General features: G+C 64.1%; 53 protein-coding genes and 1 pseudogene (1 of these 54 cut by a window edge). 22 read left to right on the top strand and 32 right to left on the bottom strand.

Translation table 11 applies throughout. The features are described from left to right. On the bottom strand, positions 1-330 hold the 5' portion of the coding sequence (locus HUN39_RS13530; protein ID WP_175095023.1) for a hypothetical protein. It extends 267 nt beyond the left edge of the window; only the first 330 of its 597 coding nucleotides appear in the window; it begins with the start codon at positions 328-330; its stop codon lies off the left edge, out of view. A gap of 313 nt (positions 331-643) precedes the next feature. On the opposite strand from HUN39_RS13530, the gene HUN39_RS13525 reads away from it, so the two are divergent. From HUN39_RS13525 to HUN39_RS13500, 6 genes are all read left to right on the top strand, one after another. Next, a complete protein-coding gene (locus HUN39_RS13525) occupies positions 644-1,702 on the top strand; it encodes an FAD-dependent oxidoreductase (RefSeq protein WP_175095022.1) in 1,059 nt (352 codons plus the stop codon). Further along, entirely contained in the window at positions 1,677-1,820 is a 144-nt protein-coding gene (thiS, locus tag HUN39_RS13520) for a sulfur carrier protein ThiS (RefSeq protein ID WP_332310760.1), read from the top strand. Before HUN39_RS13525 ends, thiS begins: the two co-directional genes overlap by 26 nt. A gap of 13 nt (positions 1,821-1,833) precedes the next feature. Continuing rightward, positions 1,834-2,622, top strand: coding sequence for a thiazole synthase (locus tag HUN39_RS13515; RefSeq protein ID WP_175095021.1), 789 nt, complete (start codon positions 1,834-1,836; stop codon positions 2,620-2,622). A gap of 3 nt (positions 2,623-2,625) precedes the next feature. Continuing rightward, positions 2,626-3,996, top strand: coding sequence for a thiamine phosphate synthase (locus HUN39_RS13510; protein ID WP_175095020.1), 1,371 nt, complete (start codon positions 2,626-2,628; stop codon positions 3,994-3,996). Further along, positions 3,993-4,844: an SDR family oxidoreductase gene (locus HUN39_RS13505; protein WP_175095019.1), complete on the top strand. Its 852-nt coding sequence runs from the start codon at positions 3,993-3,995 to the stop codon at positions 4,842-4,844. Before HUN39_RS13510 ends, HUN39_RS13505 begins: the two co-directional genes overlap by 4 nt. A gap of 63 nt (positions 4,845-4,907) precedes the next feature. Beyond that, positions 4,908-5,318, top strand: a complete 411-nt coding sequence (locus tag HUN39_RS13500) for a VOC family protein (protein ID WP_175095018.1) — start codon at positions 4,908-4,910, stop codon at positions 5,316-5,318. 25 nt (positions 5,319-5,343) lie between these two features. On the opposite strand, the gene HUN39_RS13495 is transcribed toward HUN39_RS13500, so the two are convergent. Continuing rightward, positions 5,344-5,841 (bottom strand): GNAT family N-acetyltransferase, encoded by a 498-nt coding sequence (locus HUN39_RS13495; protein WP_175095017.1) that lies wholly within the window; start codon positions 5,839-5,841, stop codon positions 5,344-5,346. Beyond that, positions 5,838-6,119 (bottom strand): type II toxin-antitoxin system TacA family antitoxin, encoded by a 282-nt coding sequence (locus HUN39_RS13490; RefSeq protein ID WP_175095016.1) that lies wholly within the window; start codon positions 6,117-6,119, stop codon positions 5,838-5,840. Before HUN39_RS13490 ends, HUN39_RS13495 begins: the two co-directional genes overlap by 4 nt. Before the next feature lie 331 nt (positions 6,120-6,450). Here HUN39_RS13490 and ispG point away from each other — a divergent pair, with 331 nt between their 5' ends. Beyond that, the gene (gene ispG / locus HUN39_RS13485) at positions 6,451-7,749 is read left to right on the top strand and encodes a flavodoxin-dependent (E)-4-hydroxy-3-methylbut-2-enyl-diphosphate synthase (RefSeq protein ID WP_175095015.1); all 1,299 of its coding nucleotides are present in this window, start codon (positions 6,451-6,453) and stop codon (positions 7,747-7,749) included. A 115-nt stretch (positions 7,750-7,864) separates the two neighbouring features. Here ispG and HUN39_RS13480 read toward each other — a convergent pair whose 3' ends face one another. Continuing rightward, positions 7,865-8,818 carry a uracil-DNA glycosylase gene (locus HUN39_RS13480; RefSeq protein WP_232366087.1) on the bottom strand — a complete coding sequence of 318 codons (954 nt, stop codon included), beginning with the start codon at positions 8,816-8,818 and terminating at the stop codon, positions 7,865-7,867. 34 nt (positions 8,819-8,852) lie between these two features. On the opposite strand from HUN39_RS13480, the gene HUN39_RS13475 reads away from it, so the two are divergent. Together HUN39_RS13475 and HUN39_RS13470 are read left to right on the top strand one after the other, a co-directional pair. After that, positions 8,853-9,776, top strand: a complete 924-nt coding sequence (locus HUN39_RS13475; RefSeq protein ID WP_175095014.1) for a response regulator — start codon at positions 8,853-8,855, stop codon at positions 9,774-9,776. Between the two features lie 13 nt (positions 9,777-9,789). Further along, positions 9,790-11,769 (top strand): hybrid sensor histidine kinase/response regulator, encoded by a 1,980-nt coding sequence (locus HUN39_RS13470; RefSeq protein ID WP_175095013.1) that lies wholly within the window; start codon positions 9,790-9,792, stop codon positions 11,767-11,769. Between the two features lie 16 nt (positions 11,770-11,785). Here the strand turns inward: HUN39_RS13470 and HUN39_RS13465 are convergent, their stop codons facing one another. The 10 genes and pseudogenes from HUN39_RS13465 to HUN39_RS13420 all read right to left on the bottom strand — a co-directional run bounded on the left by HUN39_RS13465 (position 11,786) and on the right by HUN39_RS13420 (position 24,588). After that, positions 11,786-12,013: a YbdD/YjiX family protein gene (locus tag HUN39_RS13465; RefSeq protein ID WP_175095012.1), complete on the bottom strand. Its 228-nt coding sequence runs from the start codon at positions 12,011-12,013 to the stop codon at positions 11,786-11,788. Beyond that, positions 11,979-14,072: pseudogene (locus HUN39_RS13460) on the bottom strand (carbon starvation CstA family protein). Before HUN39_RS13460 ends, HUN39_RS13465 begins: the two are co-directional and overlap by 35 nt. 48 nt (positions 14,073-14,120) lie before the next feature. Continuing rightward, entirely contained in the window at positions 14,121-14,552 is a 432-nt protein-coding gene (locus HUN39_RS13455; protein WP_175095011.1) for a DUF1810 domain-containing protein, read from the bottom strand. 150 nt (positions 14,553-14,702) lie between these two features. After that, on the bottom strand, positions 14,703-18,425 hold the full coding sequence (gene metH / locus HUN39_RS13450) for a methionine synthase (protein WP_175095010.1): 3,723 nt from the start codon (positions 18,423-18,425) through the stop codon (positions 14,703-14,705). Then, the gene (metF, locus tag HUN39_RS13445; protein WP_175095009.1) at positions 18,422-19,321 is read right to left on the bottom strand and encodes a methylenetetrahydrofolate reductase [NAD(P)H]; all 900 of its coding nucleotides are present in this window, start codon (positions 19,319-19,321) and stop codon (positions 18,422-18,424) included. Before metF ends, metH begins: the two co-directional genes overlap by 4 nt. Continuing rightward, complete coding sequence (locus HUN39_RS13440) at positions 19,321-20,331, bottom strand: ArsR/SmtB family transcription factor (RefSeq protein ID WP_175095069.1); 1,011 nt, start codon at positions 20,329-20,331, stop codon at positions 19,321-19,323. Before HUN39_RS13440 ends, metF begins: the two co-directional genes overlap by 1 nt. A 570-nt stretch (positions 20,332-20,901) precedes the next feature. Further along, positions 20,902-22,863 carry an acyl CoA:acetate/3-ketoacid CoA transferase gene (locus HUN39_RS13435; protein ID WP_175095008.1) on the bottom strand — a complete coding sequence of 654 codons (1,962 nt, stop codon included), beginning with the start codon at positions 22,861-22,863 and terminating at the stop codon, positions 20,902-20,904. 175 nt (positions 22,864-23,038) lie between these two features. Further along, a complete protein-coding gene (locus HUN39_RS13430; RefSeq protein ID WP_175095007.1) occupies positions 23,039-23,413 on the bottom strand; it encodes a 6-pyruvoyl trahydropterin synthase family protein in 375 nt (124 codons plus the stop codon). A 2-nt stretch (positions 23,414-23,415) separates the two neighbouring features. Then, on the bottom strand, positions 23,416-24,048 hold the full coding sequence (queE, locus tag HUN39_RS13425; RefSeq protein ID WP_175095006.1) for a 7-carboxy-7-deazaguanine synthase: 633 nt from the start codon (positions 24,046-24,048) through the stop codon (positions 23,416-23,418). Between the two features lie 162 nt (positions 24,049-24,210). Further along, on the bottom strand, positions 24,211-24,588 hold the full coding sequence (locus HUN39_RS13420) for a c-type cytochrome (RefSeq protein ID WP_175095005.1): 378 nt from the start codon (positions 24,586-24,588) through the stop codon (positions 24,211-24,213). 392 nt (positions 24,589-24,980) lie between these two features. Here HUN39_RS13420 and HUN39_RS13415 point away from each other — a divergent pair, with 392 nt between their 5' ends. After that, entirely contained in the window at positions 24,981-25,868 is an 888-nt protein-coding gene (locus tag HUN39_RS13415) for a tetratricopeptide repeat protein (protein WP_175095068.1), read from the top strand. 9 nt (positions 25,869-25,877) lie between these two features. On the opposite strand, the gene HUN39_RS13410 is transcribed toward HUN39_RS13415, so the two are convergent. After that, on the bottom strand, positions 25,878-26,765 hold the full coding sequence (locus HUN39_RS13410) for an MBL fold metallo-hydrolase (protein WP_175095004.1): 888 nt from the start codon (positions 26,763-26,765) through the stop codon (positions 25,878-25,880). Positions 26,766-26,895: 130 nt separating this feature from the next. Between HUN39_RS13410 and HUN39_RS13405 the strand changes: the two genes are divergently transcribed. After that, complete coding sequence (locus HUN39_RS13405) at positions 26,896-27,711, top strand: sulfite exporter TauE/SafE family protein (protein ID WP_175095003.1); 816 nt, start codon at positions 26,896-26,898, stop codon at positions 27,709-27,711. Here HUN39_RS13405 and xth read toward each other — a convergent pair. From xth to HUN39_RS13345, 12 genes are all read right to left on the bottom strand, one after another. Next, on the bottom strand, positions 27,690-28,475 hold the full coding sequence (gene xth / locus HUN39_RS13400; RefSeq protein WP_175095067.1) for an exodeoxyribonuclease III: 786 nt from the start codon (positions 28,473-28,475) through the stop codon (positions 27,690-27,692). The genes HUN39_RS13405 and xth overlap by 22 nt on opposite strands. Positions 28,476-28,615: 140 nt before the next feature. Then, positions 28,616-29,167 carry a cytochrome c gene (locus HUN39_RS13395; RefSeq protein WP_210266967.1) on the bottom strand — a complete coding sequence of 184 codons (552 nt, stop codon included), beginning with the start codon at positions 29,165-29,167 and terminating at the stop codon, positions 28,616-28,618. A gap of 69 nt (positions 29,168-29,236) precedes the next feature. Further along, positions 29,237-30,853 (bottom strand): urease accessory protein UreH domain-containing protein, encoded by a 1,617-nt coding sequence (locus HUN39_RS13390; protein ID WP_175095002.1) that lies wholly within the window; start codon positions 30,851-30,853, stop codon positions 29,237-29,239. Between the two features lie 126 nt (positions 30,854-30,979). Continuing rightward, positions 30,980-31,165 carry a YgaP family membrane protein gene (locus tag HUN39_RS13385; RefSeq protein ID WP_018406346.1) on the bottom strand — a complete coding sequence of 62 codons (186 nt, stop codon included), beginning with the start codon at positions 31,163-31,165 and terminating at the stop codon, positions 30,980-30,982. Between the two features lie 91 nt (positions 31,166-31,256). Continuing rightward, positions 31,257-31,358, bottom strand: a complete 102-nt coding sequence (gene cydX, locus HUN39_RS13380) for a cytochrome bd-I oxidase subunit CydX (RefSeq protein ID WP_018406347.1) — start codon at positions 31,356-31,358, stop codon at positions 31,257-31,259. A 17-nt stretch (positions 31,359-31,375) separates the two neighbouring features. Beyond that, positions 31,376-32,515 carry a cytochrome d ubiquinol oxidase subunit II gene (gene cydB, locus HUN39_RS13375; RefSeq protein WP_175095001.1) on the bottom strand — a complete coding sequence of 380 codons (1,140 nt, stop codon included), beginning with the start codon at positions 32,513-32,515 and terminating at the stop codon, positions 31,376-31,378. A gap of 14 nt (positions 32,516-32,529) precedes the next feature. Continuing rightward, positions 32,530-34,104: a cytochrome ubiquinol oxidase subunit I gene (locus HUN39_RS13370; RefSeq protein ID WP_175095000.1), complete on the bottom strand. Its 1,575-nt coding sequence runs from the start codon at positions 34,102-34,104 to the stop codon at positions 32,530-32,532. A 19-nt stretch (positions 34,105-34,123) separates the two neighbouring features. Further along, a complete protein-coding gene (gene cydP, locus HUN39_RS13365) occupies positions 34,124-34,282 on the bottom strand; it encodes a cytochrome oxidase putative small subunit CydP (RefSeq protein WP_175094999.1) in 159 nt (52 codons plus the stop codon). A 53-nt stretch (positions 34,283-34,335) separates the two neighbouring features. Beyond that, complete coding sequence (locus HUN39_RS13360) at positions 34,336-35,619, bottom strand: NAD(P)/FAD-dependent oxidoreductase (RefSeq protein WP_175094998.1); 1,284 nt, start codon at positions 35,617-35,619, stop codon at positions 34,336-34,338. 97 nt (positions 35,620-35,716) lie between these two features. Continuing rightward, positions 35,717-36,406, bottom strand: a complete 690-nt coding sequence (locus tag HUN39_RS13355) for a Crp/Fnr family transcriptional regulator (protein ID WP_175094997.1) — start codon at positions 36,404-36,406, stop codon at positions 35,717-35,719. 66 nt (positions 36,407-36,472) lie between these two features. Next, a complete protein-coding gene (locus HUN39_RS13350) occupies positions 36,473-36,673 on the bottom strand; it encodes a YgaP family membrane protein (protein ID WP_018406353.1) in 201 nt (66 codons plus the stop codon). Then, positions 36,670-37,029 carry an ArsR/SmtB family transcription factor gene (locus HUN39_RS13345; RefSeq protein WP_175094996.1) on the bottom strand — a complete coding sequence of 120 codons (360 nt, stop codon included), beginning with the start codon at positions 37,027-37,029 and terminating at the stop codon, positions 36,670-36,672. The genes HUN39_RS13350 and HUN39_RS13345 overlap by 4 nt, the downstream gene beginning before the upstream one ends. 540 nt (positions 37,030-37,569) lie before the next feature. Here HUN39_RS13345 and HUN39_RS13340 point away from each other — a divergent pair. From HUN39_RS13340 to HUN39_RS13325, 4 genes are read left to right on the top strand one after another with little or no spacing between them, the layout of a single operon-like run. Beyond that, entirely contained in the window at positions 37,570-38,568 is a 999-nt protein-coding gene (locus HUN39_RS13340; protein ID WP_175094995.1) for an efflux RND transporter periplasmic adaptor subunit, read from the top strand. Continuing rightward, complete coding sequence (locus HUN39_RS13335; protein ID WP_175094994.1) at positions 38,565-41,801, top strand: efflux RND transporter permease subunit; 3,237 nt, start codon at positions 38,565-38,567, stop codon at positions 41,799-41,801. Before HUN39_RS13340 ends, HUN39_RS13335 begins: the two co-directional genes overlap by 4 nt. Continuing rightward, positions 41,798-42,151, top strand: a complete 354-nt coding sequence (locus tag HUN39_RS13330; protein ID WP_175094993.1) for a carboxymuconolactone decarboxylase family protein — start codon at positions 41,798-41,800, stop codon at positions 42,149-42,151. Before HUN39_RS13335 ends, HUN39_RS13330 begins: the two co-directional genes overlap by 4 nt. Positions 42,152-42,168: 17 nt before the next feature. After that, positions 42,169-42,510 carry a rhodanese-like domain-containing protein gene (locus tag HUN39_RS13325; protein ID WP_175094992.1) on the top strand — a complete coding sequence of 114 codons (342 nt, stop codon included), beginning with the start codon at positions 42,169-42,171 and terminating at the stop codon, positions 42,508-42,510. Positions 42,511-42,636: 126 nt separating this feature from the next. Here HUN39_RS13325 and HUN39_RS13320 read toward each other — a convergent pair whose 3' ends face one another. Next, the gene (locus HUN39_RS13320; protein WP_175094991.1) at positions 42,637-43,221 is read right to left on the bottom strand and encodes a carbonic anhydrase; all 585 of its coding nucleotides are present in this window, start codon (positions 43,219-43,221) and stop codon (positions 42,637-42,639) included. A 207-nt stretch (positions 43,222-43,428) separates the two neighbouring features. Between HUN39_RS13320 and HUN39_RS13315 the strand changes: the two genes are divergently transcribed. Beyond that, on the top strand, positions 43,429-44,313 hold the full coding sequence (locus HUN39_RS13315; RefSeq protein ID WP_175094990.1) for an alpha/beta fold hydrolase: 885 nt from the start codon (positions 43,429-43,431) through the stop codon (positions 44,311-44,313). After that, positions 44,310-45,173, top strand: coding sequence for a patatin-like phospholipase family protein (locus HUN39_RS13310; protein ID WP_175094989.1), 864 nt, complete (start codon positions 44,310-44,312; stop codon positions 45,171-45,173). Before HUN39_RS13315 ends, HUN39_RS13310 begins: the two co-directional genes overlap by 4 nt. Positions 45,174-45,277: 104 nt before the next feature. Here the strand turns inward: HUN39_RS13310 and HUN39_RS13305 are convergent, their stop codons facing one another. Then, positions 45,278-45,724, bottom strand: a complete 447-nt coding sequence (locus HUN39_RS13305; RefSeq protein ID WP_175094988.1) for a nucleoside deaminase — start codon at positions 45,722-45,724, stop codon at positions 45,278-45,280. Between the two features lie 57 nt (positions 45,725-45,781). On the opposite strand from HUN39_RS13305, the gene HUN39_RS13300 reads away from it, so the two are divergent. Continuing rightward, positions 45,782-47,797 carry a pseudouridine synthase gene (locus HUN39_RS13300; RefSeq protein WP_175094987.1) on the top strand — a complete coding sequence of 672 codons (2,016 nt, stop codon included), beginning with the start codon at positions 45,782-45,784 and terminating at the stop codon, positions 47,795-47,797. 2 nt (positions 47,798-47,799) lie between these two features. Beyond that, positions 47,800-48,357 carry a 16S rRNA (guanine(966)-N(2))-methyltransferase RsmD gene (rsmD, locus tag HUN39_RS13295; protein WP_175094986.1) on the top strand — a complete coding sequence of 186 codons (558 nt, stop codon included), beginning with the start codon at positions 47,800-47,802 and terminating at the stop codon, positions 48,355-48,357. 194 nt (positions 48,358-48,551) lie between these two features. Here the strand turns inward: rsmD and HUN39_RS13290 are convergent, their stop codons facing one another. Beyond that, positions 48,552-48,974, bottom strand: coding sequence for a hypothetical protein (locus tag HUN39_RS13290; RefSeq protein WP_175094985.1), 423 nt, complete (start codon positions 48,972-48,974; stop codon positions 48,552-48,554). A 242-nt stretch (positions 48,975-49,216) separates the two neighbouring features. Continuing rightward, positions 49,217-51,898, bottom strand: a complete 2,682-nt coding sequence (gene mutS, locus HUN39_RS13285) for a DNA mismatch repair protein MutS (protein WP_175095065.1) — start codon at positions 51,896-51,898, stop codon at positions 49,217-49,219. Between the two features lie 121 nt (positions 51,899-52,019). Between mutS and HUN39_RS13280 the strand changes: the two genes are divergently transcribed. Next, entirely contained in the window at positions 52,020-53,036 is a 1,017-nt protein-coding gene (locus HUN39_RS13280) for a DUF3616 domain-containing protein (protein WP_175094984.1), read from the top strand. A 136-nt stretch (positions 53,037-53,172) separates the two neighbouring features. On the opposite strand, the gene HUN39_RS13275 is transcribed toward HUN39_RS13280, so the two are convergent. Further along, on the bottom strand, positions 53,173-54,099 hold the full coding sequence (locus tag HUN39_RS13275) for a hypothetical protein (RefSeq protein WP_175094983.1): 927 nt from the start codon (positions 54,097-54,099) through the stop codon (positions 53,173-53,175). Positions 54,100-54,387: 288 nt separating this feature from the next. Between HUN39_RS13275 and HUN39_RS13270 the strand changes: the two genes are divergently transcribed. Together HUN39_RS13270 and HUN39_RS19670 are read left to right on the top strand one after the other, a co-directional pair. Then, entirely contained in the window at positions 54,388-56,682 is a 2,295-nt protein-coding gene (locus tag HUN39_RS13270) for an NADP-dependent malic enzyme (RefSeq protein WP_175094982.1), read from the top strand. A gap of 151 nt (positions 56,683-56,833) precedes the next feature. After that, positions 56,834-56,908 (top strand): hypothetical protein (locus tag HUN39_RS19670; protein WP_175095064.1); only part of this gene is annotated, 75 nt, incomplete at its 3' end.

Below are 56,908 nucleotides of genomic sequence, written 5' to 3'. Positions count from 1 at the left end.
TTCAGCGATCATCGCATCGAGCTTCTTGACCTTCTCCTCCGCCGCCGCGACCTGGTCCGAAGCGCCGGACTTGGCCTTTTCGAGCGCCGCTTCGGCTTCAGCGCGCGCCTTCTTGAGTTTGTCGAGGCCGTTCTGCAGCCATTTCGACTGGATCTTCAGGAGCGAGTCGCGCGGAACCCCGCTGAGGCTCAGCGAATTCGGAATGGGAAAATATTCGCCGAGCTGCGCGGCGCCAGCCGGCCCCGCAGAAATCGCGCAGGCGAGCAGGCCACAGAGAACGGCGCCGGCCAACGTCCTGCGGACGCTAGCCATTTTGCTGATGAAGCTCATGATTTTCTCCCGGTATGCTGCGCTTTTTTCGCGCGCTTTTCTTTGCGCAAACTGAGCCATCATATGACGTCTGGCAAGCCCCGGCGCGGCGCGGCGACCTAAAGGAGTCGAGCGCAGCGCTTGACTGCCCCGGTGCTTCGCGCCAGCCTACGTCCGCCGGGGGAGCCCGCCCGGCGGCGCGCCAACGACGCCGCCACGGGGCTGAGAGGCCGCAAGACGCGCGAAAACGCGGGGGGCGGCGACCCTTCGAACCTGATCCAGTTGAGACTGGCGGAGGGATGGTGTCAGCGAAATTTCCCGAAAGGCGGCGCTCATGCTCGCGCGCGTGATTGGCGCCGGCGTCGCCGGACTCTGCGCCGCCTATGCGCTCGCGCGGAAGGGCGTGGAGGTGGAGATCGTCGAGCGCGAGTCCGCGCCGGGCCTTGGCTGCTCGCGCTTCGCCGGCGGCATGATCGCGCCCTGGTGCGAACTGGAAAGCGCCGAACCCCTGGTCGCGACGCTCGGCGAAGAAGCGCTCGACTTCTGGTCGCGCGAACTCGGCGTCGCGACGGTCGCCGGCAGTCTTGTCGTGACGCCGGCTCGGGAGCGCGCCGAACTCGCCGACTTCGCCCGGCGCACGCGCAATTTCGACTCGCTGGACGCAAAGGATATCGCGGCGCTTGAGCCAGATCTCGCCGGGCGCTTCGACGCCGCGTTGTTTTTTCGGCAAGAAGCGCATCTCGATCCCCGCGCGGCGCTCATCGCGCTGACCGAGCGCCTCGCGCAAATGCCGAATGTGACGCTGCATGTTCAACAGGACGCCGCCGGACTGGAGACGATCCCGGATTGGATAATCGACTGCCGCGGCTTCGCGGCGCGCGACGCGCTTCCCGGCCTGCGCGGCGTGAAGGGCGAAATGCTGATCCTGCGCAGCGAGGAGATTTCCCTGGCGCGTCCGGTGCGCATGCTGCATCCGCGCCGGCCGGTTTACGTCGTGCCGCGCGGCGAGGAACTGTTCATGGTCGGCGCGACGATGATCGAGAATGAGGAGCGCGCGCGGGTCACCGCGCGGTCGGTCGTCGAACTCGTCAACTCCGCCTTTGCGGTCCACCCGGCCTTCGCCGAGGCGGAAATTGTCGAGACCGGCTCGGACCTCCGACCCGCCTTCGCCGACAATCTGCCACGTCTTTTGAAGCGGGGTCGCACTCTCTATATCAATGGGCTCTACCGCCACGGATTCCTGCTTGCGCCGGCGCTGGCGCGCCGCGCGGCCGAGGTCATTGTAAACGACGGACATTTCCCAGAGGTGATGGATGCTGATTCAGATCAACGGGCGGCCGCAGGATGTGAGCGCGACCACGTTGCAAATGCTGCTGGACGAACTGGGGTATGATGAAAAGACCGTCGGCACCGCTCTGAATCAGGAGTTCGTGCGCGCCAGGGACCGCGCCGAGACGCGGCTTCGCGAAGGCGACGCCGTCGAGATCGTGACGCCGAGACAGGGCGGGTGAGCGAGTTTGATGCATGAATGACCCGGTGACGCTTTACGACCGCGCGCTGGCCTCGCGGCTGCTGCTCGGCACCGCGCGCTATTCGTCGCCAGCAATCCTCGCCGAGGCCATTCGCGCATCGGGATGCGAGATCGTCACCGTCTCGCTCCGGCGCGAGGCCGGCGGGGCGCGCGCGGGCGAGACTTTCTGGAGCCTCATCCGCGATGTCGGCGTGCGCGTGCTCCCCAACACCGCCGGATGCCGCACCGCCAAGGAGGCGATCGCGACCGCGCAAATGGCGCGGGAAGTCTTCGCAACCGACTGGATCAAGCTGGAAGTTATCGGCGAGGAAGACACGCTACAGCCTGACGTCTTCGGCCTCGTCGAGGCGGCGCGCGCGCTCGCGGATGACGGCTTCAAGGTCTTTCCCTACACGACCGACGATCTGGTGGTGGCGGAAAAGCTGCTCGACGCCGGCTGCCGCGTGCTGATGCCCTGGGCGGCGCCGATCGGCTCCGGGCGCGGGGTCAACAACGCTTTCGCCTTGCGGGCGCTGCGCGCGCATTTTCCCGACACGCCCCTCATTGTCGACGCGGGGCTTGGCGCGCCGTCTCACGCCGCGCTCGTTATGGAGATGGGCTATGACGCGGTGCTGCTCAACACCGCCGTTTCGCGCGCCGGCGACCCCGTCTTGATGGCGCGCGCCTTCGCCCTCGCGATCGAAGCCGGCCGAGCGGGCTTTCGCGCGCAGCCGATGACGCCGCGCGACATGGCGGAGCCTTCGACGCCGATCATCGGCCGACCCTTCGACAGACTGGCGTAACGGGTGGCGGCGCTGAGGCTCGACCCGTTCTATCTGATCGTCGACGACGCCGACTGGCTTTCCCGCCTGCTGCCGCAGGGCGTTAAGCTCGTGCAGCTGCGGGTGAAGGATCGCGCCGAGCCTGACGTGCGCGCGCAGATCGCAACGGCGCGGGAGATGTGCGCGCGACATGGCGCGCAGCTCGTCGTCAACGACTACTGGCGGCTCGCGATGGAGGAAGGCTGCGACTTCGTCCACCTCGGCCAGGGCGATCTCGACGCGGCGGACATCCCGGCGTTGCGCCGCGCCGGGGTCAGGATCGGCGTTTCGACGCATGACGAAGCCGAACTTGGCCGGGCGCTGTCGCTCGGCGCGGACTATGTCGCGCTTGGGCCGATCTATCCCACGCTTCTGAAACAAATGGCTTTTGCGCCGCAGGGCCTCGCCCGGATCGGGGCCTGGAAGGCGCAGATCGGCGAGACGCCTCTTGTCGCCATCGGCGGACTGACCCCCGAACGCGCCATCGCCGCGCTTGCCGCGGGCGCCGACAGCGCCTGCGTCGTCACCGACATTTTGCGCAACGCCGAACCAGAGGCGCGCGCGCGGGAATGGCTCTCCGCGACGCAACCCTGGCGTGAGCGCGAGGGCTTTTTCGCGCCCGACTACGACGGCGCGCGCGTGTGTCCATCGCCCAATCATGGCGCGCGGCTGCGCCCCATCTCGTCGCTGGTGCTTCACTATACGGGGATGCCGACGGCGGAATCGGCTCTCGCCCTGCTTTGCAATCCGCGCTCGGAGGTTTCGGCGCATTATGTCGTCGAGGAGGACGGCGGCGTGCTGCAGCTCGTGCCGGAGTCGCGGCGCGCCTGGCATGCCGGGATAAGCTACTGGGCCGGCGAAACCGACATGAACTCCGCCTCGATCGGGATCGAAGTCGTTCATCCGGGCCACGACGACCCGAGACCCTATCCGGCGGCGCAAATCGAGGCGACGGCGGCGCTCGCCAAGGACATTTGCCGGCGCCACGCGATACCGCCCGAGCGCGTGCTGGCGCATTCCGACATCGCGCCTGGGCGCAAGCGGGACCCCGGCGAGTTCTTTCCCTGGGAGGAGCTCGCCCGCCATGGCGTCGGGCGGGTCGCCGATGAGAGTCTCGGCGCTGGCGCGACGACGATCTCGCTTGTCGACGCGGGCGCCAAGGTCGCCTCGCTCCAGCGCGACCTCGCGGCTTATGGCTATGGCGTCGAGCCGACCGGCGTCTATGACGTCCAGACCGTCCAGGCGGTGGAGGCGTTTCAGCGCCACTTCCGCCGCGCGAAGGTCGACGGCCGCGCCGACGGCGACACGCGCGTGGCGCTCGCCAGTCTCCTCGCGACATTGGGAGAACGCGTATGAAGGCCGTGGTCGTGACCGGCGCCTCGACCGGGATCGGCGCGGCCTGTGTCGATTTATTGGTTGAGAACGGGTTTCTGGTTTTCGCCTCGGTCCGTAAGGACTCCGACGCCGCCGCGCTCACGGCTCGACACGGCGCGTCCGTCATTCCGCTGTTCTTCGACGTGACCGACGCCGAATCGATCGCCTTGGCCGCGCGCGACGTCGAGGCCCGCCTCGAAGGCGAAACGCTCGCGGGCCTCGTCAACAATGCCGGCGTCGCCGTCCCCGGCCCGCTGCTGCATCTGCCGATCGACGACTTTCGCCGCCAGATCGAGATCAATCTGATTGGCCAGCTTCGGATCATCCAAGCCTTCGCGCCCCTGCTCGGCGCTGGGGCGCCGCGACGCGGCGCGCCCGGCCGCATCGTCAATATGAGTTCGGTCGCCGGTCGCTCCGCCGCGCCGTTTCTCGGCGCCTACGCCGCCTCGAAATTCGGGCTAGAGGGCATGTCGGACGCGCTGCGGCGCGAGCTGATCGTCTATGGCGTCGACGTCGTCCTGATCGAGCCAGGGATGATCGCGACGCCGATCTGGGACAAGGCCGAAGAGACCGATCTCGCGATGTTCGAGGGCACGGCCTATGCCGCGCCAGGTCGGAGGATGCTGGAGTGGCTTGTAGAGGCCGGCCGCCGCGCGCCCGGTCCCGAGGTCGTCGCGCGCGCCGTGTTGCGGGCGCTGACGGCCACGCGCCCGCCCGCCCGGATCCCGGTCGTAAGGAATCGCTTTACCGACTACACGCTACGCAGCCTATTGCCGGCGCGACTCGTCGACTGGCTGACGGCGCGCCGGCTCGGCCTGCTGCCGAAATAGGCGACCGCCCTGGGACGATCCTTCCGATCGTCCGCAACGATGTTGAGCTGAAAAGGAGAGGCTATGTCCAACGCCAATGACTGTGGCGCGCCGCAAAAACATGGCGCGGTCTGCTGGAACGAACTCAATGTCCACGATGTCGAGCGGGCGAAGAAGTTTTACAGCCAAACTCTTGGCTGGAGCTTCGTGGGAATGCCCATGGACGGCGCCACATACTGGATCATCAGTTCGCGGGGCGCGCAGGTCGGCGGCATGTTCGAGATGAAAGCCCCGGAACTGGCGAGCGTTCCAGAACACTGGCTGACCTATATCGGCGTCGATGACGTCGACGCCCGCCTGGAGAAGGCCAAGGCCGCCGGCGCCACGATCTGCAAGGACGCCTTCGAGATCCCCGGCGTCGGCCGCATGGCCGTGCTGCAGCAGCCGGGCGGCGCCTTCGTCGCCTGGATGACGCCCAAACCGCCAAGCGCCTAGGCGGCAGGTCTGACCTCATCGCCGTCTAGGGCATGCTCGCCGCGCAAAGATCAGAAAGCGTCGCCATGAGCGTTGAGGGTTCGAACGGCGAAGGCTCGAAGCCCACCGCCAGATAGAAGGCGGCAGCCTCAGCGGATATGGCGTGGACCAAGACGCCTCTGATTCCGATCGTCTCGGCGGCGTGGATAACGCGCTGGGCAGCGTCGCGGACGAGCGCGCGACCAAGACCCTGGTTCTGGCGTGCGCGATCGATCGCCAACCGGCCAAGCACCGCCACCGGAACAGGATCGGGCATATTGCGCCGAAGCCTTGGCGACGCCGCGAGAACTGCGACCGCTCCGGAGGCGAGCGCGTAATAGGCGACACCGCGAGACCCCTCGCAGACGACGTAAGTTCGGGACGCGCCGCTCGCCTGATTGACGCGGGCGCGGCGTTTGAGCCAGTCGTCGAGAGCGGAAACGCCGCAGTCGAAAGCGGAGAGTTCGTCGGCGTCGGATATCGGGCGGGGTGGACTGGGCTTCACTCCCACGGCGCTTTGGTCGTCATCATGCGCCGCAATTTCTCGTTCGGCGCGGGCGCCGCATCGAGGCGTTCGACGAAGCGCGCATAGTCTTCCGAGCTGACATTGAACAGCGTGCGATCCAGCAACGCATCCTGGGCGGCGCGGCGGCCGGCGTCGAGCAGAAAATCCGTGCGCGTCTTGCCGAGAAGCGTCGCTGCGCGCGCGATGAGTTCGCGGTCCTCAGGCTTCACCCGGAGGTTGAGCGTCTCACGCTTTGCATCAGACCGGTTGGCCGCCATGACGGTTTTCTCCAGCACTCGCTTTAGCATAGTGTAACGCTAATGTCATTACCTAGTATAAGCGGCACAAGCCGGGGACGCGCGCTCGCGTAGACTTGCCACGTTGGCGAATCGGAGCTGTGGAAGATGCTACACTTTAAAGGCAGAGCCTCCTCGAAGTTGGGATTTGCACCGACTCAGATAAGTCTCGAAGTTCATGCTTGGCTGAACTTTCGATTAAGCGCTCGTGTCGCCCGCATCGCTGCGATGGCCCTATTGCTTTTGGGCGCTTGACCTCGAACGCCTTACGGGCGACCTATCGGCGTCCGCAACGACCGCCGAAACGACCCCCATGAACGAAGCCGCATCAGAGACCCGTCTGCCCGACCCGGTCGTCGCCGAACCGGCGCCCCGCCACCGCACGTGCGCGGTGGCTGTTGGCGCGGGCCCCGCGGCGGTGATCGTCGGCGGCGGCGCGCCCGTCGTCGTCCAGTCCATGACCAACACCGACACGGCGGATGTCGAGTCGACCGTGACGCAGGTTCTGGCGCTGGCGCAGCAGGGCTCCGAGCTGGTGCGCATCACCGTCGATCGCGACGAGGCGGCGGCCGCCGTGCCGCATATTTTCGAGAAGCTCGCGCAGAAGGGATGCCACGTCCCGCTGGTCGGCGATTTCCATTACATCGGCCACAAGCTGCTCGCCGATCATCCCGCCTGCGGCGAGGCGCTCGCCAAATACCGGATCAATCCGGGCAATGTCGGCTTCAAGGAAAAGAAGGACAAGCAGTTCGCCTCGATCGTCGAACTTGCCGCCAAGCACGGCAAGGCGGTGCGGATCGGCGCCAATTGGGGCTCGCTCGATCAGGAGCTGCTCACCTATCTGATGGACGTCAACGCCGCTTCCGACAGGCCGCTCGACGCGCGCGCCGTGATGCGCGAGGCGCTGACCCGTTCGGCGCTGATGTCGGCGAAGCGCGCCGAGGAGATCGGCCTTGCGAAGGACCGCATCGTCATTTCGGCGAAGGTCTCGGCGGTGCAGGATCTCATCGCCTGTTACCGGATGCTCGCGCAGCGCAGCGACTATGCGCTGCATCTTGGCCTCACCGAGGCCGGCATGGGATCGAAGGGCGTCGTCGCGTCCTCGGCCGCGCTGGGCGTGCTGCTGCAGGACGGCATCGGCGATACGATCCGCGTGTCGCTGACGCCCGAACCTGGCGGCGACCGCGCGCTCGAAGTGCGCGTCGCCCAGGAAATTCTGCAGACCATGGGCTTTCGCACCTTCGTGCCGCTCGTTGCGGCCTGCCCGGGGTGCGGGCGCACCACTTCGACCGTGTTTCAGGAACTCGCCCGCGACATCCAGGCGCATATCCGCGAGCGGATGGCGGCCTGGCGCGCGCAATATCCAGGCGTCGAGACGCTCAATGTGGCGGTGATGGGTTGTATCGTGAACGGTCCCGGCGAGTCGAAACACGCCGACATCGGCATTTCGCTGCCCGGCACCGGGGAGACTCCGGCCGCGCCGGTGTTCATCGACGGCAAAAAGGCGATGACATTGCGGGGCGAGGGCATCGCCGAGGAATTCACCCGCATCGTCGACGATTACATCGTGCGCCGCTTCGGCGGCGGCGCGAAGGGCGAAGCGGCGGAGTAAACTACGCCGTCGTCTCTCGCGCGCGTCATGGCCGGGCTTGTCCCGGCCATCCACGCAAAGAAGCGCGATGACGACGTGGATGCCCGCGACAAGCGCGGGCATGACGCGCGAAATGTCAAAGCTGCGCGCCGTTTGACGCCGATTCCAGCGCCTCCGCGGCCCGTCGCAGATCGCGCCAGGCGGCGGGCTTTAAGGCCGCGCTTTTCAGCATCGCCTCGAGACTCGAAAAGACGAAGGCGCGCGCGACATGCGCGCCGCAGCGCGCTTCAAACGCCTTGCCGCGCAGCTTTCCCACCGGCTCGTTGGTCGTCAGCATAATCCGCGCCGGCGCTTCGCCAAAAATCAGCAGAACGTCCGGCCGCGCCAATTCGACCCTGCGTCGCGCGAATGGCGCGAATATCGCCGCTTCATGCGGGCTCAGCGCGCGGTCGCCAGGCGGGCGCCAAGGCGAGACATAGGCGAGAGTGACGCTGGAGCGATCAAAACCGATCGCCGCCAGCATATTGTCGAGGAGTTTCGCCGAAAGCCCGCTGAACGCCTCGCCGCTTGTTTCTTCCGTCACGCCCGGCGCGGCGTCGAAGGCGATGAGACGCGCTGCAGGCGCGCCGGCGCCGAATAGAAAATGCTGCGCCATGTCGCGAAACGGCGCGTGCGGAAAATCGGCGAGACGCGCGGCGAGCTCGTCAAGATCGCGCGCGCTGGAGGCCTCCTGCTCCGCGGCGCGAATGGCTTCATCCGGCGCGGCGATCGGCGCCGCGGCGCGGCGCGGGCGTTCGGCGGCCGTCGGCTGCGGCAAGGTTTGAAGCATCGCCATCGATTCGGCTGGCTCGGTCAGCGACGCCGCGACCGCGCGCGCGCTGTCCGCGTAGCGGTCGTGCGGCGCCTCGTCGAGCGCGAGATCGACGCCGCTTTGAACGTACCAGTCGAGCAAGGCCCTGAGGGCGTTAGTATTTTCCGGAAGGTCGGCGCGCATGACATTGAGACTAAACGAAGCTGGCGCGAGATCAACCGAAGCGGTGTGGAGCCGCACATTTTGCGGCGGCGATTTGCGCAATCTATATTGCGCCAAATCAAAGCTCTTTCTCAATGAGACAGATCGGCCGATGCTCGAGACCGTCGCGATTGCCGAAGACGAACAGGACCTGCGTGAACTGCTCGCCGAGTTTCTATCGACGAACGGCTATCGCGTTCTCGCGGCGTCGAGCGCCGCGGAATTCCGCTCCATGGTGGAATTCGAGGCGATCGATCTCGCCATTCTTGACATCAATATGCCGGGCGAAGACGGGCTGTCGCTTGCGAGATGGCTGAATGCGCGCGGCTCCACGGGCATCATCTTCGCAACAGCGGTCAATTCGGCGATCGACCGCATCGTTGGGCTCGAATCGGGCGCCGACGACTATGTCACCAAGCCGTATCACATGCGCGAAATGCTGGCGCGTATCCGCGGCCTGCTGCGGCGCAGAAAGATGGTGCGCGCGGCCCTCGCCGGCAAAAGGCTGGCGGCAATCACGTCGATCGACGTCGTCGGCTACACGCGCTTGATTCAATACGACGAGCATAACGGATTGGCGCTCATCGACCGGTTCTTTCGCGACGTCGTCACGCAATCGCTTCCTCGCCGCTCCGGAAGTTTATTCAAGATGCTCGGCGACGGCGCGCTGATCGATTTCGCCAGCGTGCACAACGCGATCGAATGGGCCGTAGAATGCCAGACGGAAACGCGCGCTTATGCGACGGCGCATGGGCACGCGCAGACGCTGCAGTTGCGCATCGGCGTGGCGGTTGGCGACGTGGTCGTTCGGAACGGAGACCGCTTCGGCGAAGTCGTGGCGCTCGCCGCGCGCATACAGGAAGCCGCGCCGGCCGGTTCGGTGATGATCTCGGATGTGGCGCACGCTATGACGCGCGGGAATATACGCAAGGACTTCGTGGCGCGACGGCACGCGCTCAAAAACATCGCCGAGCCGATGCAGTTGTGGCTGCACGAGACCTCCAGCGCGGCGCTCAATGAGCGCGCATCAAATTGAGAGAGCGCCTCAAATGAATATCCAGCAAGGGGCGACGCAAGCGCCGGTGACCGGCGGCGCGCTGCTGCAGGCATTGTTCGACGCTATGCCAGGCCGCGCCGCCTTTCTCGACGTGGAGCTACGCTATCGCTACGTCAATCGCGAGTTTCTCTTGGCGCTCGGAGCGACAGAGGATTGCGTCATCGGGAAATTCGTCGAGGACGTTTTGGGCGCCCAGGCGGCCAGTCTTTACAAAGCAGCGATGCAAAATCTTTCGGCGAACGCGCCGCAACGCCTGCGCCGTTTCGTTGACGACGCAGACGGCGCCCCTCGTTGGATCGAAGAGGAGTTCAGGCCGTTCACGCCGGGCGGGGTCATGCAGGGTGTCGTCTGCGTCGCGCGCCTGCTGGCCGACGCCGAGCAGTGCGAAAGCGATCGGCTGAAATTGCTGGAATCGCATAAGACGCGGGAGGCGATTCATGCGGCGGTGGTCGACTCCGCTCTCGATTGTATCGTCGTCATCGACGCACAGGGCCGTGTCGTCGAGTTCAACCCTGCGGCTTCGGCGACGTTCGGCTATTCGCGCGAGCACGCGATCGGCAGGACCGTCGCCGAACTGATCGTCCCGGTGGAAATGCGCGATCATCACAACAGCGGGCTTGAGCGCTTCCGAGCGGGCGGGCCGGCCTCCGTTATCGGGCGGCGCGTCGAATTGGAGGCGATGCGCGCCGACGGTTCGCGCATTCCCGTCGAACTGGCGATCACGGCGGTTGGTTCGGGCCCAAGCGCTCTCTTCACTGCGCATCTTCGCGACCTACGTCCGGCGCGAGAAGCGCAGGCGCAAATCGAAGGTCAAAGAGAAGCGCTCTACCAAAACGAAAAGCTCGCAGCCCTTGGGTCGCTCCTCGCCGGTGTGGCGCATGAACTCAACAATCCGCTCTCCATCGTCATCGGACAGGCGCTCATGCTGCGCGAGGCGGCTCAGTCGCATGCGAGTTTCGACACGCATTTTGAGGAATTTGCGGAACGCGGCGCGAAAATCGAGACAGCCGCCAACCGCTGCGCGCGAATCGTCAAGGTTTTCCTGGCCATGGCCCGTCAGCGCGAGGCGGAACGCGGAAGAGTGGAGATTCCCGACCTCGTCGAGCGCGTGCTCGAACTGCTTTCGTATGGATTGCGGACGGCCGGCATCGAGGTGACCAAGGACGTCCCAGCGGACCTGCCGCCGCTCTTGGCCGACAGCGACCAGTTGCATCAGGTGCTGCTCAATCTGGTGGTGAACGCCAAGCAGGCGCTGGAAGCGCAGCCGGCGCCACGGCGGATTTCGATCGTCGCGCGCGCCGATCAAGCGGCCCAGAAGCTCGATGTCCACATTTCCGACAATGGGCCGGGCGTTCCAGACGCTATCCGCAACCGCATTTTCGATCCTTTCTTCACGACGAAGCCGCAGGGGGTGGGAACAGGAATCGGACTTGCCGTTTCGCGCGGTCTCATCGAGTCGCACGGAGGTTCGCTCACTCTGGAGCCGCCACAGCCGGGCGCGGGCGCTGTTTTCGCGATCAGGCTGCCGATCGACGCAGTGAGCATCGAAAGCGTCGCCGTCGCCGAGAATACAGCGACGGCAGCGCAGCGGATCAAGCAGAGGCGTGCGCTGATCGTGGACGATGAAGTCGAAATCGCAGGCTTGCTCGGCGAAATTTTGCGACGGCTAGGCTTCGACTGCGAAATCGCGACGAGCGGCGACCACGCGAAACAAGCGATCGCCGCGCGGCCGGCGGACCTCATTCTCTGCGATATCCGTATGCCCAACGGCGACGGCCCGGCTTTCTACGACTGGCTCAGCGTCGAACATCCGCAGATGACCAACCGCATCGCCTTTGTCACCGGCGACGTCTTGGGTCCCGGCGCAGATCGCTTCATCGCGCGTTCGGGCTGTCCAATCATAGAGAAACCCTTTACGCCGGAGGACATCCGCCTCGTCACTGATTTATTGTGCGACGACGCGGCGGCGTGAAGCGGCTCGACGAGATTCAACAGCAGCGAAACGCGCGCGCGCCGCCCGCGCCGAAACGCGCGTTCTCGCGCGCGCGGAAAAATTCGTCACGCGTCATGATCGCCTCGCCATCGTGGAGCGCGCGGACATGCGCGACATAGGCGTCGTAATCGCCTTGCCCGACCATCAGCTTCGCGCCGTCGCGCAGCTTGCGCGCGAGACGATTGAGATCAAGCCCCGGCAGGCTGCAGATCGTGCAATTCATCCTCGGTCTCCCGCGTGGTGACATGCTCAGCGGCGCGCGCGGCGCGAATGGCTCTGATCGCGAAGCCGAGCATCGCCAGAACCAGCGTGACATAGATCGCGCAAAGCGTAGCGTCGACATAGTCGTTGAAGATGACGCGCTGCATCTCGGCGAGAGTCTTCGCCGGCGCCAGCAGCTGATCCTTATCGGCGGCCGCCGCGAATTTTCTGGCGTGCGCCAGAAAGCCGATACGCGGATCGTCATGGAAGATTTTCTCGAAGGCCGCCGTCAGCGTGCAGATATAGAGCCACGCCGTCGGCGCGATGGCGACAAAGGCGTAACGCTCGCGCTTCATCCGATAGAGCACGACGACGCATAGCGTCAGCGCGATCGCCGCAAGCATCTGGTTGGCGATGCCGAACAGCGGCCACAGCGTGTTGATGCCGCCGAGCGGATCGATCACGCCCTGATAGAGGAAATAGCCCCAGCCGCTCACGGCGATGGCGGTCGCGGCGAGGTTCGGCGCCCAGGCCCTTGTGTTGCCGAAGGCCGGAAAGAAGGCGCCGAAGAGATCCTGGATCATGAAGCGCGCGACGCGCGTTCCGGCGTCGATCGTGGTCAGGATGAACAGCGCTTCGAAAAGAATGGCGAAATGATACCAGAAGGCTTTCGCAGCCGAGCCGCCGACGGCGGAAGAGAGAATATGCGCCATGCCGACGGCGAGCGTCGGCGCGCCGCCGGTGCGCGACAGAATCGTCTTCTCGCCGACCTCGGCGGCGACGCCCGAAAGCGTCTCCGGCGTGACCGCGAAGCCCCATGAGGAGATCGCCGCCGCGGCGGAATCGGGCGTCGCGCCGATCAGCGCCGGCGCGCTGTTCATCGCGAAATAGACGCCGGGCTCCAGCACGCTCGCGGCGATGAGCGCCATGACGGCGACGAAGGATTACATCAGCATCGCGCCGTAGCCGATGAAGCGCGTTTGCGTTTCGTCGGCAATCATCTTCGGCGTCGTGCCGGAGGACACAAGCGCATGAAAGCCCGACACCGCGCCGCAGGCGATGGTGATGAACAGGAACGGGAAGACGCTGCCGGCGAAGACCGGGCCCGTGCCGTCGATGAACCGGCTGATCGCCGGCATCTGAAGGTCGGGCCAGACGATGAAAATGCCGATCGCGAGCGACATGATCGTGCCGACCTTCAGAAAGGTCGACAGATAGTCGCGCGGCGCGAGCAACAGCCACACCGGCAAAACCGACGCGACGAAGCCATAGCCGATGAGCATGAAGGCGAGGGTCTCGGCCTTGAAGGAGAAGAGCGGCGCGAGCAACGCGCTCTCCGACACGGTGCGGCCGAAGGCGATGCTCAAGAGCAGCAGAACGAAGCCAATCGCCGACATTTCGCCGATCCGTCCCGGCCGCAGATAGCGGCCGTAGACGCCCATGAAGACGGCGATCGGCAGCGTCGCGAAAACGGTGAACGCGCCCCAGGGACTGTCCGCGAGCGCCTTAACGACGACGAGCGCCAGCACCGCCAGCAGGATGATCATGATCGTGAGAATGCCGATCATGGCGATGACGCCGGGCACGCGCCCCATCTCGGTCTTGATGAGATCGCCGAGCGAACGCCCGTCGCGGCGCGTCGAGATGAACAGGACGAGAAAATCCTGCACGGCGCCGGCGAAGATGACGCCGGTTAAGAGCCACAATGTTCCCGGGAGATAGCCCATCTGCGCCGCAAGCACGGGGCCGACGAGCGGTCCTGCGCCGGCGATGGCCGCGAAATGGTGGCCAAACAGCACCCATTTGTCGGTCGGCACATAATCGAGACCGTCATTGCGGCGAAGCGCGGGGGTGCGGCGGCGCGCATCGAGCCCCAGCACCCGCTCGGCGATGAAGCGCGAATAGAAGCGATAGCCAATGGCGTAGGTTCCGATCGCCGCCGTGACGAGCCACATGGCGTTGACGTTCTCGCCGCGCGAGACCGCGAGCGTGTAAAGCGAGAACAGCACGAGGGCGAACACGAGCGCCCAGGGAAACAGCTTCAATGTCTGACGGCTGTCGGCGATGTTGATGATCGACATTAGAACTCCGAATAGCGCCCACTCTCGGCGCATCGGGTTCAACGAAACTTATAATTTTGCGAGGGTCAAGGGATCGCGGCGATCGGCGAAATATTTGTGCAGAGCCTCGCCGAAAAGCGGCTCTTGCGGCGCCGCCGCCGCAAACAAGGTCATCGACGAATGAAACTTCAAATCGTCGGGAGAGCCGAAGATTTCATGCGCGCTGCGTCCCTCGACCTTGTTGACCAGTCCAACGCACGCCTTCAGCCGCGCGCCTAATAGAGGATGCGCGAGATAGGCGTGCGCCTCGGCGAGCGAGCGGATGGCGTAGCGCTGCGCCATGGCGCTCGCGCCCAGCCCTTCGAGCTGCGGAAAAACGAACCACATCCAGTGACTGCGCTTGCGGCCGGCGGCGAGTTCCGCCGCCGCCTGAGCGTAAACCGGTTTTTGCGCCGCGACGAAGCGGGCGAGGTCGTAAGCATCACCCGGGGAGCCGGTCATGACCAATCCGTTGATCAACTCCGCTGTCATTCCCGACACGCGCAACGCGCGCGATCGGGAATCCAGAGCAAGACCAACATTCTTGAACTGGCCCTGGATTCCCGGTCGGACCTCCGGTCCGCCGGGAATGACAGGCCAATCGATTCGATATCACTCCGCCGCTTCCGCGGCGACGGGCGCGTAGTTGAGAATGGGCGCGAGCCAGCGTTCGACCTCGCGCGCCTCCATGCCCTTGCGGCGGGCGTAATCTTCGACCTGATCGCGCTCGATCTTGGCGACGCCGAAATAATGCGCGCTCGGATGCGCCAGATAGAGCCCGCTGACCGAAGCGGCCGGCGTCATGGCGAAACTTTCGGTCAGCTTCACGCCGGTGCGTTTTTCGACATTGAGCAGATCGAAGATCGTCGCCTTTTCGGTGTGATCGGGCTGCGCCGGATAGCCGGGCGCCGGGCGAATGCCGGCGTAAGGCTCGGCGTGCAGCGCCTCAGGCGCGAAATTCTCTTCACGCGCATAGCCCCAAAATTCTTTGCGCACGCGCTCATGCATGCGCTCGGCGAAAGCTTCCGCGATACGGTCCGCAAGCGCCTTGACCATGATCGAGCCATAGTCGTCATTGGCGCGGGCGTAGCGCGCGGCGATCTTTTCTTCTTCCGCGCCGGCGGTCACGACGAAGGCGCCGACATAATCGGCCTTGCCGCTCTCCTTGGGCGCGACGAAATCGGCGAGCGCGAGATTGGCCTTGCCGTCGCGCTTTTGCAATTGCTGGCGCAAGGTGTGCAGCGTGGCGATCTTTTCGTTGCGCGACTCGCCATTGTACAGCGCGATGTCGTCGCCGATGGAATTCGCCGGCCAGAAGCCGATGACGGCCTTCGGCGTGAACCAGCGCTCCTCGACAATCCGCTTCAGCATGGCGCGGGCGTCGTCATACAGCGTGCGCGCCGCCTCGCCGCGCTCGGGATCGTCGAGCAGCGACGGATAGCGCCCCTTGAATTCCCAGGTCTGGAAGAACGGCGTCCAATCGATGTAGGGGACGAGTTCGCCGACGTCATAGCTCGCAAAGGCGCGCGCGCCGCTGAAGGAGGGTTTCGGCGGCTCATAGGCGGCCCAGTCGATTTTATAAGCGTTGGCGCGCGCCTGCGCGAGCGGCGCCCGCAGCTTGTCGGCCTGCGCGCGGGCATGCGCCTCCGCGAGGCGCTCATATTCAGCGCGCGTTTGCGCGACATAGTCAGGACGCGTCTTCTCGGAGACGAGCGCCTGCGCGACGCCAACGGCGCGGCTCGCGTCGGTGACATAGACCGCCTGGCCGCGACGATAATTGGGACTGATCTTCACCGCCGTATGCACGCGGCTCGTCGTCGCGCCGCCGATGAGGAGCGGCGTGTCGAGACCTTCGCGCTCGAGCTCAGAAGCGACGAAACACATCTCGTCGAGCGACGGCGTGATGAGGCCGGAAAGACCGATGAGATCGACCTTTTCCTTCTTGGCGACTTCGAGAATCTTCGCGCAAGGCGTCATGACGCCAAGGTCGATCACCTCGAAGTTGTTACAGCCGAGCACAACGCCGACGATATTCTTGCCGATGTCGTGAACGTCGCCCTTCACCGTCGCCAGCAGGATTTTGCCGGCTGTGGAGCGTTCGCTCTTGTCGGCCTCCATGAAGGGCATGAGATAGGCCACCGCCTGTTTCATCACCCGCGCCGATTTGACGACCTGCGGCAGGAACATCTTGCCCGCGCCAAAGAGATCACCGACGACATTCATCCCGGTCATCAGCGGACCTTCGATCACGTCAAGCGGGCGCGTGGAGCGCTGACGCGCCTCTTCCACATCCGCTTCGACGTAATCGGTGACGCCGTTCACGAGCGCATATTCGAGACGCTTCTCGACGGTGTTCTCGCGCCAGGCGGCGTCCTTTTCCTGGGTTTTGCCGGCCGAGCCCTTGAACTTTTCAGCCAGTTCCACGAGGCGCTCGGTCGAATCCTTGCGGCGATTCAGGACGACGTCTTCGCAAAGCTCGCGCAGCTCGGGATCGATCTCGCCATAGACCGCAAGCTGGCCGGCGTTGACGATGCCCATATCCATGCCCGCCTGGATGGCGTGATAGAGGAACACCGAATGCATCGCTTCGCGCACGGGTTCGTTGCCGCGGAATGAGAAGGACAAGTTCGACACGCCGCCCGACACATGCACATGCGGCAGATCGCGTTTGATGACGCGCGTGGCTTCGATGAAATCGACGCCGTAATTCTCATGCTCTTCAATGCCGGTCGCGACCGCGAAAATATTGGGATCGAAAATGATGTCTTGGGGCGGAAAGCCCACGATGTCGGTCAAGATTTTATAGGCCCGCGTGCAAATCTCGGTCTTGCGGGCGAAAGTGTCGGCCTGGCCCTTTTCATCGAAGGCCATGACGACGACGGCGGCGCCATAGCGGCGCACCTTTTGCGCGTCGGCGATGAATTTCTCTTCGCCTTCCTTCATCGAAATCGAATTGACGACCCCCTTGCCCTGCAGACATTTCAGGCCGGCTTCAATCACGGCGAATTTGGAGGAATCGACCATCACCGGCACGCGGGCGATGTCGGGCTCGGCGGCGACGAGGTTGAGGAATTCCACCATGGCGCGTTCGGAATCGAGCAGGCCTTCGTCCATGTTGACGTCGATGACCTGCGCCCCGTTCGCCACCTGATCGCGCGCGACGTCCAGCGCCGCGGCATAGTCGCCGTTGGTGATGAGCTTGCGAAACTTCGCCGAACCGGTGACGTTGGTGCGCTCGCCGACATTGACGAAGGGAATGTCCTTCGTCAGCGTGAAGGGCTCCAATCCAGCAAGACGCAGCATCGGCTCGATCGTCGGAATCGCGCGAGGGGCGACGCCTTTCACGGCGCCGGCGATCGCGGCGATATGGTCCGGCGTCGTGCCGCAGCAGCCGCCAAGCACATTGACGAGACCCGCGGTCGCGAATTCGCCGACGAGCTCCGCCATATATTCGGGACTTTCGTCATAAAGCCCGAATTCATTGGGCAGGCCGGCGTTGGGGAAGGCGCAGACGCGCGTATCGGCGATGCGGCCGATCTCGGCGATATGCTGACGCATCTCGCGGGCGCCGAGCGCGCAATTGAAGCCGATCGAAAACGGCTTGGCGTGGGCGAGCGAATTCCAGAAGGCGACCGCCGTCTGACCGGAGAGCGTCCTGCCCGAAAGATCGGTGATCGTGCCGGAGATCATGATCGGAAAACGGGTTCCGACCTCGTCGAACGCGTCTTCGAGCGCATAGAGCGCCGCCTTGGCGTTCAGCGTGTCGAAAACGGTTTCGACGAGAAGAATGTCGGCGCCGCCTTCGATGAGGCCAAGCGCGGCTTCCTTATAGGCGGCGCGCAGCTCGTCGAAGGTGACGGCGCGAAAGCCCGGGTTTGACACGTCGGGCGAGATCGACGCGGTGCGATTGGTTGGGCCGAGCGAACCCGCCACGAAACGGCGCACGCCGGTCTTCGCCGCGACTTCGTCGGCCGCCGCCCGCGCCAGCCGGGCGCCCTCGCAATTGAGTTCGAAGGCGAGATGCTCGAGCCCGTAATCGGCCTGAGCGATTGTCGTCGACGAAAATGTGTTGGTCTCGATGATGTCGGCGCCGGCGTCGAGATAGGCGACATGGATCGCCTTGATCGCGTCGGGCTGCGTCAGCGTCAGCAGGTCATTGTTGCCGCGCAGATCCTTGGCGTGATCTGTAAAGCGCGCGCCGCGGAAATCGGCCTCCTCGAACTTGTGGCGCTGGATCATCGTGCCCATGGCGCCGTCGAGAATGAGGATCCGGCGCGAGGCGGCCTCCTCCAAAGTCTGGAGAATATTGGGGCCGTAAGCTTTGTCGAAAATCATGCGATGGCCCTTTCACGAACGGGACGCACGCCAAGCAAATGGCAAATGGCGAAGACGAGGTCGGCGCGATTATTGGTGTAGAAGTGGAATTCATTGACGCCGGCGCGCGCCAGGCTCATCACCTGCTCGACGGCGGTCGTCGCGGCGATGAGCGCGCGCGTCTCCGGATCCTCGTCCAGTCCATCAAAGCGCTCGGCGAGCCAGCGCGGCACGCTCGCCCCGGCCTTTTGCGCAAAACCCGCGACTTGCTTGAAATTGCGGATCGGCATGATGCCGGGCACGATCGGAATGGTGATTCCCCGCCCGCGCGCCTTGTCGAGAAATTTGAAGTAGACGTCATTGTCGAAGAAGAACTGCGTGATGGCGCGCGTCGCGCCGGCGTCGACCTTCGCCTGAAGCGCGTCGAGATCCTGTTCGATCGAGGCGCTTTCCGGATGGCCTTCGGGATAGGTCGACACGGAAATCTCAAAATCGCCGATCCGACGAATGCCGCTTACGAGATCGGTCGACGTGCCGTAGCCCTTCGGATGCGCCTCAAATTTCGACCCCACGCCTGTCGGCGGATCGCCGCGCAGCGCCACGATATGGCGAACGCCGGCGTCCCAATAGTCGCGCAGGATCGCGTCGACGTCTTCGCGCGCGGCGGAAACGCAGGTGAGATGCGCGGCTGGCTTCATTTCGGTCTCACGCACGATGCGCGCGACGATCGAATGCGTGCGCTCGCGGGTGGTGCCGCCGGCGCCATAGGTGACGGAAACGAAATGCGGTTTGAGCGCCGCCAGCCGATTGATCGTCTGCCAGAGTTGCGTCTCCATCTCCGGCGTCTTGGGCGGGAAGAATTCGTAGGAGATCGCAAATTGGTTGGGCGACGCCGTGGGATGAAGAGCGTTAAACATCAGGCTGTCTCATAAGATACTGTGGGAATGGGATCGGCGATGACGCGCGGATCGCGCGCCAGCCACAAGGACACGGTGAGCTTGGCGCCTTCGCTGGGGTCGGGCGCCAATTGCCGGTGTTGAATAATGTCGAGACCGGCTTGCGCGAGCAGTCCGGTGATTTCAGCGTCGGAAAAGCCGAGGCGGCGGTGCGCGTGCTTATCGCGCAGCGCCTCTTCCTGATGCGGCGCGAAATCGACGACGAGCAGACGGCCGCCGGGGGCGAGCACCCGCGCCGCCTCGCGCAGCGCGCGGCCCGGATCGTCGAGAAAATGCAGAACCTGATGCATGATCGCGAGGTCGATGGAGTTGCGCTCGATCGGCAGCGCGTAGATGTCGCCCTGACGCAGCTGCACATTGTCGAAGCCGGTCTCTTCGAGACGGCCGCGCGCGACGCCGAGCATGGCGGAGGAAAGATCGACGCCGACGGCGCGTTCCGCCTGGGGCGCGAAAAGCTCCAGCATCCGTCCGGCGCCGGCGCCGAGATCGAGCAGATTGCGCACCGGTCTCTCGCCCACGACCTCGCGCATCGCCTCCTCGACGCTCTCCTCGGGGACATGCAGCGCGCGAATGCGGTCCCATTCCTCGGCATGCGCGGCGAAATAGCGGGCGGCGTTCTCGGCGCGCGCGTGACGCACCTGGGCGAGTCTCGCGCGGTCGCCGGCGAGAAGCGCGTCGTCAGCCTCGAGCCAACCGACGAGGGCGCGCGCGAGGGCGCCCGCCGGGCCGGCCGGCGACAGACGGAAAAAGGCCCACGCCCCTTCGCGGCGGCGCTCGACGAGGCCAGCCTCGACGAGGAGCTTAAGATGGCGCGAGACGCGCGGCTGAGACTGGCCCAGGATCGCCACAACCTCGCTCACCGTCAGCTCTGACTGGGCGAGCAACGCCAGAAGACGTAGGCGCGTCTCCTCTCCAGCGGCGTTCAGCGCCGCAAGCGTCGGGTCGAGGGCCAATTTGGCGACGGACTTCATGGTTTCAGCATTAGACATAAAGATATCTATATACGTCAAATTTACCGGGCGCAACCGCGGTCGCCGTTTTTTGGCGACGGAATGCTCTTGACCGAATTCCAAACCAGGTTCATCTTTTGTTACATCGCACCTGTCGATCTGACAGCATGATCGGCAGGCTCGCTCGGGCGGGACCTCGACGCGGACGCGATCCAGGATAGGCTCAAAAACCCCCTGTTGATGAGCCGAACCGAGCAACAGTGTTGCGAGAGGAGCATGACGCCACCGGGTCATACCATTTGACCGGCGTTTGGTTCCGGTCACTGGGCGATCAGGAGCAGCTGCCTGATCCGTCCATCCTCCGAGACAATCGACAATCTTCCGGGCGGCCGAAGGCAAAGGCCAAGCGTCGGACGCCCGTTCACAGACTGGACAATCCAGACTAGCTTCCAAGAGAAGCAAACGGCCCCGTGAGCTCTGCGCCACGGGGCCTGTTTTATTTCCATCGCTAAAAAGCACAGTCCCGGGCGAAAGCCGAACGCGACGTTCGGCCCTTCGCCTTTCAAGGCTCGGAACCAGCCGCTGGCCCGGCTACGCCGGCGCCTTCTCTTCTTCCTTGCTGACGACCTCGAGGAAGCTCTCCGCCGCCTCGCGCCGCTCGAAGACATGCGGCTGCAGTCCGCGTTTGGACAGCGCCTCCTTCATCTTCAGGCGCGCGAAGGCGCTCGTCGCATAACGGGTCGTCGTCAGATAATAGCGCTGGCTCATATAGTCGATCATTTCGGCGTAATCGTCGTAGAGCGCCTCGTTGATCTTCCAGCCGTCGTGATTGACGACCGAGTTGACGCGCTTGCCGACCTTGTCCGACGCCTCGATCAGCGTCTTGCGCAGATCGTCGATGTCCTTCTTGGTGCGGGCGTGCCAGCCCTCGAGATTGACGAAAAGAATGTTGCGGTCGGCGTCGTACGTGACGCGATCGGACATGTTGAGATTGATCAGGTCGGCGAGCAGCCCCATCGGCTCGTCGATGAAGATGCGCTTATCCATCAGTTCGGCGTGTTCGATGATGGGCTTGAAATCCATATGCGCCAGGATGTCCTTGTCGATATCGATCCCCGGCGCGACCTCGATCAGTTCAAGCCCCTTGTCGACGAGTTTGAACACACAGCGCTCGGTCACGTAATAGACCGGCTGCTTGCGCTTTTGCGCGAATTTGCCGGAGAAGGTGATCTGCTCGACGGCGTTGAGGAACTTCTTGTTCCTGCCTTCCTGCAGAATGTTCACCTTGCCGTCGGCGATCTCGACGCGCAGCCCGCCATTGGTGAAGGTGCCGGCGTAAACGACGAGTCGCGCGTTCTGGCTGATATTGATGAAGCCGCCGCAGCCGTTGAGGCGTCCGCCAAATTTCGACGTGTTGACGTTGCCCTGCAGGTCGCACTCGGCCATGCCGAGGCAGGTCATGTCGAGACCGCCGCCGTCATAGAAGTCGAACTGCTGGTTCTGCTGAATGATCGCGTCGGCGTTGGTCGCGGCCCCGAAGCTCGAACCGGCCGCGAGCACGCCGCCGATGGCGCCGGCTTCCGTCGTCAGCGTGATGTAGGGCGTCATCTTTTCTTCGTTGGCGACGGCGGCGATGCCTTCCGGCGCGCCGACGCCAAGATTAACCACGCCGTTCGGCGGCAGCTCGAAACTGGCGCGCCGCGCGATGACCTTGCGCTCGTCGAGCGGCATTTTGGCGAACTTCTCGACCGGCACGCGGATTTCGCCGGAAAGCGCCGGATTGTGGATCACGCCATAGTTCATGCGGTGCATTTCCGGCGGATCGGCGATGACGACCGCCGAGACCAGAATGCCGGGCACATGCACGTCCTTCGGTTTGATCGAACCTTGTTCGACGATGCGCTCGACCTGCGCGATCACCAGCCCGCCATTGTTATGCGCGGCCATCGCCTGAGCGAGATTGTCGAGCACGAGCGCCTCGCGCTCCATCGAAATATTGCCGGAAGGATCGGCCGAGGTGCCGCGAATGAAGGCGACGTCGATCTTGGTGGCGATATAGAACAGCCACTCCTCACCCATGATGTTATGGTATTTGACCATGTCCTCCTTGGTGCGGTCGTTCACCTTGCCGCCGCCAAAGCGCGGGTCGACATAGGTGTAGAGGCCGACTTTGGAGAAGAGGCCCGGCTGGCCTGCGGCGCAGGCGCGGTAAAGCTGCGAGATGACGCCCTGCGGGAGATTGTAGCCGCAGATCTTGTTCTCCTGCGCCGCCTGGGCGACCTTCGGCATGCGGCCGAAATTGGCGGCGATCACCCGGCGCAGCAATCCTTCGTGATGGAAGCGTCCCGTGCCGAGGCCCTTGGAGTCGCCGGCGCCGGCCGTCATGATCAGCGTGAGGTCGCGCGGATGCTGGCTCTCGACGAAGCGCTTTTCCAAAGCGGCGTGCAAGGCCTCGGGAATGCAGCTCTGGACGAAGCCGGTGGTGGTTACGACGTCATTGTCGCGAATGAGCGCAATCGCCTCGTCGGCGGTAATGACCTTATTGTTCGCCATGTCCTCAGGGTTCCCTCGCTCCCCACTCTTTGATTGCGGACCGTTGACGTCGCCGCTCTGGTGGGCGTTTTGCTCAAAATGAGCGCTCAACCGTAGAGACCGCGCCGCCCTCGCGCAATAGCGGCGATGCGCCGCAGATCGGCCGCAACCTCGCCAACGCGCGGGAGATTGGCCGTCAGTCGCCGCGGTAGACGCAGCCCTCGAAACAGCTGTCGCGAAAGACCCCGACTTCGACAAGACCCGGCAATGTGGGCGCAAGGTCGCGCCAGATATAGGCGCAGAGATTTTCGAGCGTCGGCTTTCCCAGCCCTTCAAGATCGTTGAGAAACGAATGGTCGAGGCGTTCGCGCAGCTCGTTGAGCCTGCGGCCAAGCTTGCCGAGGTCCATCACCCATTGCTCTTCGACGCTGGGCTCGCCCCGCAGGGTGACGCGCACGCGAAAGGAATGGCCGTGGAGATTGCGGTATTTGCCGCCCTCTGGAGCCTCGGGATCGTAGAGCGCGTGCGCCGCCTCGAAATAAAACTCCCGAAAGACCTCGAAACTCGACACAGTCACTTCACCCCGATCGACTTGTGGGTTTGCAAAGACAGACGCCAGCGCGGATGCGCCAGGCAGTAGCTGACCGCAGCCTCCGTATTGCGCGAAACATCCGGGCCGTCCATGGGCTGCAACAGAAAATGCGTGAAGTCGAGCCGCTCATAGGCGGCGGGGTCGACCCCCTGCTGGGGGAAGACCAGCTTCAATTCCGCGCCGCGCGTCTGGGCCAGCGGCGCGCCGGCCTTGGGCGACACGCAGATCCAGTCGATCCCAAAGATGACGGGCAGCGTGCCGTTCGTCTCAATGGCGATCTCAAATCCCTGCTCATGCAGCGCCGCGACCAAAGCCTCATCGATCTGCAGCATCGGCTCGCCGCCGGTCAGCACCGCGAAGCGTTGCGCGCGGCCCTCCCCCCATAGCGTCGCCAAATGGCCCGCAAGCGCCGTGGCGTCGGCGAACTTTCCCCCGCCCTCGCCCTCGAAGCCGACGAAGTCCGTGTCGCAGAACTGGCACTGCGCGGCGGCGCGGTCCGCTTCGCGCCCGCTCCACAGATTGCAGCCGGCGAAGCGGCAAAAGACCGCGGCGCGGCCTGCGTTAACGCCCTCGCCCTGCAGGGTTTTGAAGGCTTCCTTGACGATGTAGGCCATTGCCCGCTCTAGATCACGCTGCATTTGGGCGAAATCGCCCAAATGCAGTAACGTGATCGATCTCAAAGTTCTAGAGCGCGCTTTACGCGAAAAACCGGCATCCACTTTTTCGCAGGCGCGCTCTAGCGCGGACGCCGCGCGACGTAAAGCGAGGCAAGACGCTTACCCGTTCTTGGGAAGCTCCTTGTCCTTGCCCTCAGGCTCGGGCGCGGGCTGCGGGCGGGGGTCGAGGCTGCGGATATAGGAGACGATGTCGTCGATCTCCCTGCGCGAGAGATGCATGTCGGGCATCGGCGGATGCGGATCCATCAGGAAATGGCCAAGCTTCTTCCGGTCGGTTCGCCTGTGGGCGATATCGAAGAAGGACGGCGCGTCGGCCGAGGCGCTGGTCTGATCCGACGTCACCACATGGCAGGACGCGCACCATCGCTTCGCGACGATCGCGCCGCGCTGGGCGTCGCCCGCGGCAAGCGCCAAAGTTGCGAAAGCGCCGCTCCCGCCGACGAGGGCCGTAGCGAGCATAAGGCGTCGAAGCTGCATGTGGTTTCCTTAAGCGAGGAGCCGTCGATTCGCTCGCATGAAAGCACAAGCGCGGCCCGCTGGGTATCGGCGCGTCTCATTCGAGCTTGCGTCAGGACGACGCGCCGCCTTGAGGCGCTGCTGCATTTTTGCAACAGTAATGTGATCTGATTGCAACAGTGCAACAGATTAGCATTTTGCTCACGATTGTCGCTGCGCCAGCCCCTTTTCAGACACAAAAGCTGAGCTAATGTGATCGGGTCACAAGCTCATTCGAGATGCGGAGACAGGCGCCGAAAGATTTCGCTTTCGGCCGCAGGTTCCTTCTTTCCCTCTCGCTGATCAGCGGTGACGGCTGGCGTATGGCCTTAAGGACGTCGGGCGTCTTCTGGGGTGAGGAAAGTCGGAACATTATGGTCGAAAGCGTTCATACGGGCGTGATTTCAGCCTTTAGGCGCAAGAAGCGCGCGGCTTTGCCTCTCTGCCTTTTCGCGACGAGCCTGGGCATGCTGGTGACGGCTTTTGTCGCGCCGGCGCCCGCTCTTGACGCGCCTCGAACGGCCGCGAGAGCCGAGTCGCAGCCTCTGCCGATGTTCAAGGATCCGCGCGCGGCGCTCCGCGCCGGACTCGAAAGCTACCATGCCGGCGACGCCACGACCTCCATCGCCGCGCTGCGCTACGCCGCCGAGGGCGGCGAGCCGCTGGCCAAATGGAAGCTTGGCCGAATGTACGCCGAAGGCGACGGCGTCGTTCGCGACGACGCCAAGGCCTATGAATATTTCGCGCAAATCGTCGACCACTACGCCGACGACGAGCCGGATCCGCGCGAGCGTTCGATGGCGGCGAGCGCCTTCGTCGCCGTGGGCATTTATCTGCGCGACGGCGTTCCTAGCGGAAAGATCAAGCCCGATCTCGATCGCGCGTTTGATCTGTTCCGTTATGCGGCGACGTATTTCAGCAACGCCGACGCGCAGTACAATCTGGCGCGAATGTATCTCGAAGGGACCGGCGTGAAGAAGAACGTCCGCCAGGGCGTGAATTGGCTGGAGCTCGCGGCGCGCAAGGGCCATCCGCAGGCGCAGGCGATGCTCGGCCGGATGATGTTCACCGGCGAGGCGAGCGGCGAACCCGAACGCGCGCGCGGACTCATGTTTCTAACGCTGGCGCGCGACGCAGCTGGCGGCGCGACCCGCGACCAATGGATCGCGGATTTGCACGCTGAAGCGCTGAATTCCGCCAGCGACGCCGACCGTAGCGCGGCCGTCACCATGCTTGAAGGCTATCTGCGCGAACGCAACTGACGTTCAAGTTCAGCCGGCCTGCGCCGCGGCGCCTTTGAACTTCACCGGAATGCTCAGGAAGCGCGCGCCATCCCCGCGCGGCGGCGGAAACTTGCCGGCGCGGATGTTCACCTGAATCGACGGCAGCAAAAGCCGCGGCGCGGCAAGCTCCTGATCCCGCTTCTGGCGCCCGGCCACGAAGTCTTCCTCGCTCACGCCGTCCTTGATCTGCACGTTCTCGGCGCGCTGCTCGGCGACCGTCGTCTCCCAGGCATAGAATTCTCGTCCCGGCGCCTTGTAGTCGTGACACATGAAGAGCCGCGTCTGCGGGGGCAGCGAAAGAATGCGGCGGATCGACTGGTAAAGCGCATGCGCGTCGCCGCCCGGAAAATCCGCGCGCGCCGTCCCATAGTCGGGCATGAACAGCGTGTCGCCGACAAACACCGCATCGCCGATCTTATAAGCGACGTCGGCCGGCGTGTGGCCGGGCGTGTAGATCGTTTCGCCCTCGAGTTCGCCGATCTTGAACCGCTCGCCGTCCTTGAAGAGGTGGTCGAAGCAGCCGCCGTCGGCCTTTACGTCCTCAGCCCCGAACACCGGCTTGAAGATCGCCTGGACCTTGTCGATGTGTTCGCCGATGCCGATCTTCGCGCCCGTCGCCGTTTTGACGATCTGGGCGGCCGTAAGATGATCGGCGTGCGCATGAGTTTCGAGAACCCAATCGATCGTTAATCCTTCCCGCGCCGCCTCGGCGAGGATGGCGTCGATGGAATGCGAATCGGCGACTCCGCTCGCCGGGTCATAATCGAGCACGGGATCGACGATCGCCGCGCGCTTCGTGGCGGGGTCGCTGACGATATAGGTGATCGTGTTGGTGGGCTCGTCAAAGAAGGCCCTCACGGACGGCGCCTGCGGCATCGATCTCTCCTTCTTGCAGCGCTCAAGCACTCGCTTCGTTCGTGCTTTCGCCTTTTCCTGCTTGCGCCGTCAGATATATGCGCTATAGCTAAATAAGCAATAGCTAATATTATACGCGCGAAGGAGCGACATGCTGACGGCTCTTCCTCTGGACGCCGTGCTTGGTCTGATCTCCGGCGGACTCGTCGGCTTTACGCTGGCGCTCGTCGGCGGCGGCGGCTCGGTGCTGGCCGTGCCGCTTCTTGTCTATCTTGTCGGCGTGCCCAATCCACATATCGCGATCGGCTCAAGCGCCGCGGCCGTCGCCGTCAACGCCCTGATGAGTCTCGCCAATCATGCGCGCGCACGGACCATCAAATGGCGCTGCGCCTCTGTCTTCGCAGTCTTCGGGGTTGCCGGCGCATTCGGCGGATCGACGCTCGGAAAGATCATCGACGGCGAGAAGCTGCTGGCGCTGTTCGCGCTGCTGATGGTCGTTGTGTCCTATCTGATGCTCCGGCGCCGGGGCGCGCTGGGCTATCCAGCAGTCAGGCTCAACCGCGAGAATTTCTCCCGGCTCGCCGGCGCCGGCGCTACGGCCGGCGCGCTTTCGGGCTTCTTCGGCATCGGCGGCGGCTTCCTGATCGTGCCGGGGCTGATGTTTGCTTCCGACATGCCGATCTTGAACGCCATCGGCTCGTCGCTCGTCGCGGTCGCCGCCTTCGCGGTGACAACGGCGGCGAACTACGCTTCTTCAGACCTCGTGGACTGGGAGCTTGCCGGGACGCTCGTGCTCGGCGGCGCGTTTGGCGGATTGATCGGCGCCGCGGCGGCGCGACATCTGTCAAAGATGCGCGGGGCGCTGAGCGCCGTCTTCGCGACGGTCATCTTCGCGGTGGCGCTCTATGTGCTCTGGCGCAGCGGCGGCGCGCTCGGTCTACTCGATCACGCGGCGAAATCGGCGTAGATCGCGACGTGATCGGAAGGTTTCTCGCCGGCCCGCATCGATTTGACGATCTCTACGCGCGCCAGCCGATCAGAAGCTTGCGGCGAGAGCAGAAGATGATCGATGCGAAGTCCCTTGTTCTTCTGCCAGGCGCCGGCCTGATAATCCCAAAACGTGTAAAGCCCGCCTTCGTCGGACGTCGCTCGCAAAGCGTCCGCATAGCCGAGATTGACCAGGCGCTGATAGGCGGCGCGGGTCTGCGGCAGGAATAATGCGTCGCCAACCCAGGCCGACGCCTCATAGACGTCCCGCGCCTCCGGAATGACATTGTAGTCGCCGGCAAGCACCGTCGGCTCTTCGAGGCCAAGCAGCGCCTCCGCGTGGCGCGTCAGCGTCTCCATGAAGGCGAGCTTGTAGAGATATTTCTGCGTGTGCGGCGGATTGCCGTTTGGCGCATAGATCGAGGCGACGCGCATGACGCCGCCGGCGCCGTCGGCGATGATCGCCTCAATGTAGCGCGACTGCGCCTCGCCGTCGAAGCCCGGCAGACCGAGAGTCACATCCTGTAGCGGCGATTTCGAAAGAATCGCCACGCCATTAAACCCCTTCTGTCCGTGGACAGCGACGTTATAGCCGGCGTCCTCGATTTCGAGTCGCGGGAAGGCGTGGTCCTCGCACTTCGTTTCCTGCAGGCAGAGCGCGTCCGGCGCGGCCTCGCGCAAAAAGGCGAGAAGCGGCGCGAGACGCTGCCTGACGGAATTGACGTTCCAAGTCGCGATGCGCACCGTCGGCTCCTGGAGCACGCTGGATTCGGGCGAATGCGCCCACATCCAAATGACGTAATCGTTCACATAAATTTAGAGCGCGCTTGGCGCGAAAAACCGGCGTCACTTTTTCGCGAGCGCGCTCTAGCGCCGCACGCGCGCTAGTCGAGGCGATAGGTGGCGTGGCAGGCGTTGCAGGCTTGCACGACTTGCGACAGTTCAGCAAGCGCGGGCCGCATGTCGCCGCCGGGCCCGATCTTGGCCGCCTCCTGCGCGAATTTGCTCGCCTGCTCATGCATCGTCAGACCGAGCGCGCGCATCTCGTCGGGCATGTGATGCGCCATCATCGCCGGCATATCGCCGAGTTCGCCGCTCTTGGCGTTCGGCTTGCACGCCGCCGCGCCGGACGACGCCATGCCGAGCCGCGTGTCGGCGATTTTCCCCGCGCCCGCGCCGTCGCCCTTGCCCAAGGCCGCCAGGATCTCGGCGACCGCCTCCGCATGTCCGCGCATATTGGCGAGCATATGCGCGCGCATCGGCGCCGGAAGGTCGACCTCCTGGCGCGTGTCGCTCATCTTCGGCGACATTTTCATATGCTCCATGTTCATTTGCTTCATATGCACGCCGTGATCGTCCGTATCGTCGCCCGCGATAGCGGCGGCGGCGAACAACGAGAGCCCGCATGCCGCGGCTAAGAGAAATCTTCCGATCATGGCCTCCCCCTTTTCATGTGAGCGGGTCGAACGTAACCCGCAGCGCCCCGGGACGCACGAGACGAATCGTCACGGCTGCGCGTCGGCGGGCAGAGTGATGATTTGGCCCTGCCGCAACTTTTTACGATTGAGCGCCGGATTGGCGGCGGCGATGTCGCGCCAGCGCTTTTCGTCGCCATAGAGCCGCTTGGCGATCGCGCGCAGCGTGTCGCCGCGCCGCACCGTATAGGTCTTCTGCACGGCGACCGGCGCTGGCGGGCTTTGCCTCGCTTGAGGCGCGCCCTGATCGGCCGAGGCGACAGGGGCGGATGGCTGAGATGGCGCGGCCGGCTTTGCGTCGACGACGACGAACTCCCCGCGCAACATTCCCATCCAGCAGCTCCAGGGAATGACGCCCGTCTTTTCCGGCGTGAATTCGATCGTCTGCCGTCCCGGCTTGACGTCGAATTCGAGCTTCAAGGATGGAACCAGGATACGATTATTGCAGGTCGTCACTTGCGTCGCGTTGATCACCCATTTGACCGGAACGCCGCGCAGCAGCGTGAAGCGGGTGGGCGCAAAGCCAAGGCCATTGGCCTCCATCTCGATCGTCTGCGTCTTCGGCGCGGCAGAATCCTGCTGTGGTTGGGCGCGTTCAACGGGCGCCGGGCTTCGCCAGCTCGTCGTCAGCGACGCGAGATCGGCGCCCGAGCCTGTGAGGATCAATCCGCGATTGATCATCACCGCGCCGAGCGCGACGACGATCACGCCGGACGCGGTCAGCAGGCGATGCGTCACCGCCCCCGAGAGCACTGTCGTCAGCGCGCCGAAGGCGAGCATCACCGGCAAGGTTCCAAGACCGAAGACGAATAGCGTCTTCGCGCCTTCCACCGGGCTGCCGGTCCCGGCCGCCATCACATACATCGCCTGTAACGGTCCGCAGGCGATCATCAGTCCATTGAGAAGACCGATCACGAACGGTCGATGTCTGGCGCCGCCCGCCTCGCGATTCACCCAGTTCTGCAGCGGGCCGGGCAGTCCGAACCGGAAGCGGCGTAGCGGCGCGAACAGGCCGAGCATATTGAGCCCGAAGATGAGGAGGAAAGCGCCCGCCGCGACTCCGGCGACGCCGCGCAGTAGGGGCGTGAACGCGATGAAGGCGCCGAGCCAGCCGAAGGCGGCGCCGATCGTGGCGTAGGAAAGCGTCTTTCCCGCCCCATAGGCGAGGTGTGAGACGAAGGACGAGCGCCCCGCCCGCGCGTCGGCCGCCGCATAACCCACAACGAAACCGCCGCACATGCCGACGCAATGAAAACCGGTCAGCAGGCCCAGAAGAAACAGGAGGCCGAGACTCATATGCTGAGCGATGTCCGGTTCGCCCTCGGCGCTGATCCAACGCGTATCGAACAAAATTAAGGCGGCGAGCGCGGCGAGCGCGGTGACGATGATCGCCAGTCTTACGAAAGGCGAACGCCGGCGCTGCGCTTCTTCCGTCAGAACGACGCGATAGCCGTTCTGCTCGACGCTGTTGCGAATCGCACTGAAATTGGTCGCATCGGCGTCATAGTCGACGACGACCGTCTCGGTCGGATAGCTGGCCGAAACGCTGCGCACGCCGGCGAGCTTTCTGACCGCCGCCTCGATGACATGCTCGCAGCCGTGGCAATGCATGCCGCGGGCGTGAAACGTGATCGCCGTTTCATTCATCCAGGTTACGCCTCGCCGCGCAGCGTCCGACCGTAGCCGGCGCTCCAGCGTCGGCCGCATTGCGTCATTCCGTCTTCGCGCCGTGGCCGGCGCGAGACGGATTTACGTGCCGAGCTACTTGCCGAGCTACTTGCCGAGCGTATCCATGCCCAGAAGCTTATAGGCGGGGCAGAAGTTGACGAAGGCCGTGGTCAGCGGAATGAGCCCGACAAGGCCCCATAGCGACTGCGGACCAATGAAGACGAGGCTGAGCAAGAGCAGTCCGGCGACGATGCGGATGATCCGATCGGTCCTTCCGATATTGGCGACCATGATAATCTCCCTTCTCCCGCGGCGATGCAATGTCAGGCTATCGCCTCGCGTGAGATCGCACAGCGACTAAGTCTCGCTTGAGGCGCGGCTGCTATTTTTGCCTGTCGTCGTCGTCGAGCTCGAGCCACATGGCGTTGAGAATGGCGAAGGCGCAGGCGAGCCCCAGCCCTAGGATCCAGGAAAAATACCACATGCCGCGTTTTCTCCCGCTCAATAGTAGTAATCGTCGCCGCGACGGATCGCCGCCTCGCTCACTGCGCCGCGCAGCACGTAGTAGACCCAGCTGGTGTAGGCAAGGACGATCGGCAGAAAGACGATCACCGCGATGAGCATGAGCGAGAGCGTCGCTTTGCTCGACGACGCGTCCCAGACCGTCAGGCTTTGGCTCGGGTGGGTCGATGACGGCAGCAGGAACGGGAACATGCTGAAGCCCGCCATGGTTGCGACGCCCGCGACCGAAAGGCTGCTGGCGAGAAACGCGATCCTGCCCGCCGAGAAGGCGAAGGCCAACGCCGCAACGAGCGCGCCCGTGTACGCCAGCGCGGGCGCAGCGATCATCCAGGGGTAGGCGCGGTAATTGTCGAGCCAGGCGCCGGCTTCTCGCGTCACCGACTTCGCCAACGGATTCGAAGGCCCTGCATGTTCGATGACGCCGTCGATGCGAAATCCTTCGACGCCCAGCATGATCCACAGTCCCCCGGCGGAAATGAGCAGAACAAGCAGAATCGCCGCGAGCGCGCCAGATCGGCGGGCGCGGACGGAAACCTCACCCTCGCTTTTCACGCTCAGCCAGGCCGAGCCTTGCATCGTGAGCATCGCTACGCTCACGAGGCCGCAGAGCAAGGCGAATGGATTAAGCAGACCAAGGAGGCCGCCCTCATAGGTCGGGCGCAGCGCCTGATCGAAATGGAAGGGAACGCCCTGCAGAAGATTGCCGAAGGCCACGCCGAAAATCAGCGCGGGGACAAAACCGGAGACGAAGAAGAGCCAGTCCCAGGTTTCGCGCCAGCCGGTCTCGGGTCTTTTGTCGCGGAAGGTGATCGCCACCGGCCGCAGAATGAGGCCGATCAGCACCAGCAGCATGGCAAGATAGAAGCCGGAGAAGGACACCGCATAAAGCGGCGGCCAGGCCGCGAAGACAGCGCCGCCGCCGAGAATGAACCAGACCTGGTTGCCTTCCCAGACGGGACCGATCGTGTTCAGCGTCACGCGCCGCTGCGTGTCATTGCGCGCAACGAAAGGATGCAGCATGGCGACGCCAATGTCGAAGCCGTCCATGACGGCGAAGCCCACGAGCAGGACGCCGAGAATCGCCCACCAGATGAGGCGAAGCGTCATATAGTCGAACATTGCTTTCGCCTTTGCTATCGGGTTTGCGCCGGCGCCGGCGCGGGAAGCACGGGCGCGCCTGAGCGCTGCGGCTCGGCCTCATCCCGCGGGCCGATGCGGACATATTTGACGATGAGCGCGACATCGATGATGGCGAGCGCGCTGTAGAACAGCACGAAGGCTGCGAGGCTCGCCGCGACATTCGACGCGGGGATGTTGGAGACGCCGAGGAACGTCGGCATTGTCGCGTCGATGATCCACGGCTGCCGGCCATATTCGGCGACGATCCAGCCGAGTTCGGCCGCGACCCAGGGCAGCGGCAGGCTATACATGGTCATGCGCAGGAACCAGGGCTTCCCGCAGCGTCGCCGGCTCGACAGATAGAACGCGGCGGCGAAGAGCGCGATGAAATAGAACCCCAGCGCCACCATGATGCGGAAAGACCAGAACAGCACCGGCACGTCGGGGATCGTCGACAGCGCCGCTTCATGAATCTGAGCGTCGGTCGCATTCTCGATATCGGGCCGGATGCGCTTAACCAGCAGCGAATGCCCGACGTCGCGCATCGACGCTTCGAGTTCCGGCGGAACGGCGGCGTTGGGACGACCGCCTTCTTTCGCCAGCCACTGATAGCCGGCCATGCCGTTGCGGATGCGCTCTTCGGATCGTTCGACGAGCGCCTTGACGCCTTCGACGGGCTTATCGAGCGAACGCGTCGCGATCAGGCCCAAGACCCAAGGAATTTTGATCTCGTATTTCGTTGTTTCGCTCTTGAGATCGGGAATGCCGAAGAGGGTGAAAGACGCCGGCGGCGGCTCCGTCTCCCACATCGCTTCAATCGCCGCGATCTTCATCTTCTGGTTTTCGCCGGCCGTATAGCCGCTCTCGTCGCCAAGCACGACGACCGAAAGCGCGGAAGCGAGCCCGAAGCTCGCCGCCACCGTCAGCGAGCGGCGAGCGATAGCGACATGACGACGGTTCAAAATAAAATAGGCGGCGATCGACATGACAAACATCGCGCCCGTGACATAGCCGGCGCTGACTGTGTGCACGAATTTCGACTGCGCCACGGGATTGAATAACACCTCGGCGAAGGACGTGAGCTCCATGCGCATCGTCTGCGGATTGAACGCCGCGCCGACCGGGTTCTGCATCCAGGCGTTGGCGACGAGGATCCAGAGCGCCGAGAAATTCGCGCCGAGCGCGACGAGCCAGGTGACGACGAGATGCTGCACCTTGCTTAAGCGTTTCCAGCCGAAGAAGAACAGGCCGACGAAGGTCGCCTCGAGGAAGAAGGCCATCAGGCCTTCGATGGCGAGCGGCGCGCCAAAAATGTCGCCGACATAATGCGAGTAATAGGCCCAGTTGGTGCCGAACTGGAATTCCATGGTGACGCCGGTGGCGACGCCCATGGCGAAATTGATGCCAAACAGCGTGCCCCAAAACTGCGTCGCCTCGCGCCAGACCGTGCGCCCGGTCATCACATAGACGCTCTCCATGATGGCGAGCAGCAGCGCGAGGCCTAGCGTCAGCGGCACGAACAGGAAGTGATACATCGCCGTCAGCGCGAATTGCAGGCGCGAGAGCGTGACGACGTCGAATTCGAACATTTTGAGCTCCTGATCGATGTCAACGCGGCGCAGTGGCGGACAGCGCTTCCACCATCTGCGCCGGCGTCACCCTAATGCGATGCGCGGGGCCGAAGAACACAACGTAGAGCGCGACGAGCGCCAGCAACTTGAACCCAAGCGCGATCGCGATCTCGCGTCCTAATGGCCTTGTGCGCATCGACTCATCCCCTAGCGTTGCATCCCCTAGCGTTGCATGGCTGCGGCGCCGCCTTATGACAGTGCGCGACGCAGCCGTTCGATGCCGAGCAGTTTCATGATGTAGCGCTCATAGACAGGCTCGCTCTGTCCCTTGCGGACCTTGCGCAGGAAGTATTTCTCATAGGCGATCTTGGCGAGATGCACCCACCGCCCCTCGCTCGACCAGTTGACGTTGCGCGGCGGAATCTGGGGCTTGGCGACGAAGGCGACGCCCTTGTCGCCGAAATCCGCCAAGCAAACCGCATTCCACGTGCCTTCTTCCTTTGCTTCACGCCCGGCGATCAGCGCGGCGATATTATGCGCCGTCGCCGTGACCATCGACTCGATCATATAGCCGGTCTTCGGCGTGCCCGTCGGCACCGGCGTCGCCTCGACAGGCGGGATCGCAACGCAGACGCCGACGCCGAAAACATTTCGATATTTCGGATTGCGCTGATTCTTGTCGATGATGACGAAGCCGCGCGGATTGACCAGTCCCTCAACGCCCATCAGCGCGTCGACGCCTTTGAAGGCCGGCATCACCATGGCGAATTTGAACGGCACTTCGTGCTCTTTCTTGACCTGCCCCTGGTCGTCGAGCTCGGCGCATTTGAGAAGGCCGGGTTCGATGGCGGTCGTCTTGGCGTTGACGATCCATTTGATGTCGCGATCGCGGAACGCCGATTCGAGCATCCCTTTCGTATCGCCGACGCCGCCCAAACCCAGATGGCCGACATAGGGCTCGGACGTGATGTAAGTCATCGGCACCTTGTCGCGGATGCCGCGCCGACGCAGGTCGGTGGAAAGGATCATGGCGTATTCATACGCCGGACCAAAGCAGGAGACGCCGGGCGCCGCGCCGACGATGATCGGACCAGGATCCTTGCAGAACTCCTCATAGGCCTTCGACGCCGTCTCGGCATGCTGCAACGTGCAGACCGAATGCGTATGTCCGCCATGCGGTCCAAGTCCTGGCACTTCCTCGAAGGCGAGCTTCGGACCGGTCGCAATAACGAGATAGTCGTAGGCGACGCTCTCGCCATTCTGCAGTTCGAGACGGTTTTCGTCAGGCAGAACGCGCTTCGCGCCCACCGGAATGAAATTGATCTTCTTCTTCTTGAAGACCGGCGCGAGCGGAACCTTGAGTTCTTCCGGCTTGCGCCATTGCACCGCGAGCCACGGGTTGGACGGCGTGAACTGAAAATTCTCGAGATCCGAGACGACAGTGACCTGATGTTGCTTGGAAAGTCCCTCGCGGACTTCGATCGCCGCGGCCACGCCGCCGATCCCCGCGCCCATGATGACGATATGAGCCATTTACGTCCTCCCATGCGCTCCGCGCGCACAATGTTTCGCGCTGACGGTTGCGCTCATCGGCGACGACATGCACGCTTGTCGCGCGCATGTCCGCGACTTAGTCACGCTGTGCGTCGCAGAGCGAACGCAATGCCGCCAGATTGACGATCTCGGCGCCGCCGCGCGACAATTTTATCCAGCCGCAGCGCTCAAATGCTTTCAGCGTGCGGCCGACGACTTCGCGCGCGGTGCCGAGATCGGCGGCGAGCGCCTGCTGCGTGGCGGCGATCTTGTCGCCTGCGCCGCGCAGCGCGAGAAGACGTTCGGCCAGGCGAACATTGATGCGCGTGCACACGATTTCCTCGATGCGCGACATCAGCGTGGCCAGACGCTTGCCGTAGCCCTCGAACACCAGCCCACGGAAACCTTCGGACGTGTTCATCAGCGCGTTGAAACGATCGGCGGGCACGACATAGGCGATGACGTCAGTTTCGGCGACCCCCTCGGCCGCGTAGGCGTCGTCCGAAAGCAGCGAGGCTGTCGTCAGAACGCAGGTTTCATTCGCGCCGACCCGGTAGAGCACGATTTCCCGGCCCGATTCGGTCACCCGTTGCACGCGCACCGAGCCCGAGACGATCAGCGGAAAATGGACGCATTGATCGCCCGGCCGAAACAGCACCGCGCCGCGCGGGATTTGCTTGCGCACGACCGAGTCGCGCAGAAGAGTCTTCGTCGCAGCGTCAAGGCTGCGCAAGGAAGGCGTTTCGTCGACCCAATCGGACGCCATCATCTGCCCTTCGTCGCTCACGATCCAAAGTCTTCACTTAAGCGCGCTGCGAACGATTCACGCACCCATGCTGAACATCGATAACGTCTAAAAGGCGGCGCCTGATTTGGCGCCGTACCGCTTCAGCGCCATCGCCAATGGGCAGAGGCCCGTGAAGGCGGCCTGCAGCAGATTGACGCCGACGAAAGCGGTGAGCAGGAGCCACCACGGACTGAACAACTGCGCCAAGAGCAGGCTCAGGAGGATCATGGTCCCGGCGAAGGCCATGATGATGCGATCAATGCTCATCGGGTGAGTTCCTTCGATTTGACGCGCGCGCGCGGTTTGGCCGGCTTGCCGCACTGCTCGGCGCAGAACATTTCATAGAGCAGTCCAATGATCCGCGAGACGTTCCCATCGGACAAGGAATAGTAAATCGTCTGCGATTCGCGGCGAGTCTTGACGAGCTTGTCCTCGCGCAGCCGCGCAAGGTGCTGCGAGAGCGACGATTGGCTCAGTCCAATCGCCTCCTGCAGCTTTGTCACCGACAGCTCGCCCCCGTGCAGCTGGCATAGCACCATCAGCCGATGGCGGTTGGCCAGCGCCTTGAGAAAGCTCTCGGCTTCCGCAGCTTTCGGCGCCAGAGCAAGCAGATTTACATTCATAGTTGCTAAATTATGATTATTGAATATAAATGTCAAGCCGGAAGCGCGCCAGGTGGGACGCGCCAGGGGCGAGGCGCTAAGAGCGATATGCCGCATTCACTCCGAAGGCCTCGCCAGTATATTATGTGCGCCTAATTTAATCGGATCGTAAGATATCGAGCGAATTGGCCAGGAGGCTCGAATGATTGAATTTCGCGCGCCAACGCGTCGATCATTATTTTTGATGTTGGGCGCCGCCGCAGCGGTTGGCGCAACGACGACGGCGCAAGCCAGGTCCAGCAAAGCCGCAGCCGCCTATCGCGGCGCGCCAAACGGCCGGCAAAGCTGCGCCAATTGTTCCTACTTCAACCCGCCCTCGGGATGCGGCGTGGTGAGCGGTCCCGTCAGCCCGCGCGGCTGGTGCAACCTTTGGGGATAACAAAGTCTCGCAAGCAAAGTTCGAGGGGGCGCGCGCCGCCCTTTCCGCTTTTGCAACGACAGGCGCGCACGCGCATTAAATTCGCGGTTGCTAATTTATGTTTTATGCATATAAATAAGCGCATGAGACAGACGGGCCGCTCTTACCTTGCGCCGCCGGCGCTCCTCGCAGCGCTGACTTATTCCTTGGGCGCTTCCTTGGGCGCGAATGCCGGAGAGGTCACAGTCCGGGTCGCGCCGGTGGATGACCTCAAGGCGGTCGTCGCGTCCGTCGAGCCTGCGCATCAGTTGACGGCGCGGGCCCGCATCGGCGGCACCGTGAGCGCACTCAAGATCAAAGAGGGTGATGACGTCGCCGGCGGCGCGGAGATCGCTTCGATCGTCGATCAGAAACTTTTTCTGCAGGTTCAGGCGCTCGATCAGCGCATCCGCTCTCAGCAGGCGCAGCGCGACAAGGCGCAGGGCGATTTCGACCGCGCCCAGGAACTGTTTCGGCGCGGAGTCTATACCAAGGCGCTGTTCGATCACGCGAAAACCGCGCTCGACGTCGCCGACCGCAATCTCTCGGCCTTGCGGTCCGACCGTGGCGTCATCGAGCAGCAGGCGGCGGAAGGCTCGGTGCGCGCGCCGGGGCCTGGCCGCATCCTCACCATTCCCGTTTCCGTCGGCCGCGTTGTCATGCCGGGCGAAACCATCGCGACCATCGCCGAAGACAAATATATCCTGCGTCTGCAATTGCCCGAGCGCCACGCGCGTTTCATGCGCGCCGGCGACAAGGTCGAGATCGGCGCGCGCGGCCTGCACGAAGAGGCGGGCGGCGGGCGCAAGCAGGGTCGCGTGCGCATCGTCTATCCCGAAATTCAGGGCGGCCGCGTCATCGCCGACGTCGACGTCGTAGGGCTCGGCGACTATTTCGTCGGCGAACGGGCGCGCGTTTACGTCACGACGGGCAAGCGTGACACGATCATCATTCCGCACCCTGCGGTCTATCGGCGCGCGGGCGTGGATTTCGTTCGACTCGCCTCCGGCGAAGAAGTCGTCATTCAGCTTGGCGAAGCGCACGGCGACGGCGTCGAGGTTCTTTCCGGCCTCCATGACGGCGACGTGGTGTCGACGCCATGAGCGATGAATTTCGCCCCGGCATTTCCGGCACGCTGACCCGCGTCTTCATCAATTCGCCGCTGACGCCGCTCCTCCTGCTCGCCTCGATTCTCGTCGGGCTGATCGCGCTGCGCTCGCTGCCGCGCGAGGAGGAGCCGCAAATCTCCGTGCCGATGGTCGACATTATGGTGTCGGCCAACGGCTATAAGGCTGAAGACGCGATAGAACTCATCACCCGCCCGCTTGAGGACATCATCAAGGGCGTCAACGGCGTCGAGCATGTCTATTCGCAGACGCGCGACGACAATGTGGTCGTCACGGCGCGCTTTTATGTCGGCACCCCGCAGGACAACGCCGTGCTGCGCATTCACGACAAGATACGCGCCAATATCGGCGAATTGCCGAAGGGCATTCCCGAGCCGCTGATCATCGGGCGCGGCATCGATGACGTGGCGATCGTCGTGCTGACGCTCTCCGCAAAGCCCGAACGCGCCGACCGATGGACCGACAACGGCCTCTATCAGGTCGCCGAGGAATTGCAGCACGACCTCACCAAGGTCAATGACGTCGGCTTAAGTTACATCGTCGGCGGCAGCCCCAATCAGATCCGCGTCGAGCCTGATCCGGAGCGCCTGTCGCAATATGGGATGACGCTTAATCAGCTCATCGACAAGCTGACCAACGCCAACCGCTCCTTTCTCGTCGGCGCGTTTCGCGAGGCCAATCGCGCCGTGCCGGTCGTCGCCGGCCAAACTCTGCAGGGCGTCCCTGATGTCGGTCTGCTGCTACTCACTACGAGAGACGGACGGCCGGTCTATGTAAAAGACGTCGCCGATGTGCGCGTCGGCGCCGCCGAGCCCGACCGGCTCAGCTGGACCATGACCCGCAACGCCGCCGGCGGTCTCGATAAGCGTCCCGCCGTCAGCATCGCCATCGCCAAGCGCAAGGGCGCCAACGCCGTGATCGTCGCCGACGAGATCATGCATCGGCTGGAGGCGGTCAAGGGCCGCATCGTCCCTGACGACATCGAGATCGCGGTGACGCGCGACTATGGCGAGACGGCCACGGAGAAGGCCAACGAGCTGCTCTTCCATTTGGCGCTCGCGACCGTCTCGATCGTCGCGCTCATCGTGGTGATGGTCGGCTGGCGCGAGGGCGTCGTCGTCTTCGTCATCATCCCGACGACCATTCTGCTCACGCTCTTCGCCTCATGGCTGATGGGCTACACGATCAATCGCGTCAGTCTTTTCGCGCTGATCTTCTCGATCGGCATTCTGGTCGACGACGCCATCGTCGTCGTTGAAAACATCGTGCGCCACTGGCATATGCGCGGCTCCCGCAGCCTGATCGACACGGCTGTGGAAGCCGTGGCGGAAGTCGGCAATCCGACGATCGTCGCGACGCTCACCATCGTCGCCGCGCTGCTGCCGATGATGTTCGTCTCGGGTCTGATGGGGCCCTACATGAGTCCCATCCCCGCGAACGCTTCGCTCGCGATGATCTTTTCCTTTTTTGTCGCCATGACCATCACGCCCTGGCTTCTGCTCAAGGTCGCCGGCAAGCGTTTCGCGCAGGAGCGCGGCGACGGCGTCGATCATGCGCATGAACGCGGCCCCATGGGCAATTTCTATGTGCGCGTGGCGACGCCCTTGCTGAAGGGCCGCAAGCGCTCGCAATGGTTTCTTGCGGCCGTCGGCATCGCGACGCTTCTTTCAATGGGGCTTTTCGTGACGAAAACCGTCCGCGTAAAGCTGCTGCCGTTCGACAACAAGTCGGAGATTGCGGTCGTCGTCGATCTGCCGCGCGGCGCTTCGCTCGAAGAAACGGACCGGGTGCTGACGGCGGCGGCCGAGCGTCTGAAGGACATTCCGGAGCTGACCTCGGTTCAGTCCTATGCGGGCGCGGCCGCGCCGTTCAATTTCAACGGTCTGGTACGGCATTATTATATGCGCAAGGCGCCGGAGATGGGCGATCTGGCGATCAATCTGCAGCCGAAGTCCGAGCGCAGCCGCGCGAGCCACGCGATCGCGCTCGACATTCGCAAGCGACTCGAAGGCCTGCCCGCGCCGGAGCATACCGCGATCAAGGTCGTCGAAGTGCCGCCGGGTCCGCCCGTGCTGTCGACGCTGCTCGCCGAAGTCTATGGACCGGACGCGCAGTCGCGGCGCGATCTCGCGGCGAAAGTGCGCAAGGCTTTTGACGCGGTCGATTTCGTCGTCGATACCGACGACAGCTTCGGCCAGCGGGCGGAGCGCCTGCGCTTTGAGATCGATCAGGAAGCGCTCGAATATCACGGCGTCGAAGAGCGCGCCGTCTATGACACGATCGGCGCTCTGGTCGGCGGCGCAAAAATCGGCTTTTCGCAAAAGGGCGGCGGCGCCAAGCCCATCGATATTTCCGTGGCGTTGCCGCGCGGAGCGATGACGCCCAGCGAGCGCATCCTGTCGACGCCGCTCCCTGCCGGCGGCACGGCGCGTCAGGGCGCCAATGTCGAGCTCGGCGATGTGGTCAAGGCGACGCGCGAACTCGGCTCCTATCCGATTTTCCGGCATAACGGCCGCTTCGCCGAAATGGTCAGCGCCGAGGTCGCCGGACGTTTCGAAGCGCCGATCTATGGGATGCTCGCGGTCGAAGACGCGATCGATAAGATCGATTGGGGCGCCTCAGGTCCGCCGACGATCAAATATCACGGCCAGCCGCTCGATGATTCCAAACCCACGCTGCTCTGGGACGGCGAGTGGGAGGTGACCTATGTCACCTTCCGCGACATGGGCGCCGCCTTCATGGTGGCGCTGCTCGGCATCTATCTTCTCGTCGTCGCGCAGTTCGGCTCGTTCAAACTGCCGCTCGTGATCCTGGCGCCGGTGCCGCTGACGCTCGTCGGCATCGTCATCGGCCATATTTTGTTCAACGCCGCCTTCACCGCCACCTCGATGATCGGCTTCATCGCGCTCGCCGGAATCGTCGTGCGCAATTCGATCCTGCTCGTCGATTTCATCCGGCATTTGCGCGCCGGCGGCATGAGCTTGCGCGCGGCGCTGATCGAGGCGGGCGCGGTCCGCTTCAAGCCGATCTTTCTCACGGCCGCCGCGGCGATCATCGGCGCCGCGTTTATCCTCACCGATCCGATCTTTCAGGGCCTCGCGATTTCGCTGGTCTTTGGCCTCGCCTCATCGACGGCGCTGACCCTGCTTGTCATCCCCGCGATCTATGTCGTCCTGCGCGACGACGAACTCACAAGGAGGGCCTCATGATCGAAGACTGGGCGGCGCTCGCCAAGAAGCTCTCCGCCGACATAAGAGAATTGCGCGTCGGCTCGCCCGAGGTGATGAAGGCCTTTTCGGCGATGGCGATATCGGCGGGCGCGCAAGGCGCGCTCGACCCCAAGACAAAGGAACTGATCGCGCTTGCGGTCAGCGTCGCGGTGCGCTGCGACGATTGCATCGCTTTCCACGCCAAAGCCGCGTCACAGCGTGGCGCGACGCGCGAGGAGGTGATGGAGACGCTCGCCATGAGCATCTACATGGGCGCCGGACCGTCGGTGATGTATGCGAGCCACGCGCTCGCCGCCTTCGCACAGTTCGACGCCGAACAGCAGGCCTGAGAAGAAAGGAACGAACAATGGCTCTGGGCTCTCTCTTATCGAAACTCGGGGACGGCGGCGCTGCGTCGACGATCGAGCATGATGATTTCTGCCGCGTCGTGGCGGACAAATCCTGCGCCATCGTCGATGTGCGCGAACCGCATGAATATGGCGCGGGCCATGTGCCGGGGGCCAAGAACATGCCGCTGTCGAGCTTCGATCCGACGAAGCTTCCGAAGGGCGACGTTGTCCTCATTTGCCAGGCGGGCGGGCGTTCGGCAAAGGCGCTCGCGCAGGCGCAGGGCGCCGGACGAAAGGATCTTCGCCATTACGCGCCGGGCACTGGCGGCTGGCGCGCGCGCGGCGGCGCGGTGGAATAGGCAACCCGGCGGGTTGACCTGCACGAACTGTCATCCCCGACGCGCGTAGCGCGATCGGGGATCCAGATATCACGTAAGTCGCGATCGCTTCGCCAAGTGAAGCGTCGGAACTCAGCCTGAAGCGGGTTACGCCGCCTTCCCGACCTTGGTCGCTTCCGTGACCTCGTTAATCTTGCCGGTCTTCACATCATAGATGTAGCCGTAGATCGGGATGTTTTTCGGCACCAGCGGATGCGAACGGATGCGCGCGACGTCCTGCGCGACGCTTTCCTCCTGATTCTCGATCGTGTGCCATTTGATGAAATGGCCGGCTGAACAGCCGCCGCCATGTTGCGGGTTCGACCAGTTCTCGCCGTCGAAACTCGCCGTCGCGAGATTATCATCCAGCAAGTCGCTCATGATCTCGTCGCAGAAGAGTTCCATGCCGCAATTGGTGTGGTGAATGACAAACCACTCCTTGGTGCCGAGCAGCTTGTGAGAAATGACGAGCGAGCGAATCGCATCATCAGATGCGCGCCCTCCGGCGTTACGGATCACATGCGCGTCGCCTTCCGACAGGCCGGCATATTTCGCGGGATCGAGACGCGCGTCCATGCAGGTCAGGATCGCAAAACCGCGCGCCGGCGGCAGCGCAAGTTCGCTCTTGCTTCCAAAATTGGCGGCGTAAGCATTGTTCGCCGTTACAACCTCGTTGACGATCTGGCTTGCCATGTGTCTCTCCCGTTGCCCGTGTTGCTTCGAAGCTTTTTGACCTTCCTCAACATTGAAGCGCTTCAGCTTCCTTTTCAAGCAGACAAGGCGGACGATCTTCGTGACATAGTCGCTTGACGATCCGCGATATATATTTCGGGAGCGTCGGCGCTGATACTGTATAACATTCGCGCAGCTGCGCACGTCTAAGGGAGATGGTTGTAAAGAATGTCCGATTCCGCAGATTTTTTTCCTGGATTCGCTTCGCATTGGATCGATGCGCCGGCTGGAAAGATATTCGCCCGCGTTCACGGCGAGGGCCGGCCCGTGGTTCTGTTGCACGGGTTCGGCGAGACGCATGTCGCGTGGCGCAAAATTGCGCCGGCGCTCGCCAAACGCTTCAGCGTCGTTGCGATGGATCTGCGCGGCTATGGCTGGTCGGCGGTTCCGGCGAGCGAGAAGGGCGAGAACTATAGCAAACGGGAAATGGCCGCCGACGTCGTGGCGGTCATGGAGTCGCTCGGCCATGTGCGCTTCGCGCTTGTCGGTCACGACAGGGGCGCGCGCGTCGGCCAGCGCCTCGCGCTCGATCAGCCCGGTCGGCTCGATAAGATTGCGCTCATCAATATCGCGCCGATTGATGATGACTTCGGCGACGCGGATTTGCAGCGCGTCGGACGCGCGCGCTTCCTGGCGGCTGACGCGCCCAAGCCGGAAGAGCTGATCGGGCTCGATCCGATTGGCTTTCTGGATGACGCGCTGATGACCGCAACCAAGGCGAAGTCGCTCGACATATTTGGAGCGGACGCGCTCGCCGCCTATCGCCAGGCCTTCAACGACCCCGCGCGCATTCACGCCTTCTGCGAGGATTTTCGCGCCGGGGCGACCATCGATCGCGAGCATCTGGCGGCCGACAAATCCGAGGGCAAGAAGGTCGCCATGCCGGCGCTCATCGTCGCCGGCGCCGCGAGCTTCCGGGCGGATGGCCCTTCGCTTCTCAACGCGTGGCGCGAATGGGGCGACGACATCGCCGAGGCGCGCGTCGAGTCCGGCCTTTATCCGATGGAGGAGGCGCCGGCGAAGACGCTTGCCGCCCTGGAGAATTTCCTGTGAGCCTCTATCGCGGCAAGACCGTCGCGCTCGCCCTTGGCGGCGGCGGCGCGCGCGGGCTTGCGCATATCTGCGTGCTCGAGGCGCTCGACGAATTGGGCGTGCGGCCGGTGGCCATCGCCGGCGCCTCAATCGGCGCCATCGTCGGCGCCGCTTATGCCGCGGGCTTCTCGGGCGCGGCGCTGCGCGCCCACACTCAGGCCATTCTCAAGAACCGCATCGGACTCGCGCGCCGGCTGCTTCACGCTCGGGCGCGGGGGCGAAAGCGGCTTCTTTCCCGCGTCGCGCATCCGCTGCTATTCGACGGCGAGCGCTTTCTTCACGCCTTCTGGCCCGAAGGCATGCCGGAACGCTTCGAAGATTTAAGCATTCCGCTGCAGGTCGTCGCGACTGATTTTCGCCGCCGCATCGAAGCGGTTTTCGCCACGGGACCGTTGCGTCCCGCCGTGGCTGGGTCGATGGCGATTCCGGGCATCGTGCGCGCCGCCACGAGCGATCACGGCTATTTCGTTGATGGCGGATTGGTCAATCCTCTTCCTTATGACCATCTCTGGGGCCTTGCCGACATTGTCATCGCCGTCGACGTCTCCGGCAATTTCGGCGTCGAGACCGGCAAGGGGCCGCCATCCGCCTTCGAGACGATGATCGTCGCGAGCCAGATCATGATGAACGCGATCAGTTCGCGCATGATCGCCGAGCGGCCGCCCGACGTGCTCATCCGACCGGAAGTGCATCAATATCTCGCGCTGGACCTCTTTAAGGCCTCGCGCATTTTCGCCGCCGGCGACGCCTGCCGCGACACGCTGCGCCAGGGACTGGCGCAGGCGGCGCTGCGGTTAGAGGCTCGGAGCAGGATCGTTTGAAGCGGATCGCAGATGCGATCCGCTTCAAACGTGAATCCTGCTCCATCCCTTAAATCAGAGCGCTTTACGCGAAAACCGGATTTCACTTTTTCGCGAGCCGCGCACTAGCGCCGCGCCTGAAAGAAGTCGCGAAGGAGCAGCGCCGCCTCGCTTTCGCGAATGCCGCCATAGACTTCAGGACGATGATGGCAGGTCGGCTGCGCGAAAAATCGCGGCCCGTGCTCCACGGCGCCCCCCTTCGGATCACTTGCCGCATAATAGAGCCGCCGAATGCGCGCGAAGGAAATGGCAGCCGCGCACATGGCGCAGGGCTCGAGCGTCACATAGAGATCGCAGTCGACAAGGCGCTCCGAGCCGAGCGCGGCGCAGGCTTGCCGAATAACGAGCATCTCGGCGTGCGCCGTCGGATCACGATCGCGCAGCGTGCGGTTGCCGGCGGTGACGATGATTTCGCCATTGCGCGCAAGCGCCGCGCCGACCGGGACTTCGCCTGCTGTCGCCGCAGCGCGCGCCTGCTCGAAGGCGGCGCTGAAAGGGTCCGTGCCATTCATTTGTATCTCTTCAGCGATCGCGCTTCAAAGCGCGCTTGCCGCCTGCTATCAGAACCCATGACTGAAAAGAACCGAAATACCCGCGCCGGCTCCCCCGGCGGCGATCGGCCCTTGCGCCGGCCCGCCAAGAAGACGCCGGCCGCACACGCCAGGCGCGAAGATACGAGGCCCGCAAAGCCACGCTTCGACAAACCTCGTCTCGACAAACCTCGCTTGGACAAACCCCGCTTGGACAAACCTCGCTTCGACAGCCTCGCCGCGCGCGACGCCGAAAGCGCGCGCGGCAAGCGCCCCGGTAAGCCCCCCGCCAAGTCTCCCGCCAAGTCCCCTGCCAAGTCCCCTGCCAAGCAGCGCGTCGTCGCGCCTGCGCCCGCGCCCCGCGAAGGCGCCTTCGAAGGCGATCGCATCGCCAAGGTTATGGCGCGCGCCGGAGTCTGTTCGCGCCGCGACGCGGAGCGCTGGATCGCCGAAGGCCGCGTCGCCGTCAACGGTCGCGTGCAAACGAGTCCCGCCTTCAATGTGAGCGACAGCGACAAGATCACGGTCGACGGCGCGCCAATGCAGGCGCGCGAGCGCACGCGACTCTTTCTGTTCCACAAGCCCGCCGGCTATGTCACCACCGCGCGCGACGAAGAAGGCCGCGCCACGGTGTTCTCCTTTCTTGAGGAACGCCATCCGGACCTGCCGCGGCTCGTCAGCGTCGGCCGGCTCGATATTAATACCGAAGGGCTGCTGCTGCTCACCAATGACGGCGGCCTCGCGCGCACGCTCGAATTGCCCGCGACCGGTTGGACGCGGCGCTATCGCGTGCGGGCGCATGGCGCGATCGATCAGGCGCAGCTCGATTCATTGGGCGAGGGCGTGACGATCGACGGCGTCAATTATGCGCCGATCGAGGCGCGGCTTGAACGCGAGCAAGGCGCCAACGTCTGGATCGCGATGAACCTCACCGAAGGCAAGAACCGCGAGATCAAACGCGTCATGGCGCATCTCGGGCTCGACGTGACGCGGCTCATTCGCGTGTCATACGGGCCCTTCCAGCTCGGCGATCTCGCGGAAGGCGCTGTCGAAGAAGTGCGATTGAAAATGCTGCGCGAGCAACTGGGCAAATCGCTTGCTGAACTTGCCGGCGTCGATTTTGCCGCGCCGCTGCGCGAGAAGGAGCCGGCGGAGCAGCAGGAGATTCGTGCGCGCGCCGAGAAGCGTCCGCGCAAACATGTCTCCACGCTGCGCAAAGAGCAGGACGAGCGACGCGACGCCGGACCACGGGCGCGCGTGACGCGCGGCGCGGTCGCCGATCGCAAGGGCCGCGCTGTCGCCGTCGAGCGGGTGACTCCCACGAGGCGGCGCGACGAGGCGGCGGCGCCTTCGCGCAACGCCCGACGCTTCGATGCGATGCGCGCCGATGGCGCGCCGCACCAGCCGAAGGCGCGATCGGAACGCCCATCGCGCGACAGCAAGCCGCGCGGCGAGCGTTTCCCGCGCGAGGACGGGCGCCGCCGCGACGAGCGCGCCGCGCCCGAACAGCGCCGTACGCCGCGCTTCGACGAACAGCGCGGGGCGCGTCCGGCGACGCGAGCGCCGCGCGAGCGGGGCGCCGAGGGACGCGACGAACGCCCGCGCAACACGCAGAGATTCGAGAAGCGGTCAGACGACCGCGCGAGCGGTCAGAGAAATTATCGCGCGGCCAATCGCGATGACGCGCGTTTCGAAATGCGTCCGCCGCGTCGCGACGGGGACGAGGCGCGACGGGATACGCGCGGCGCCAGCGCGACGCGCCAGGAGCGGCCACGGACATTCGACAAGCGCCCGGCCCGCAGCGGCGAGCGCGAATTTTCGGCTGGCGACCACACCGCTCGCGAACGCAAATTCGATCAGCCCCGCTCGGGCGGAGACGCGCGGCCCTCGCGTAGCGGCGGACCGTCTCGGGGCCCGCACAAAGGTCCACGCAACGGGCCAGGCAGAGGTCCCGCGGGCGGGCGAGGCGCGCCGCGCAAAGGACCGCCCAAAGGACCCTTCAAGGGACCGCGCAAAGGGCCGCCGAAGGGACCACGCAAGCCGCGCGGCGCATAACCATGCGCATCGTCGGCGGCGCCCTGCGCGGTCGAGCGCTTTCGAGACCACGTTCGCAAGCCATTCGACCAACGTCTGAACGGCTGCGCGAATCGGTTTTCGACATTCTCGCGCATCGCTTCGGCGATCCGGTTGCGGGCGCGAATGTCGTCGATCTCTTCGCCGGCGCCGGCGCGCTTGGCCTTGAGGCCGTATCGCGCGGCGCGGCGCGGGCGCTTTTCGTCGATGACGGCGCCGAGGCGCGCGCGCTGCTACGCGCGAATATCGAAGCGCTGGGACTTGGCGGCGTCACGCGCATCTTTCGCCGGGACGCCACGAAGCTCGGCGCCGCGCCGGCGGGCGAAACATTTTCGCTCGCCTTCCTTGACCCGCCTTACGGCAAGGATCTCGCGACGCAAGCGCTCATCGCGCTTGTCAACGGCGGCTGGCTTGCGCCGGACGCCATCGTCGTTGTTGAAGAAAGCGCCAAGACGCAAATCGACCTGCCGCCAAGTTTGCTGCGCGAAGACGAACGCTGCTACGGCGATACGCAATTCGTCTTCGCGCGCTATATTCGTTAGCGCTCAAAGGAGGCGTTACGCTCTCATATGGACTCGGGCTGATCCGTCGCTTGGACCTTGTCATTCCCGGCGGGCCGAAGGCCTGACCGGGAATCCAGAGCCAGTCCAAGAATGCTGGTCGGGCGCTGGATTCCCGATCACGCGCTTCGCGCGCGTCGGGAATGACAGCCGTTTCGTTCAAACGGATTTTTGTATCACTCAAAGGCGACTTGGACTTTCGTCACCGCGCGATCGAAAAGGCCGGTCGGCAGATAGCACAGCGGATTTGTGGCGAGCGGCGCTTCCTTGCAGTGCTCGTGATCGCTTGTCCAGGCATAGCCTGACTGCGCCATGCAACCCAAAATATATTTGCGGATCAGGTGATTTGGATCCAAGCGGCGATTTTCGGGATATGCCGACTCGCCGTCCAATTCGCAGGCCGACGTTTTAATTTGCTGCGCTTTGAAGAAGGATGAGCTGGAGCCAATCAGTCCGGCTTCCGCGCCAACGACCATGATCAATCCGCCGACGAAGGCCATGACCGCCGTCACCTTGCTGACCCTGAACTGTCTGTCGAGCAATGAGAGCACGCCGCCTGCCGCCAAAGCGACGCCGACGAAGATCAACACGAGAATCATGACGCGTTCTCCGATGTCAGAGTATTTGGCGGCGCCGTCGGATGAGAGACGGACATGCTGAGCGAAGGCCGCAGGCGGCGCCGGCGTATAGCCTCGATCCTTGCGCCTTCGTTCGACACGCCTTGGCGTCGACGGAAGAACGCAGCGAGGCTCGATGGATTTGAGTGTGTGCGCCTAACGCGCCGCGGTCTGCGACTTAGTCACGAGCCTTGAAGCTTGGCTTCAAACCACAAAAGACGCTTTCAGAGTTTTTTCTTCAATTCGTAGAGCGCGGCGAGCGCTTCGCGCGGCGTCATTTGGTCTGGATCGATCTCATGAAGCGCGTCGCGCAATGCGTCCTTCGGCGCCGACGCCTCAGCGAGGCGTGCGAAGAGCGGCAGATCATCGATCAAGGTCTCGACCGGCGCGCGTCGGTCGGCCGCTTCCAACTCTGCGAGGATCGCGTGCGCACGCGCGACGACGCTCGCCGGCAGTCCCGCGAGCTGCGCGACATGCACGCCATAGGAGCGGTCGGCCGCGCCTTTGATCACCTCATGCAGAAACACCACATCGTCGGCGTGATCGGTCACCTTCATCGTCAGATTGACGAGCCGCGGCAGCCGCTTCGCAAGCTGCGTCAATTCGTGGAAATGCGTGGCGAAGATCGCGCGCGAGCGATTCACTTCGTGCAGATGTTCGATCGTCGCCCAGGCGATTGAAAGTCCGTCGAATGTCGCCGTGCCACGACCGATTTCATCGAGAATGACGAGCGAACGCGGGCTCGCGCAGTTCAAGATCGCCGCAGTTTCGACCATCTCGACCATGAAGGTCGAGCGACCACGAGCGAGATCGTCAGAGGCTCCGACGCGCGAGAACAGCCTGTCGATGACGCCGATGCGGGCGGACTGCGCGGGAACGTAGGAGCCCGTCTGCGCCAACAGCGCGATGAGCGCGTTCTGACGCAGATAGGTCGACTTGCCCGCCATGTTCGGCCCGGTGACGACGGCGATTCGGCCGCCCTCCGTTCCGCAAAGATCACAGTCATTCGCGGCGAAAGCCTTGCCGTGTGATTGCAGCGAAGCTTCAACGACGGGATGGCGCCCGCCGACAATCTCAAAATGCAGCGAGGCGTCGATCAGCGGCCGCGTCCAGCCGCGCTTTTCTGCGACTTCGGCGAGCGCGCCGTAGAGATCGAGCCGCGCGAACGCTTCGGCGAGACGCCGCAAGTCCTCGGCGCACGCGCAGACTCTCTCGACCAGACCGTCGAAGATCGCCAATTCGCGCGCCAGAGCGCGATCGGCCGCCGAAGCGATCTTTGCTTCGAGTTCGACGAGTTCGCGCGTCGAGAAACGCATCGCGTCGGCCATGGTCTGGCGATGCGTGAAGGTCGCGTCGAAAGGCGGTCGCAGCAGCCTTTCGCCCTGCGCCAGCGACACCTCGAGAAAAAAGCCGAGAAAATTATTGTGCTTGATCCTGAGCTTCGTCTCGGTGAGTTCCGCATATCGCCCCTGCAGCTCGGCGATCACCTTGCGGCTTGCGTCGCGTAGCCGTCTCGCTTCGTCCAACTCGGAGTCGCGCCCCTCGCGAATGAAATCGCCGTTACGCCTGTCGAGCGGCACGCTGTCTTTCAAGGCTGCAGCGATTTCGCCGGCCAGCGCGATGTCCGCTTGAGAAAGCGTTTGGGCCTCCGCAGCGATCTCCATTGGGGGATCGAGCTGCGCGAAAAGACCCGCGATGTCCCGGGCAGCGTCCAGCGCGACGCCGACGCTTGCAAGATCGCGCGGGCCGCCGCGCTCCAACGAAAGACGCGACAAGGCGCGGGAAAGATCTGGCGCGCGCGCGAGTTTCGCGCGAAGCGCGGCGCGCAGATCCGGCTTTTCGAAAAAGAAGGCGACGGCGTCGAGACGCGCTGCGATCAATCGCGCGTCAGTCAAGGGCGCCGCGATCCGCTCGGCCAAAAGCCTCGCGCCGCCGGGCGTGACGGTGAGGTCGACGACCGAAAGCAGCGAGCCCTCGCGCGCGCCGGACAGCGTGCGCGTCAGTTCGAGATTGGCCCGCGTCGCGGCGTCGATTTCAAGCGTCGCCAGCGCGCGCAGACTTGTTGGGCGCGAGAGCGCCGGGCGCTGTCCCTTTTGCGTGCGCTCGACATAGAGAATCGCCGTCGCGGCGGCGGCGAGCTCACAGGCGCTGAAGGCGCCGAAGCCCTCGAGCGTCGCCACAGCATAGAACTCCATGAGGCGTCGCGCGGCGTCGGCGCCGTCGCCAATCTCGCGGCCGATCGGCGCGATGGGCGCGCCGGCGCCTTCGAAGAGCGTCGAAAGCGATGGGTCCCGGCACAGCGCGTCGACGGCGATGATTTCGCGAGGCTCCAGACGCGCGATCTCGGCGCCGAGCGCGTTCTCTTCGCGCTCACAGACCGTAAAGGCGCCTGTCGAGATATCGACGCTTGCCAGGCCGTATCGCCACCGCCCGTCCTCCCCGCGCAAGCGCGTCATCGCCAAAAAGGCGTTGTGCCTCGCGGGAACGAGCAGCGCGTCTTCGGTGATCGTGCCAGGCGTGACCAGCCGCACGACGTCGCGCCGCACCACCGATTTCGCCCCGCGTTTTTTTGCTTCCGCCGGGTCTTCGGTCTGCTCGCAGACGGCAACGCGATGTCCGAGCGCTATGAGTTTTTGCAGATAATCATTGGCGCGCTCGACCGGCACGCCGCACATCGGAATGTCTTCGCCAAGATGCTTGCCGCGCTTCGTCAACATGATGCCGAGCGCGCGCGACGCGGTCTGCGCGTCTTCAAAAAACAGCTCGTAGAAATCGCCCATGCGATAGAAGAGCAGGCAATCGGCGTTCGCCGCCTTGATCTCGATATATTGCGCGATCATCGGGGTCACGCGCGTCTGCGTCTGGTCATTGAGATTTTGAGCAGGAACGGGCGCTGCGTGTTTCATCCAGCCAGTGTAACGGCGTCGCGGCGCAAGCGCCACGCGCGGCATGCGCTTGCATGTGGACGACGCGTCCGCCCGGGCCTAGATTCGCCGCTTGCTTGCCTGATTGCGATTGGGGACGTCGATGATCGCCGCCATCTATCGTCCTATTGCGCTTGCCGCCGCCGCCGCTTGGCTGTGTTCGGCCGCTTTCGCCGCGCAGCGCGTCGCGCCAGAATCGCCAATCCCGTGGCAGGTCGACAAACGCCACTTTGCGGCAAAAAGGGCGAATGAAGCGTTCAGCGGCTTTGCCTGCGGAACGAGCGGCATATGCGTGCTCGCCGTCGATGAGGGCCGCCAGGGCGCCTTCATGCGCATCAACGGCGAGCGGCTTGTCTCTATCGGGGAGCCCTTCGAATTCGATGGCGTGGAGAAGGAGCTCGACGCCGAAGCTGCGGCCGTCGACGGCGGCTATTTTTACGTGGCCGGATCTCACGCCGCAAAGCGCGAAACATGCTGCGACAATTCTGACAGCCGACGTGTCTACCGGCTGATGGCCGACGAGAACGGCCATCTGCGAACGATGGCGCACAGCGAGCGCTTATGGGACGCGATGCGCAGCCTTCCCGAACTTGCGTCCTATGCCGTTCCCGGCGACTGCCGCTGCGACAGGGCCCCGGGCCGTAACCGCATCGACATCGAGGGCATGGCGGCGGCGAAGGGGCGGCTGTTTTTCGCCTTGCGGGCGCCGAACATTGACGGGAACGCCTACATCGTCAGCGTCGATGCAAGGGCTCTTTTCGAGGGAGGCGATCTTAGACCCTCTCTCGCAACGGTTCGGCTGGGCGCCAACAAGGGCTTCCGAGATCTCGCAATCGCGGACGGCGTGGCGCTCGCCCTTGTTGGACCCAGCGACGCTGAATCGTCAGCGGACTATTCGATCGTCGAGTTGCGCGGGCTGACGACCGGCGTGGCGGTGCAGCCAATAGAACTCGCAGCGCTCGATCTTCAAGACGCTCCGCTAGGGAAGAAAGGCAGCCTCATCAAGCCGGAAGCCATCACCCTGCTTGAGGTGAACCCAAGACGCTATCGCTTGCTCGTGCTCTCGGATGGAGGCGATGGCGGCGCGCCGCTGGTCTTCAACATTCCCCGCAAGCCATAAAAAGAAGCCCCGGAAGAACGCTCTTCCGGGGCTTTCTCGCATCGCATGTTAGCGCCATAGCGCCAGCAGGATGATGATCGGTATCGGAATCCCGAGCATCCACAATAAGACAGACCGGAACATTTCATACCTCCACTTAGAAGCGAGAGAACGCCGCGACGCCGACATTCTCATCGCGATGGCGCCCGCCGAGCGTTGCGCCGTACCAGGCCGCCACCGCGCCGATGAGCATTGTCGCTGCAGAAAGGAAGGCGAGCAGGATGCCGGTCTTGCGCGCAGTCTCGGCGGTCTCCTTCGCCTTCGCCTGATCTTCACGCAGGCGTTCGGCGCTCAGATCCACGCGCCTTTCCGCTTCCTGCGGGGCGAGGCCGGAGCGAGAAGCGAGAACATTGACGAGATAGGCGCGATCTTCTCCGGAGATTTCGCCTGTCGCCAAGCCGCGCTCGACGATGCGTTTAACGATCGCGCGCGGATATTCGGCCGGCATCGTCACGCCCCGTGCGCTCACGTCGCCATCGCCGCGCATCAGAAAATCGACCCGCTCTTCGACCGGCGTAACCGTGGGCGCAAGCGCTGACGTCTCGGTTCTCGCGCCTTCTGCAGACGCCGCCGCGGAAACGCCGGTTTTTGCAAGCTGGAAGATGGACGCGCCCGCGATCAGCGCGAACACCACGATCGCCGCGGCCCAGAGCACCAGACCATGGACGCCGTCGCGCACTTCCACCTCTTCTTGCGAAACGTCTCCGGCGCGCCGGCGCAGCCGTCCCGTGACGTAGCCGCCGACCGCAAAGCTCGAAACAGTGATCCACAGCACCCAGAGCGCCAACGCGATCAGATGCACAACCAAGGATGCGCCGCCATAAGGCGACGTCATCGACAGGCCGATCGCCGAACCGAACGCCCCCATGATGAAGGAAATTGCTCCGGCGATCATGGCGCCGGCGACGATGGCCGCCCAATCGGTGTTGGTCGACCGGCCGGACATGTCTTCGGCAGCCGCCACCGCGGCGGCTTCGCCGCGCGACGGCCCGACGCCGAGTCCCGTTTGCACATAGTCAGTCATTCCGCCATCTCCTCAGCGCAGGCCAAGAAATGATAAAATCGCCAGGACGACGACGATTAGTCCGACGAGATAAATGATGCCATTCATTTTGAAACCTCCGCTTCGACCGCTGCTGCCCGGAATCCTGACCTAAGCCGCCGCTGGACAGCCGCGCATGCCCTAAACCGCTGACGCTTCGTCATTGTTCCGTGACGCTTGGCGCGGCCGCCCTGATCGGCAAACGCTTGTGGACGCAGCCACGCTCCGGTTATGGTCGGCGTGTTGCGTCGCAACAGCAAAGGGGCGGAGATGGCCGACGACATGGCGGGTGATCGGGCGGAAGGGGAACAGCGCGCGACGATATCGGACAAGGAGGCGCTGCTGTTTCATTCGCGCGGCCGGCCCGGCAAGCTCGCCGTCGTCGCCTCGAAGCCGATGGCGACTCAGCGCGACCTGTCGCTCGCCTATTCGCCGGGCGTCGCCGCGCCGGTGCTCGCCATCGCCAAGGATCCTTCCGCGGCGTTCGATTATACGACCCGCGGCAACATGGTCGCCGTCATCACCAACGGCACCGCGATCCTCGGGCTCGGCGATCTCGGCGCGCTGGCGGCGAAGCCAGTGATGGAAGGCAAGGCCGCGCTGTTCAAGCGGTTCGCCGACATTGATTCCATTGATCTCGAGATCGATACGAAGGAGGTCGACGCATTCGTCAACGCCGTGCGGTATCTCGGCCCCTCATTCGGCGGCATCAATCTCGAAGACATCAAGGCGCCGGAGTGTTTCGTCATCGAGGAGCGGCTTCGCGACCTCATGGACATTCCGGTGTTCCATGACGATCAGCACGGCACGGCGATAATCTCCGCCGCCGGCATGCTCAACGCGCTGCTGCTGACAGGCCGCGACATCGGATCGGCGAAACTCGTCTGCAACGGCGCCGGCGCCGCCGGCATCGCCTGTCTCGATCTCGCCAAAGCCATGGGTTTCGATCCGCGCAATGTCATCCTGTGCGACACCAAGGGCGTCGTCTATCGCGGCCGCCAGGAGGGGATGAACCAGTGGAAGAGCGCGCACGCCGTCGACACCACGGCGCGAACGCTCGCCGAGGCGCTGGAAGGCGCCGACATCTTTTACGGCCTCTCCGTCAAGGGGGCCCTGACGCCGAACATGCTCCGCAGCATGGCGGACAATCCGATCGTCTTCGCCATGGCCAATCCCGACCCCGAGATCACGCCGGAAGAAGCGCGCGCCACACGCGCCGACGTGATCATCGCCACCGGGCGTTCCGACTATCCCAACCAGATCAATAACGTCCTCGGCTTTCCCTATATTTTCCGGGGCGCGCTTGACGTGCGCGCCAAGACGATCAACATGGAGATGAAGATCGCTGCGACGAAGGCGCTTGCCGATCTCGCGCGCGAGGACGTGCCGGACGAGGTCGCCAACGCCTACCGTGGCGCCCGGCCGCGTTTCGGCCGTGACTATATTATCCCGGCGCCGTTCGACCCGCGCCTCATCTCCATCATTCCGCCCGCCGTGGCGCTCGCGGCGATGGACAGCGGCGTCGCGCGCCGCCCCATCGTCGACATGAAAGCCTATCGCGCTGAGCTATCGGCGCGTCGCGATCCGATCGCCGGCCTGATGCAGACCATTCACGAACGCGTGCGGCGTGATCCCAAGCGCGTCGTCTTCGCCGAGGGCGAAGAGGAGCAGGTGATCCGCGCCGCGCTCGCTTTCGTCAACCAGGGCTTTGGACGCGCCGTGCTTGTCGGCCGGGAGGATCGCGTCAAGGAGGCGGCGGAAAACGCCGGCCTTGAACTTCCCGCGGAGATCGAAATCCACAACGCCAAACTCTCGAACCGTAACGCAGTCTATGCGCAGTTCCTGTTCGAGCGCCTGCAGCGCAAGGGCTTTCTGATGCGCGACTGCCAACGGCTGATCAATCAGGACCGCAATCATTTCGCCGCAGCGATGGTGGCGCAGGGCGACGCCGACGCCATGGTGACAGGCGTGACGCGCAATTTCTCCCACGCGCTTGAAGACGTGCGCCGCGTCATCGACCACAAGCCCGGCCACCGCGTCATCGGCGCGTCGATCATTCTCGCCAACGGCCGCGTCGTCGTCGTCGCCGATACGGCGATCACCGAAATGCCCGACGCCCACGAGCTGGCCGAAATCGCCATCGAGGCGGCCGGCGTCGCGCGCCGCATCGGACTCGAGCCACGGGTCGCCATGCTGGCCTTTTCGACATTCGGCTATCCGCCGGGCGAGCGCACGGCGCGCGTGCATCAGGCGGTCAACGTTCTTGACCAACGGCGCGTCGATTTCGAATATGAGGGCGAGATGGGCGCGGACATTGCGCTCAACAAGGATCTCATGAGCGCCTATCCGTTTTCGCGACTCACCGATACGGCGAACGTCCTTGTCATGCCAGCGTTTCATTCGGCGGCTATTTCGACAAAAATGTTACAGGAACTGGGTGGCGCGACCGTCCTGGGTCCGCTGATCGTCGGACTCGACAAACCGGTTCAAATCGTCCAACTCGGCGCGACGGACACGGAGATCGTCAATATGGCGGCGCTCGCCGCCTTCGGCGTCGGGGGATGACCCACCCCCTTGACGGGTAGAGTCGCGCCGTTGGTGCGGGGTGGGGTGGGGTGAACCGCGCGTCCCGCACCCTGCTCGCCCCCACCCGCGCGGCTTCCCCGCGCGACCTCCCTTGGGAGGCGACCGCACATGAAGCAAGAGACTGACGCTGATGAACATTACGATGATTGGCTCTGGTTATGTAGGTCTGGTCTCGGGCGCCTGTTTCGCCGACTTCGGCCATAAC

It is taken from the genome of Methylocystis silviterrae, assembly GCF_013350005.1.
Taxonomy (GTDB): domain Bacteria; phylum Pseudomonadota; class Alphaproteobacteria; order Rhizobiales; family Beijerinckiaceae; genus Methylocystis; species Methylocystis silviterrae.
The sequence above is the reverse complement of the archived record's forward strand: the minus strand, read 5'-3'. Positions and strand labels throughout refer to the sequence as shown.

Coding starts and splice junctions, on each gene's coding strand:
- HUN39_RS13525 (WP_175095022.1), top strand. CDS start 644: ATGCTCGCGCGCGTGATTGGCGCCGGCGTCGCCGGACTCTGCGCCGCC.
- thiS (WP_332310760.1), top strand. CDS start 1,677: ATGCTGCTGGACGAACTGGGGTATGATGAAAAGACCGTCGGCACCGCT.
- HUN39_RS13515 (WP_175095021.1), top strand. CDS start 1,834: ATGAATGACCCGGTGACGCTTTACGACCGCGCGCTGGCCTCGCGGCTG.
- HUN39_RS13505 (WP_175095019.1), top strand. CDS start 3,993: ATGAAGGCCGTGGTCGTGACCGGCGCCTCGACCGGGATCGGCGCGGCC.
- HUN39_RS13500 (WP_175095018.1), top strand. CDS start 4,908: ATGTCCAACGCCAATGACTGTGGCGCGCCGCAAAAACATGGCGCGGTC.
- HUN39_RS13490 (WP_175095016.1), bottom strand. CDS start 6,119: ATGGCGGCCAACCGGTCTGATGCAAAGCGTGAGACGCTCAACCTCCGG.
- ispG (WP_175095015.1), top strand. CDS start 6,451: ATGAACGAAGCCGCATCAGAGACCCGTCTGCCCGACCCGGTCGTCGCC.
- HUN39_RS13475 (WP_175095014.1), top strand. CDS start 8,853: ATGCTCGAGACCGTCGCGATTGCCGAAGACGAACAGGACCTGCGTGAA.
- HUN39_RS13470 (WP_175095013.1), top strand. CDS start 9,790: ATGAATATCCAGCAAGGGGCGACGCAAGCGCCGGTGACCGGCGGCGCG.
- HUN39_RS13465 (WP_175095012.1), bottom strand. CDS start 12,013: ATGAATTGCACGATCTGCAGCCTGCCGGGGCTTGATCTCAATCGTCTC.
- HUN39_RS13455 (WP_175095011.1), bottom strand. CDS start 14,552: ATGACCGGCTCCCCGGGTGATGCTTACGACCTCGCCCGCTTCGTCGCG.
- metH (WP_175095010.1), bottom strand. CDS start 18,425: ATGATTTTCGACAAAGCTTACGGCCCCAATATTCTCCAGACTTTGGAG.
- metF (WP_175095009.1), bottom strand. CDS start 19,321: ATGTTTAACGCTCTTCATCCCACGGCGTCGCCCAACCAATTTGCGATC.
- HUN39_RS13440 (WP_175095069.1), bottom strand. CDS start 20,331: ATGAAGTCCGTCGCCAAATTGGCCCTCGACCCGACGCTTGCGGCGCTG.
- HUN39_RS13435 (WP_175095008.1), bottom strand. CDS start 22,863: ATGGCGAACAATAAGGTCATTACCGCCGACGAGGCGATTGCGCTCATT.
- queE (WP_175095006.1), bottom strand. CDS start 24,048: ATGGCCTACATCGTCAAGGAAGCCTTCAAAACCCTGCAGGGCGAGGGC.
- HUN39_RS13420 (WP_175095005.1), bottom strand. CDS start 24,588: ATGCAGCTTCGACGCCTTATGCTCGCTACGGCCCTCGTCGGCGGGAGC.
- HUN39_RS13415 (WP_175095068.1), top strand. CDS start 24,981: ATGGTCGAAAGCGTTCATACGGGCGTGATTTCAGCCTTTAGGCGCAAG.
- HUN39_RS13410 (WP_175095004.1), bottom strand. CDS start 26,765: ATGCCGCAGGCGCCGTCCGTGAGGGCCTTCTTTGACGAGCCCACCAAC.
- HUN39_RS13405 (WP_175095003.1), top strand. CDS start 26,896: ATGCTGACGGCTCTTCCTCTGGACGCCGTGCTTGGTCTGATCTCCGGC.
- HUN39_RS13395 (WP_210266967.1), bottom strand. CDS start 29,167: ATGATCGGAAGATTTCTCTTAGCCGCGGCATGCGGGCTCTCGTTGTTC.
- HUN39_RS13390 (WP_175095002.1), bottom strand. CDS start 30,853: ATGAATGAAACGGCGATCACGTTTCACGCCCGCGGCATGCATTGCCAC.
- HUN39_RS13385 (WP_018406346.1), bottom strand. CDS start 31,165: ATGGTCGCCAATATCGGAAGGACCGATCGGATCATCCGCATCGTCGCC.
- cydX (WP_018406347.1), bottom strand. CDS start 31,358: ATGTGGTATTTTTCCTGGATCCTAGGGCTGGGGCTCGCCTGCGCCTTC.
- cydB (WP_175095001.1), bottom strand. CDS start 32,515: ATGTTCGACTATATGACGCTTCGCCTCATCTGGTGGGCGATTCTCGGC.
- HUN39_RS13370 (WP_175095000.1), bottom strand. CDS start 34,104: ATGTTCGAATTCGACGTCGTCACGCTCTCGCGCCTGCAATTCGCGCTG.
- cydP (WP_175094999.1), bottom strand. CDS start 34,282: ATGCGCACAAGGCCATTAGGACGCGAGATCGCGATCGCGCTTGGGTTC.
- HUN39_RS13360 (WP_175094998.1), bottom strand. CDS start 35,619: ATGGCTCATATCGTCATCATGGGCGCGGGGATCGGCGGCGTGGCCGCG.
- HUN39_RS13350 (WP_018406353.1), bottom strand. CDS start 36,673: ATGAGCATTGATCGCATCATCATGGCCTTCGCCGGGACCATGATCCTC.
- HUN39_RS13345 (WP_175094996.1), bottom strand. CDS start 37,029: ATGAATGTAAATCTGCTTGCTCTGGCGCCGAAAGCTGCGGAAGCCGAG.
- HUN39_RS13340 (WP_175094995.1), top strand. CDS start 37,570: ATGAGACAGACGGGCCGCTCTTACCTTGCGCCGCCGGCGCTCCTCGCA.
- HUN39_RS13335 (WP_175094994.1), top strand. CDS start 38,565: ATGAGCGATGAATTTCGCCCCGGCATTTCCGGCACGCTGACCCGCGTC.
- HUN39_RS13330 (WP_175094993.1), top strand. CDS start 41,798: ATGATCGAAGACTGGGCGGCGCTCGCCAAGAAGCTCTCCGCCGACATA.
- HUN39_RS13325 (WP_175094992.1), top strand. CDS start 42,169: ATGGCTCTGGGCTCTCTCTTATCGAAACTCGGGGACGGCGGCGCTGCG.
- HUN39_RS13320 (WP_175094991.1), bottom strand. CDS start 43,221: ATGGCAAGCCAGATCGTCAACGAGGTTGTAACGGCGAACAATGCTTAC.
- HUN39_RS13315 (WP_175094990.1), top strand. CDS start 43,429: ATGTCCGATTCCGCAGATTTTTTTCCTGGATTCGCTTCGCATTGGATC.
- HUN39_RS13305 (WP_175094988.1), bottom strand. CDS start 45,724: ATGAATGGCACGGACCCTTTCAGCGCCGCCTTCGAGCAGGCGCGCGCT.
- HUN39_RS13300 (WP_175094987.1), top strand. CDS start 45,782: ATGACTGAAAAGAACCGAAATACCCGCGCCGGCTCCCCCGGCGGCGAT.
- rsmD (WP_175094986.1), top strand. CDS start 47,800: ATGCGCATCGTCGGCGGCGCCCTGCGCGGTCGAGCGCTTTCGAGACCA.
- HUN39_RS13290 (WP_175094985.1), bottom strand. CDS start 48,974: ATGATTCTCGTGTTGATCTTCGTCGGCGTCGCTTTGGCGGCAGGCGGC.
- mutS (WP_175095065.1), bottom strand. CDS start 51,898: ATGAAACACGCAGCGCCCGTTCCTGCTCAAAATCTCAATGACCAGACG.
- HUN39_RS13280 (WP_175094984.1), top strand. CDS start 52,020: ATGATCGCCGCCATCTATCGTCCTATTGCGCTTGCCGCCGCCGCCGCT.
- HUN39_RS13275 (WP_175094983.1), bottom strand. CDS start 54,099: ATGACTGACTATGTGCAAACGGGACTCGGCGTCGGGCCGTCGCGCGGC.
- HUN39_RS13270 (WP_175094982.1), top strand. CDS start 54,388: ATGGCCGACGACATGGCGGGTGATCGGGCGGAAGGGGAACAGCGCGCG.